At 62.2% G+C, this 55,791-nt stretch carries 58 protein-coding genes; 42 read left to right on the top strand and 16 right to left on the bottom strand.

Annotated elements, in window-relative coordinates:
• Positions 1-27 precede the first annotated feature (27 nt).
• From rpsA to FLQ44_RS00670, 16 genes are all read left to right on the top strand, one after another.
• Positions 28-1,710: a 30S ribosomal protein S1 gene (gene rpsA, locus FLQ44_RS00745; RefSeq protein ID WP_147692659.1), complete on the top strand. Its 1,683-nt coding sequence runs from the start codon at positions 28-30 to the stop codon at positions 1,708-1,710.
• Between the two features lie 9 nt (positions 1,711-1,719).
• Entirely contained in the window at positions 1,720-2,013 is a 294-nt protein-coding gene (locus tag FLQ44_RS00740; protein ID WP_026108145.1) for an integration host factor subunit beta, read from the top strand.
• 124 nt (positions 2,014-2,137) lie between these two features.
• Positions 2,138-2,428 (top strand): lipopolysaccharide assembly protein LapA domain-containing protein, encoded by a 291-nt coding sequence (locus tag FLQ44_RS00735; protein ID WP_147689196.1) that lies wholly within the window; start codon positions 2,138-2,140, stop codon positions 2,426-2,428.
• Positions 2,429-2,459: 31 nt separating this feature from the next.
• Positions 2,460-3,623, top strand: coding sequence for a lipopolysaccharide assembly protein LapB (gene lapB / locus FLQ44_RS00730; protein WP_147692623.1), 1,164 nt, complete (start codon positions 2,460-2,462; stop codon positions 3,621-3,623).
• Positions 3,624-3,654: 31 nt separating this feature from the next.
• A complete protein-coding gene (gene pyrF, locus FLQ44_RS00725; protein ID WP_147692622.1) occupies positions 3,655-4,401 on the top strand; it encodes an orotidine-5'-phosphate decarboxylase in 747 nt (248 codons plus the stop codon).
• Between the two features lie 13 nt (positions 4,402-4,414).
• Positions 4,415-5,377 carry a D-glycero-beta-D-manno-heptose-7-phosphate kinase gene (gene rfaE1, locus FLQ44_RS00720; RefSeq protein WP_147692621.1) on the top strand — a complete coding sequence of 321 codons (963 nt, stop codon included), beginning with the start codon at positions 4,415-4,417 and terminating at the stop codon, positions 5,375-5,377.
• A 23-nt stretch (positions 5,378-5,400) separates the two neighbouring features.
• The gene (locus FLQ44_RS00715) at positions 5,401-5,982 is read left to right on the top strand and encodes a DUF924 family protein (protein WP_240801145.1); all 582 of its coding nucleotides are present in this window, start codon (positions 5,401-5,403) and stop codon (positions 5,980-5,982) included.
• Between the two features lie 19 nt (positions 5,983-6,001).
• Entirely contained in the window at positions 6,002-6,997 is a 996-nt protein-coding gene (gene rfaD / locus FLQ44_RS00710) for an ADP-glyceromanno-heptose 6-epimerase (protein WP_147692620.1), read from the top strand.
• Complete coding sequence (locus FLQ44_RS00705) at positions 6,994-7,515, top strand: NUDIX hydrolase (RefSeq protein WP_147692619.1); 522 nt, start codon at positions 6,994-6,996, stop codon at positions 7,513-7,515. Before rfaD ends, FLQ44_RS00705 begins: the two co-directional genes overlap by 4 nt.
• Before the next feature lie 68 nt (positions 7,516-7,583).
• On the top strand, positions 7,584-8,039 hold the full coding sequence (gene nrdR, locus FLQ44_RS00700) for a transcriptional regulator NrdR (RefSeq protein WP_017509956.1): 456 nt from the start codon (positions 7,584-7,586) through the stop codon (positions 8,037-8,039).
• Between the two features lie 227 nt (positions 8,040-8,266).
• The gene (locus FLQ44_RS00695; protein ID WP_147692618.1) at positions 8,267-8,809 is read left to right on the top strand and encodes a GNAT family N-acetyltransferase; all 543 of its coding nucleotides are present in this window, start codon (positions 8,267-8,269) and stop codon (positions 8,807-8,809) included.
• Positions 8,806-9,936 (top strand): bifunctional diaminohydroxyphosphoribosylaminopyrimidine deaminase/5-amino-6-(5-phosphoribosylamino)uracil reductase RibD, encoded by a 1,131-nt coding sequence (ribD, locus tag FLQ44_RS00690; protein WP_240801144.1) that lies wholly within the window; start codon positions 8,806-8,808, stop codon positions 9,934-9,936. Before FLQ44_RS00695 ends, ribD begins: the two co-directional genes overlap by 4 nt.
• Positions 9,937-9,943: 7 nt before the next feature.
• Complete coding sequence (locus FLQ44_RS00685) at positions 9,944-11,002, top strand: malate/lactate/ureidoglycolate dehydrogenase (RefSeq protein WP_147692617.1); 1,059 nt, start codon at positions 9,944-9,946, stop codon at positions 11,000-11,002.
• Between the two features lie 12 nt (positions 11,003-11,014).
• Entirely contained in the window at positions 11,015-11,665 is a 651-nt protein-coding gene (locus tag FLQ44_RS00680; protein WP_147692616.1) for a hypothetical protein, read from the top strand.
• An 82-nt stretch (positions 11,666-11,747) separates the two neighbouring features.
• Positions 11,748-13,235: a carboxypeptidase M32 gene (locus tag FLQ44_RS00675; protein ID WP_147692615.1), complete on the top strand. Its 1,488-nt coding sequence runs from the start codon at positions 11,748-11,750 to the stop codon at positions 13,233-13,235.
• A gap of 310 nt (positions 13,236-13,545) precedes the next feature.
• Positions 13,546-14,478, top strand: a complete 933-nt coding sequence (locus FLQ44_RS00670) for a sensor domain-containing diguanylate cyclase (protein ID WP_206208591.1) — start codon at positions 13,546-13,548, stop codon at positions 14,476-14,478.
• Between the two features lie 153 nt (positions 14,479-14,631).
• Here FLQ44_RS00670 and FLQ44_RS00665 read toward each other — a convergent pair whose 3' ends face one another.
• Both FLQ44_RS00665 and FLQ44_RS00660 read right to left on the bottom strand, forming a co-directional pair.
• Positions 14,632-15,009, bottom strand: a complete 378-nt coding sequence (locus FLQ44_RS00665) for a DUF4345 domain-containing protein (protein WP_147692614.1) — start codon at positions 15,007-15,009, stop codon at positions 14,632-14,634.
• 189 nt (positions 15,010-15,198) lie between these two features.
• Positions 15,199-16,626, bottom strand: coding sequence for an aminotransferase-like domain-containing protein (locus FLQ44_RS00660; protein ID WP_147692613.1), 1,428 nt, complete (start codon positions 16,624-16,626; stop codon positions 15,199-15,201).
• A gap of 155 nt (positions 16,627-16,781) precedes the next feature.
• On the opposite strand from FLQ44_RS00660, the gene FLQ44_RS00655 reads away from it, so the two are divergent.
• The 3 genes from FLQ44_RS00655 (at position 16,782) to FLQ44_RS00645 (ending at position 18,935) form a co-directional block, all read left to right on the top strand.
• Positions 16,782-17,390 carry a LysE family translocator gene (locus FLQ44_RS00655; RefSeq protein ID WP_147692612.1) on the top strand — a complete coding sequence of 203 codons (609 nt, stop codon included), beginning with the start codon at positions 16,782-16,784 and terminating at the stop codon, positions 17,388-17,390.
• The gene (locus tag FLQ44_RS00650) at positions 17,391-18,089 is read left to right on the top strand and encodes an aspartate/glutamate racemase family protein (RefSeq protein WP_147692611.1); all 699 of its coding nucleotides are present in this window, start codon (positions 17,391-17,393) and stop codon (positions 18,087-18,089) included.
• An 87-nt stretch (positions 18,090-18,176) separates the two neighbouring features.
• Positions 18,177-18,935 (top strand): substrate-binding periplasmic protein, encoded by a 759-nt coding sequence (locus tag FLQ44_RS00645; protein ID WP_147692610.1) that lies wholly within the window; start codon positions 18,177-18,179, stop codon positions 18,933-18,935.
• Positions 18,936-19,045: 110 nt separating this feature from the next.
• On the opposite strand, the gene FLQ44_RS00640 is transcribed toward FLQ44_RS00645, so the two are convergent.
• Positions 19,046-20,656, bottom strand: a complete 1,611-nt coding sequence (locus FLQ44_RS00640; protein WP_147692609.1) for a methyl-accepting chemotaxis protein — start codon at positions 20,654-20,656, stop codon at positions 19,046-19,048.
• A 386-nt stretch (positions 20,657-21,042) separates the two neighbouring features.
• Entirely contained in the window at positions 21,043-24,438 is a 3,396-nt protein-coding gene (gene mfd / locus FLQ44_RS00635; protein WP_147692608.1) for a transcription-repair coupling factor, read from the bottom strand.
• 175 nt (positions 24,439-24,613) lie between these two features.
• Here mfd and FLQ44_RS00630 point away from each other — a divergent pair, with 175 nt between their 5' ends.
• The 12 genes from FLQ44_RS00630 (at position 24,614) to FLQ44_RS00575 (ending at position 34,345) form a co-directional block, all read left to right on the top strand.
• Positions 24,614-27,859 (top strand): EAL domain-containing protein, encoded by a 3,246-nt coding sequence (locus FLQ44_RS00630; protein WP_240801143.1) that lies wholly within the window; start codon positions 24,614-24,616, stop codon positions 27,857-27,859.
• Between the two features lie 69 nt (positions 27,860-27,928).
• Positions 27,929-28,675, top strand: a complete 747-nt coding sequence (rlmB, locus tag FLQ44_RS00625; RefSeq protein WP_147692607.1) for a 23S rRNA (guanosine(2251)-2'-O)-methyltransferase RlmB — start codon at positions 27,929-27,931, stop codon at positions 28,673-28,675.
• Between the two features lie 194 nt (positions 28,676-28,869).
• A complete protein-coding gene (locus tag FLQ44_RS00620; protein ID WP_147692606.1) occupies positions 28,870-29,253 on the top strand; it encodes a hypothetical protein in 384 nt (127 codons plus the stop codon).
• Between the two features lie 143 nt (positions 29,254-29,396).
• A complete protein-coding gene (locus FLQ44_RS00615; protein ID WP_147692605.1) occupies positions 29,397-30,896 on the top strand; it encodes a multicopper oxidase family protein in 1,500 nt (499 codons plus the stop codon).
• A gap of 3 nt (positions 30,897-30,899) precedes the next feature.
• A complete protein-coding gene (locus FLQ44_RS00610; RefSeq protein ID WP_147692604.1) occupies positions 30,900-31,202 on the top strand; it encodes a metal-sensitive transcriptional regulator in 303 nt (100 codons plus the stop codon).
• Positions 31,203-31,216: 14 nt separating this feature from the next.
• Entirely contained in the window at positions 31,217-31,423 is a 207-nt protein-coding gene (locus FLQ44_RS00605; protein WP_017509976.1) for a heavy-metal-associated domain-containing protein, read from the top strand.
• A 147-nt stretch (positions 31,424-31,570) separates the two neighbouring features.
• Complete coding sequence (rpsF, locus tag FLQ44_RS00600) at positions 31,571-31,948, top strand: 30S ribosomal protein S6 (RefSeq protein WP_017509977.1); 378 nt, start codon at positions 31,571-31,573, stop codon at positions 31,946-31,948.
• Positions 31,949-32,266 (top strand): primosomal replication protein N, encoded by a 318-nt coding sequence (priB, locus tag FLQ44_RS00595; RefSeq protein WP_338117442.1) that lies wholly within the window; start codon positions 31,949-31,951, stop codon positions 32,264-32,266.
• A gap of 4 nt (positions 32,267-32,270) precedes the next feature.
• Entirely contained in the window at positions 32,271-32,498 is a 228-nt protein-coding gene (rpsR, locus tag FLQ44_RS00590) for a 30S ribosomal protein S18 (protein WP_017509979.1), read from the top strand.
• A gap of 23 nt (positions 32,499-32,521) precedes the next feature.
• Complete coding sequence (gene rplI, locus FLQ44_RS00585) at positions 32,522-32,971, top strand: 50S ribosomal protein L9 (protein WP_147689220.1); 450 nt, start codon at positions 32,522-32,524, stop codon at positions 32,969-32,971.
• Between the two features lie 152 nt (positions 32,972-33,123).
• Complete coding sequence (locus FLQ44_RS00580; RefSeq protein ID WP_147692603.1) at positions 33,124-33,306, top strand: hypothetical protein; 183 nt, start codon at positions 33,124-33,126, stop codon at positions 33,304-33,306.
• A gap of 208 nt (positions 33,307-33,514) precedes the next feature.
• A complete protein-coding gene (locus tag FLQ44_RS00575; RefSeq protein WP_147692602.1) occupies positions 33,515-34,345 on the top strand; it encodes a hypothetical protein in 831 nt (276 codons plus the stop codon).
• Between the two features lie 99 nt (positions 34,346-34,444).
• Here FLQ44_RS00575 and FLQ44_RS23430 read toward each other — a convergent pair whose 3' ends face one another.
• Positions 34,445-35,500: a GNAT family N-acetyltransferase gene (locus FLQ44_RS23430; protein ID WP_170252700.1), complete on the bottom strand. Its 1,056-nt coding sequence runs from the start codon at positions 35,498-35,500 to the stop codon at positions 34,445-34,447.
• Between the two features lie 141 nt (positions 35,501-35,641).
• The gene (locus tag FLQ44_RS00565; protein ID WP_147692601.1) at positions 35,642-38,473 is read right to left on the bottom strand and encodes an FAD-binding and (Fe-S)-binding domain-containing protein; all 2,832 of its coding nucleotides are present in this window, start codon (positions 38,471-38,473) and stop codon (positions 35,642-35,644) included.
• A gap of 134 nt (positions 38,474-38,607) precedes the next feature.
• Here FLQ44_RS00565 and FLQ44_RS00560 point away from each other — a divergent pair, with 134 nt between their 5' ends.
• Positions 38,608-39,159, top strand: coding sequence for an isochorismatase family protein (locus FLQ44_RS00560; protein WP_147692600.1), 552 nt, complete (start codon positions 38,608-38,610; stop codon positions 39,157-39,159).
• 599 nt (positions 39,160-39,758) lie between these two features.
• Here the strand turns inward: FLQ44_RS00560 and FLQ44_RS00555 are convergent.
• From FLQ44_RS00555 to FLQ44_RS00525, 7 genes are read right to left on the bottom strand one after another with little or no spacing between them, the layout of a single operon-like run.
• Complete coding sequence (locus FLQ44_RS00555; RefSeq protein WP_147692599.1) at positions 39,759-40,190, bottom strand: hypothetical protein; 432 nt, start codon at positions 40,188-40,190, stop codon at positions 39,759-39,761.
• On the bottom strand, positions 40,187-41,128 hold the full coding sequence (locus tag FLQ44_RS00550) for a Nudix family hydrolase (RefSeq protein WP_147692598.1): 942 nt from the start codon (positions 41,126-41,128) through the stop codon (positions 40,187-40,189). Before FLQ44_RS00550 ends, FLQ44_RS00555 begins: the two co-directional genes overlap by 4 nt.
• Positions 41,129-41,166: 38 nt before the next feature.
• Complete coding sequence (locus FLQ44_RS00545; RefSeq protein WP_147692597.1) at positions 41,167-42,045, bottom strand: ATP-binding protein; 879 nt, start codon at positions 42,043-42,045, stop codon at positions 41,167-41,169.
• Positions 42,046-42,057: 12 nt separating this feature from the next.
• Positions 42,058-42,576, bottom strand: a complete 519-nt coding sequence (locus tag FLQ44_RS00540) for a GNAT family N-acetyltransferase (protein WP_147692596.1) — start codon at positions 42,574-42,576, stop codon at positions 42,058-42,060.
• Positions 42,577-42,579: 3 nt separating this feature from the next.
• Positions 42,580-43,248, bottom strand: a complete 669-nt coding sequence (locus tag FLQ44_RS00535) for a histidinol-phosphatase (RefSeq protein ID WP_147692595.1) — start codon at positions 43,246-43,248, stop codon at positions 42,580-42,582.
• Position 43,249: 1 nt separating this feature from the next.
• Positions 43,250-43,927 carry a DnaA regulatory inactivator Hda gene (gene hda, locus FLQ44_RS00530; RefSeq protein WP_017509990.1) on the bottom strand — a complete coding sequence of 226 codons (678 nt, stop codon included), beginning with the start codon at positions 43,925-43,927 and terminating at the stop codon, positions 43,250-43,252.
• Positions 43,928-43,945: 18 nt separating this feature from the next.
• Positions 43,946-45,022 (bottom strand): AI-2E family transporter, encoded by a 1,077-nt coding sequence (locus FLQ44_RS00525; RefSeq protein ID WP_206208590.1) that lies wholly within the window; start codon positions 45,020-45,022, stop codon positions 43,946-43,948.
• 92 nt (positions 45,023-45,114) lie between these two features.
• Between FLQ44_RS00525 and purM the strand changes: the two genes are divergently transcribed.
• The 7 genes from purM to FLQ44_RS00490 all read left to right on the top strand — a co-directional run bounded on the left by purM (position 45,115) and on the right by FLQ44_RS00490 (position 52,075).
• Positions 45,115-46,152 (top strand): phosphoribosylformylglycinamidine cyclo-ligase, encoded by a 1,038-nt coding sequence (gene purM / locus FLQ44_RS00520; RefSeq protein WP_147692594.1) that lies wholly within the window; start codon positions 45,115-45,117, stop codon positions 46,150-46,152.
• 100 nt (positions 46,153-46,252) lie between these two features.
• Positions 46,253-46,891: a phosphoribosylglycinamide formyltransferase gene (gene purN / locus FLQ44_RS00515; protein ID WP_147692593.1), complete on the top strand. Its 639-nt coding sequence runs from the start codon at positions 46,253-46,255 to the stop codon at positions 46,889-46,891.
• The gene (locus FLQ44_RS00510) at positions 46,888-48,066 is read left to right on the top strand and encodes a DUF3108 domain-containing protein (protein ID WP_147692592.1); all 1,179 of its coding nucleotides are present in this window, start codon (positions 46,888-46,890) and stop codon (positions 48,064-48,066) included. Before purN ends, FLQ44_RS00510 begins: the two co-directional genes overlap by 4 nt.
• A complete protein-coding gene (locus FLQ44_RS00505; RefSeq protein ID WP_147692591.1) occupies positions 48,050-49,303 on the top strand; it encodes an RsmB/NOP family class I SAM-dependent RNA methyltransferase in 1,254 nt (417 codons plus the stop codon). Before FLQ44_RS00510 ends, FLQ44_RS00505 begins: the two co-directional genes overlap by 17 nt.
• A gap of 78 nt (positions 49,304-49,381) precedes the next feature.
• Complete coding sequence (gene grxD, locus FLQ44_RS00500; protein ID WP_147692590.1) at positions 49,382-49,702, top strand: Grx4 family monothiol glutaredoxin; 321 nt, start codon at positions 49,382-49,384, stop codon at positions 49,700-49,702.
• Between the two features lie 319 nt (positions 49,703-50,021).
• Positions 50,022-50,654, top strand: a complete 633-nt coding sequence (gene upp, locus FLQ44_RS00495; protein WP_147692589.1) for a uracil phosphoribosyltransferase — start codon at positions 50,022-50,024, stop codon at positions 50,652-50,654.
• 176 nt (positions 50,655-50,830) lie between these two features.
• On the top strand, positions 50,831-52,075 hold the full coding sequence (locus FLQ44_RS00490; RefSeq protein WP_147692588.1) for a uracil-xanthine permease family protein: 1,245 nt from the start codon (positions 50,831-50,833) through the stop codon (positions 52,073-52,075).
• 92 nt (positions 52,076-52,167) lie between these two features.
• Here FLQ44_RS00490 and FLQ44_RS00485 read toward each other — a convergent pair whose 3' ends face one another.
• The 3 genes from FLQ44_RS00485 to FLQ44_RS00475 form a co-directional block, all read right to left on the bottom strand.
• The gene (locus tag FLQ44_RS00485) at positions 52,168-52,482 is read right to left on the bottom strand and encodes a DUF2322 family protein (protein WP_147692587.1); all 315 of its coding nucleotides are present in this window, start codon (positions 52,480-52,482) and stop codon (positions 52,168-52,170) included.
• A 153-nt stretch (positions 52,483-52,635) separates the two neighbouring features.
• The gene (ubiA, locus tag FLQ44_RS00480; protein ID WP_147692586.1) at positions 52,636-53,514 is read right to left on the bottom strand and encodes a 4-hydroxybenzoate octaprenyltransferase; all 879 of its coding nucleotides are present in this window, start codon (positions 53,512-53,514) and stop codon (positions 52,636-52,638) included.
• Complete coding sequence (locus FLQ44_RS00475) at positions 53,511-54,044, bottom strand: chorismate--pyruvate lyase family protein (protein WP_276607815.1); 534 nt, start codon at positions 54,042-54,044, stop codon at positions 53,511-53,513. The genes ubiA and FLQ44_RS00475 overlap by 4 nt, the downstream gene beginning before the upstream one ends.
• A 69-nt stretch (positions 54,045-54,113) precedes the next feature.
• Between FLQ44_RS00475 and FLQ44_RS00470 the strand changes: the two genes are divergently transcribed.
• The 3 genes from FLQ44_RS00470 to FLQ44_RS00460 are packed head-to-tail and all read left to right on the top strand — an operon-like array spanning position 54,114 to position 55,693.
• Entirely contained in the window at positions 54,114-54,470 is a 357-nt protein-coding gene (locus FLQ44_RS00470) for a CidA/LrgA family protein (protein ID WP_147692584.1), read from the top strand.
• The gene (locus FLQ44_RS00465) at positions 54,467-55,174 is read left to right on the top strand and encodes an LrgB family protein (protein ID WP_147692583.1); all 708 of its coding nucleotides are present in this window, start codon (positions 54,467-54,469) and stop codon (positions 55,172-55,174) included. The genes FLQ44_RS00470 and FLQ44_RS00465 overlap by 4 nt, the downstream gene beginning before the upstream one ends.
• 57 nt (positions 55,175-55,231) lie before the next feature.
• Positions 55,232-55,693 (top strand): SixA phosphatase family protein, encoded by a 462-nt coding sequence (locus tag FLQ44_RS00460; RefSeq protein ID WP_147692582.1) that lies wholly within the window; start codon positions 55,232-55,234, stop codon positions 55,691-55,693.
• Positions 55,694-55,791: the final 98 nt, after the last annotated feature.

Raw genomic sequence — 55,791 nt, 5'->3', positions numbered from 1 at the left:
GAGTTACATCTGATGACTACCCTCGTTATGGATAGCTTCGCCGCCCTGTTCGAAGAGAGCCTGGCTCTGCAAGAAATGCGTGCTGGTGAAGTAATCACCGCTGAAGTCGTTGGCATCGATTCCAACTTCGTGACTGTTAACGCCGGTCTGAAGTCCGAATCCCTGATCCCGGTTGAAGAGTTCAAGAACGACAACGGCCAAGTTGAAGTTGCTATCGGCGATTTCGTTACTGTTGCGATCGACTCCCTGGAAAACGGCTTTGGCGAAACCAAGCTCTCCCGTGAAAAAGCCAAACGTCTGGCTGCATGGGTTGACCTGGAAGAGGCTCTGGAAGCTGGCAAGATCCTGTCCGGCGTTATCAGCGGCAAAGTCAAAGGTGGCCTGACCGTTATGGTTAACGGCATCCGCGCCTTCCTGCCGGGTTCCCTGGTTGACGTACGTCCGGTGAAAGACACCACCCCGTACGAAGGCAAAGAAGTTGAGTTCAAGGTTATCAAGCTGGACCGCAAGCGTAACAACGTTGTTGTTTCCCGCCGCGCTGTTCTGGAAGAAACCCTGGGCGAAGAGCGCAAAGCGCTGCTGGAAACCCTGCGTGAAGGTGCCATCATCAAAGGTATCGTCAAGAACATCACCGACTACGGTGCGTTCGTTGACCTGGGCGGTATCGATGGTCTGCTGCACATTACCGACCTGGCTTGGCGCCGTGTTAAGCACCCGTCCGAAGTTCTGGCAGTTGGCGACGAAGTAGAAGCCAAAGTCCTGAAGTTCGATCAGGAGAAAAACCGCGTATCCCTGGGCCTGAAGCAACTGGGCGAAGATCCGTGGGTGGGCCTGTCCCGTCGTTACCCGTCCGGCACCCGTCTGTTCGGCAAGGTAACCAACCTGACCGACTACGGCGCGTTCGTGGAAATCGAACAAGGCATCGAAGGCCTGGTACACGTGTCCGAAATGGACTGGACCAACAAGAACGTACACCCGTCCAAGGTTGTTCAGGTTGGCGACGAAGTAGAAGTGATGATCCTGGAAATCGACGAAGACCGTCGTCGTATCAGCCTGGGCATGAAACAGTGCCAGGCTAACCCATGGAACGAGTTCGCTGACAACTTCAAGAAAGGCGACAAGCTGAAAGGCGCGATCAAGTCGATCACCGATTTCGGCGTGTTCGTTGGCCTGCCTGGCGGTATCGACGGCCTGGTACACCTGTCCGACCTGTCCTGGAACGAAACCGGCGAAGACGCTGTGCGCAAGTTCAAGAAGGGTGACGAGGTTGAAGCCATCGTTCTGTCCATCGACGTGGAAAAAGAGCGTATCTCCCTGGGCATCAAACAGCTGGAAGGCGATCCGTTCAACAACTACGTAGCCATGAACGACAAAGGCGCGCTGGTTAAAGGTACCGTGAAGACCGTTGACGCCAAAGGCGCCGCCGTGACTCTGGACCTGGATGTTGAAGGCTACCTGCGTGCTTCCGAACTGTCCCGCGACCGCGTTGAAGACGCTCGCTCGGTTCTGAAAGAAGGCGACGAAGTTGAGGCTGTGATCATTGCTGTTGATCGCAAGTCCCGCGCTATCAGCCTGTCTATCAAAGCCAAGGACGCACAGGAAGAGAAAGCAGCCATGTCTGCTATCGGCGCTGGCGACTCCAACGTTTCCGCTGGTACCACCAGCCTGGGCGCGCTGCTGAAGGCTAAACTGTCCGGCGGCAACGAATAAGTGATGGACATGACCAAATCTGAGCTTATAGCGAGGCTTGCCGAGCGTTATCCTCAGTTGGTCGCCAAAGATGCTGAGCTGGCTGTTAAAACCATTCTGGATGCAATGGCCAGCAGCTTGGCAAAAGGGCAGCGGATCGAAATCCGCGGTTTTGGTAGCTTCGATCTGAACTACCGTCCGCCGCGGATGGGCCGCAATCCCAAGTCTGGCTCCAGCGTTGTCGTTCCTGAGAAATACGTGCCTCACTTCAAGGCAGGTAAAGAACTGAGAGAGCGGGTTGATCTGACCGGTTCGAACGACTAAGCAGTTTTTTGCCTGTCCCAAAGCGCCGCAGCTTGTCTGCGGCGCTTTTTTTATCTGCGCTTTACTTGGGAGGGGTGTCGCTTTCGTTTAAACTTGCACCATTGCGACGATGCGAAAGCCCCCGATGCGTTATCTCTTCCGCTTGTTTGAGCTGCTCGTGCTGGTATTGCTGATTGCCGTGACGGTGCAAAACAGTGCCGTAGTGGAATTCAAGCTGTTCTTTGGCCAGAGCTGGCAAGCCCCGCTCATCCTGCTCTTGCTGATTTTCTTTGTGGCAGGCGCCTTGATTGGCCTGGTGGCCACGTTTGCCTATTCCCTGCGCGTACGCCGCGAGCTGTCGCAGCTCAAGAAAGAGCTGCGCTCCCGTCAGGGCAGCAAGGTGGTGGTAGACCCCAGCGACGCCCTGGCCGACTAAGCCATCCTGTTTTTTGCTCCGAGGTTGAATTTTGGATATCGATTTGTGGTGGCTGTTACTGTTCCCGGCCTTTTTCGGTTTGGGGTGGTTCGCCGCACGCGTAGACATGCGTGCAGTGCTGAAGCAGGCACGTGAAGTACCTGCCGGTTTTTATAAAGGGCTGGACGCGCTGGTAGATGACCAGACCGATGTGGCCGCCCGCTCGCTGTCCGAAGTGGCGCGTGCCCACCCGCACGCACTGGAAGTACAGCTGAGCCTGGGCAAGCTGTACCGCCGCCGTGGCGAGAACGACCGCGCCATCCGCCTGCATCAGCAGGTGCTGGACCTGCCCGACCTCACGCGCGAGCAAAAAGCGCTGGTGCGCTTCGAGCTGTCGCAAGACTTTCACAAAGCCGGCCTGGTAGACCGTGCCGAAGAGATCCTGGTGAAGCTGCTGGATAGCCAGACCATGGGCCGTGCCGCGCGCGAGCAGTTGCTGTCTATTTATCAGCAAGACCGCGACTGGGCCAAAGCCATTGCCACCGCGCTGGAGCTGCGCAGCGATGCGCACAGCTTCCAGCACGAAGTGGCGCAGTTTTACTGCGAGCTGGCCCAGGGCGCGCTATACCAGTCCGACTACGACAAAGCACGCGATATGGTGCAGCAAGCTTTTGCGGCCAACCGTAAATGCGTGCGTGCCAGCATTCTGCTGGGCGATATCGAAACGGCACAGGGCCAGCACGAGGCCGCCATTGCCGCGTGGCAAACCATCGAAAAGCAAAACTACGAATACCTGGCCATGGTGGCCGAGCGCCTGTTTGACGCCTATGAGGCGCAGGGTAAGCCGCAAGAAGGCATTGCGCTGCTGCGCGGCTATCAGCGCACCTTCTCGCAGCTGGAGCTCACCGACCTGTTGTACCAGAAGGTGGCTACCTACGAAGGCGAAGCCCGCGCGCTGGAAGCCGCCCGCGAGGCGGTACACGCCCGCCCGAGCCTGCTGGGTGTTTACCGCCTGGTGGAATCGCAGATGGACGAGCTCAGCACCGAAGGCCGCCTGGACGCCGAAGTGGCGCGTGCGCTGATCATGAAACACGCGCAGCGCCTGACCGTACACCGTTGCAAACGCTGCAACTTCCGCTCGCGGGCATTCTTCTGGCATTGCCCCGCCTGCGGCGAGTGGGAAAGCTTTACGCCTAACCGCTCCGAAAACCACTGAACCGAATACGCGACAAGAAAGACAGGAAAACATGAACCCGTTAATGGCACATGGCTTTGCGGCCAACGTTAATTCGCCGGTACTGGTGGCGCTGGACTTTGCCACCGCAGACGCCGCACTGGCCTTTGCTTCCCGTCTGGACCCCTCGCAGTGCCGCCTCAAGGTAGGCAAGGAGCTGTTTACCGCCGCCGGCCCGCAGCTGCTGGAACAGTTGGCCGCACGCGGCTTCCAGGTGTTTCTGGACCTGAAATTCCACGACATCCCCAATACCGTGGCACACGCCTGCAAAATGGCCGCCGAAGCCGGGGTGTGGATGGTAAACGTGCACGCCAGTGGCGGCCGCCGCATGATGGAAGCCTCGGCCGACGCGCTGGCACAGTACAGCCAGCGCCCGCTGCTGATCGCCGTGACCGTGCTCACCAGCATGGACACCGCCGACCTGCTGGAAATCGGCATTACCGTGCCGCCGCAAGAGCACGTGCTGCGCCTGGCGCGCCTCACCCGCGATAGCGGCCTGGATGGCGTCGTGTGCTCGGCGCAGGAAGCCGGCGTGCTGAAAGCCGAGCTGGGCCAGGGCTTCAAGCTGGTGACGCCGGGCATCCGCCTGGCCGACAGCGCCGCCGACGACCAGCGCCGCGTGATGACGCCGGTTGCCGCGCTGCAAGCCGGTTCCGACTACCTGGTGATCGGCCGCCCCATCACCCGTGCCGACGACCCGCTGATGGTGCTGAACAAGATCAATGCTGATATCCAGGCCTACCAGGCCAGCCTGGCCTGAGCCGAGGTAGCCCATGACCCTGATGCAACAGCTGGGCCTGAGCCCGGAAGACCTGACCCGCCGCCTGGCCGCTAGCCGTGTGCTGGTGGTAGGCGATGTGATGCTGGACCGCTACTGGTTTGGCGACGTATCGCGCATCTCGCCCGAAGCCCCGGTGCCGGTGGCCAGGATCGCGCGCATGGAAGAGCGCGCTGGTGGTGCGGCCAACGTGGCGCGCAATATTGCCAGCCTGGGCGGCAAGGCCACCATCCTGTCCGTGGTGGGCGACGACGAAGCCGCCACCGCGCTGACACGGCTGATGGAAAGCGACGGCATTACCCCGTCGTTCAAGCGTGACCCCGGTATTTCCACCACCATCAAACTGCGCGTGGTGGCGCGGCAGCAGCAGCTGATCCGCCTGGATTTCGAAGACGCGCCCAGCCACGAGATTCTGGCCGACAAGCTGGACGAGTACGCTGCCATCGTGGCCGAACACGACGTGGTGATCCTGTCCGACTACGGCAAAGGCGGCCTCACCCATGTAAGCCGCATGATCGAACTGGCGCGCGCCGCCGGCAAACCGGTGCTGATCGACCCCAAGGGCGACGATTACAGCAAGTACGCCGGCGCCACGCTGCTCACGCCTAACCGCAGCGAGTTCAAGCAAGTAGCCGGCAGCTGGCAGAACGAGGAGCAGCTGGCCGCCAAGGCGCAGGCGCTGCGCAGCCAGCTGCAGCTGGACGCGCTGCTGGTGACGCGCAGCGAAGAGGGCATGACGCTGTACCGTGAAGCGGGCGCCGTGCACGAGCCCACGCTGGCGCAAGAGGTATACGACGTGTCCGGTGCCGGCGATACCGTTATCGGCACCCTGGGCCTGATGTTGGCCGCAGGGCTGGACATGCCGCTGGCCATGCGCCTGGCCAATGCCGCCGCCGGCATTGTGGTGGCCAAGCTGGGTACCGCCGTGTGCCACCAGCGCGAGCTGTTTGCCTTGTAACCACCCTGTTTAGCAAGGAGCGGATGATGATCTGGTACGAGCAAGTGCTGCAGTTCTGGTTCGGGGGCAGCAGCGACGACATGCTGGCCCTGCCGCGTGATGCCTGGTTCAAGAAGGACCCGGTGTTTGACGGCATCATCCGCGAACGTTTTGCCCCTTTGCTGGCCGAGTTGGCCGCAGGCACGCTGCAGCCCGACGCCAGCGACGCGCGCCAGGTGCTGGCCTGGCTGATCGTGGCCGACCAGTTTCCGCGCAACCTGTACCGTGGCCAGGCGCAGGCCTTTGCCACCGACGCGCTGGCGCTGGCCGCCAGCCACGCCGCGCTGGCGGCGCGGCTTGATATCCGCCTGCCGCCAGTGGCGCGCTGGTTTGTCTACCTGCCGCTGGAACACAGCGAGCAGCTGGCCGACCAGGAAGCATCCGTGCGCCGTTTCGAGAGCCTGCCGCAGGGCAGCCCGGGGCGCGACAATGTAATCGATTTTGCCCGGCGGCATCACGAGATCGTCGCCCGTTTCGGCCGTTTCCCGCACCGCAATGCGGCGCTGGGGCGGCCGTCTACCCAGGACGAGCTGTCATTTCTGGCCCAGCCAGGCAGCGCCTTCTGAACGCATACAAGGAACAAGCATGACTATCGTGGTTACCGGCGCGGCCGGCTTTATCGGCTCCAATATCGTGAAGGCGCTGAACGCGCGTGGCGAAACCGACATCCTGGCGGTGGATAACCTCAGCAAGGGTGACAAGTTCGTAAACCTGGTGGGCTGCGAAATCAGCGACTACCTGGACAAGCAAGACTTCATCAGCCTGATCGGCAGTGGCGATTTCGACGGTGAAATCACCGCCATCCTGCACCAGGGTGCTTGCTCCGACACCATGAACCACGACGGCAAGTACATGATGGAGAACAACTACCAGTACACGCTGGAGCTGTTCGAATTTTGCCAGGCCGAAGAAATCCCCTTCCTGTACGCCAGCAGCGCGGCGACTTACGGCAAAGGCACTACCTTCAAGGAAGACCGCCAGTTCGAAGGCCCACTGAACGTGTACGGTTACTCCAAGTTCCTGTTCGACCAGATCCTGCGCCGCCGCATGGCCGAAGGCCTGACCGCGCAAGTGGCGGGCTTTCGCTACTTCAATGTGTACGGCCCGCAAGAGCAGCACAAAGGCCGCATGGCCTCGGTGGCGTTCCACAACTTCAATCAGTACCGCGACACCGGCAAGGTCAAGCTGTTCGGTGGCTACGATGGCTACGCCGACGGCACCCAGAGCCGCGATTTCGTGTCGGTGGAAGATGTAGTGAAGGTGAACCTGTACTTCCTGGATAACCCGGATAAGAGCGGCATTTTCAACCTGGGCTCCGGCCGCGCGCAGCCGTTCAACGACGTAGCCGTGGCCACCGTCAACGCCTGCCGCCGCCACGAAGGCAAACCGGCGCTGACGCTGCCTGAGCTGGTAGCGCAGGGCATTCTGGAGTACATCGACTTCCCGGACGCGCTGAAAGGCAAGTACCAGAGCTTCACCCAGGCCGACATCGGCAAGCTGCGCAGCGCCGGTTACAGCGATGCCATGCTCACCGTAGAGCAGGGTGTAGACCGCTACGTGGACTGGCTGATGAGCCGATGAGCCGACACGCCGCCCTGCCGGTACGCGTAGCTGCCCGTTTGCTGCTGCGCAATCCCGATGGTGCGGTGCTGCTGTTCCCCTACCGGCCGCCCGCTTTGGGCGGCCGTATTGCTTACTGGTTCACCCCCGGTGGCGGCGTGCACGCAGGCGAAAGCCTGGCAGAGGCTGCCTGCCGCGAGTGCCGCGAGGAAACCGGCTACCTGCTGGCCGACCCCGGCGAGCCACTGGCGCGGCGGCAGTTTGCCATGCGCCTGCCGGATGGGCGCGAGGTATGGGCCGACGAGCATTACTTTCACGTGCGGGTTGGCCGCATCGCCTTGCAGCAAGACGGCTGGAGCGCGCAGGAGCAAGCCAGCATGGGGGCGGGGCGCTGGTTTGACAGTGCAGCGTTGGCCGCCGCGCCACAGCCTGTTTTCCCCGAGCACCTGCCGGCCATGTTGGCCGCTGCTGATGCGCGCGACGCACAGGCCGCAGTGCATAGCGTGCGCGATGGCGACAGGTGTTTGCCCAAAAAATGAGCATTACTGTTGCCCGGCGGCGATAGCTGATAACATCAGGCTATTGAAATAGCCAGGATTGTAAAGCCATGAAATGCCCCTTCTGCGGCTGCGCCGATACCCAGGTGGTAGATTCCCGCGTCAGCGAAGACGGCAGCAGCATACGTCGCCGCCGCCGCTGCACCAGCTGCGACAAGCGCTTTACAACCTTTGAAACCGCCGAAGTGCGCATGCCGCAAGTGGTGAAAACCGGCGGCCATCGCACCGAGTTCGACGTGGAAAAGGTACGCACCAGCTTCCTGCGCGCGCTGCACAAGCGCCCGGTGTCCACCCCGCTGGTAGACGACGCCATCAACCGCATCAGCCAGCGCCTGCTGCAGCTGGGCGAGCGCGAGGTGTCCAGCCGCTATATCGGCGAAATGGTGATGAACGAGCTGGCCAAGCTGGATAAAGTGGCCTACGTGCGCTTTGCCTCGGTGTACAAGAGCTTCCAGGATATTTCCGAGTTCACCGACGCCATCGAGGAAATACAAGGCAAAGGCTAAAGCCGGGCCTGCCGCCACGGCGCGGTGAACCAGACAACCCTGCCCTGCGCGGCAGGGTTTTTCATGGGCGCTATGGGCAGGAGAGCAGGGCGTGCGTCTTCAGTAGCAGCCGGCTACCGCGCAGGCTGCCACGGTGCGGTTTACACGTGCGGCAGCCGGTGCAGGCTTGACGCTGGCTTGCGGCCAACCTTAGTCTGTGGGCTCGCAGTTCCATAAGAAAGCCTGACATGACCTCCCCGATTACCCTTCGCCCGCTTGAACCTGCCGACGCCGATGCGCTGTTTTCCCTGGTAGACAGCAGCCGCGACAGCCTGTCGCAGTGGCTGCCCTGGGTGGATACCACCCGCAGCCCCGCCGATTCGCTCACCTTTATCCAGCACACGCAAGCCGAGCGTGACGCTGGCCGCGTCTACACCTGGCTGATCGTGGCCGACGGCCAGCCCGCCGGCGTGTGCGACCTGCACGGCGTGAGCCTGCTGAACCTGCACGGCTCCGTAGGCTACTGGCTGGCCGACGCCTACGTTGGCCGCGGCTACCTGCCGCAGGCACTGGCGCAGGTGCTGCAAACCGCGTTTGCCGAGCTGGGCTTGAACCGTGTGGATATCGTGAGCGCGGCGGCCAACCTGCGCAGCTGCGCCGTGGCCGAGCGTAGCGGCTTTACCCAGGAAGGCGTGTTGCGCGGCTATCTGCGCATCCGCGAGCGCTTCTGGGATGCGCGCATCTACAGCCAGCTGGCTGCCGACTGGCGTAGCGCGCAAGGCCAGGCATGATGAGCACGGCGCTGGACTTGCAGCCGCAAGACTACCAATACATGCAGCAGGCGCTGCGCCTGGCTGCCGCTGCTACCCGCCGTGCCGCCCCCAACCCCGGCGTAGGCTGCGTGCTGGTGCGCGACGGCCAGATCATTGGCGAGGGCGCTACCCTGCGCGTAGGCGGCGACCACGCCGAAATCCAGGCCATCAAAGACTGCTACGCCCGCGGCCACAGCCCCGCCGGTGCTACCGCCTACGTTACGCTGGAGCCGTGCAGCCATTACGGCCGTACCCCGCCATGCGCCGAGCGCCTGATCAAGGAAAACATCGGCCGTGTGGTAGCCGCTATGGTGGACCCGTACCACGAGGTGGCCGGGCGCGGCATTGCCATGCTCAATGCGGCCGGCATTCCCGCTGTGGCAGGCTGCCTGCAAGCCGAGGCGCAGCAGGTACACCGTGGCTTCCTGTCGCGCGTTACACGCCAGCGCCCATGGGTCACGCTGAAAGCTGCCGCCACGCTGGATGGCAAGACGGCGCTGCTTAATGGCGTCAGCCAGTGGATTACCGGCCCCGACGCCCGCCTGGATGTGCAGCAGCTGCGTGCGGCCAACTGCGCCATCCTCACCGGCAGCGGCACCGTGCTGGCCGACGACCCGCAGCTTACCGTGCGAGAGGTGGCCGTGCCGTGCCAGCCGCTGCGTGTGGTGGTAGACAGCCGCCTGGCCACGCCGCCAGCGGCGCGCATTTACGATACCGCCGTGGCGCCCACCCTGCTGGTAACCGCGGTGGCCGATAGCCAGCTGCACGCGCCGTATCTGGCGCGCGGCGTACAAATACGCGTGTTGCCTGCGCCAGATCAGCACGTCGACCTGGCCGCGCTGTTACAAAGCCTGGCAGCCGATGGCATTAACCAGCTGATGGTCGAAGCCGGCGCCGGCCTGAACGGCGCGCTGGCACAAGCCGGGCTGGTAGACGATATCGTGCTCTATCTGGCGCCCTATCTGGCCGGCGATGCGGCACGCGGGCTGTTTGCCTGGCCCGCGCTGCAGTCGCTGGACGACAAGCTGCCGCTGCACATCAGCGATACCCGCATGGTGGGCCGCGACCTGCGCCTGACCCTGCAGCCCAACCCTAACCTGAGCTAAGCCCCGCATGCTGCTGACCGAACACACCCTGTACCGCCTGGCCCACGCCACCTTGCTGGCGCTGGGCTCTAACAATGAAGAAGCCGATGTGGTGGCGCAGCACCTGGTGGCGGCCAACCTGAAAGGCCACCCCAGCCACGGCGTGGGCATGCTGCCTTTTTATGTAGAGAGTGTACGTGCCGGTACCTTGCAGCCGGGCGAGCCCGCCTGGCTGCTGAACGATAGCGGGGCGATTCTGCAATTTGACGGCGAGCGCGGCTACGGCCAGCGGGTGGTGCGCGAGGCGGTGGACGCTGCTATCGAGCGCGTCGCCCACACCGGTATCGTGCTGCTCACAGTGCGTAACAGCCACCATATGGGCCGCATCGGCAGCTATGGCGAGCAGGTGGCTGCGGCGGGTAAAGTCGGGCTGTTTTTTGTCAACGTGACAGACTTTCCCCAGCCGCTGGTGGCCCCGTTTGGTGGTTCCGCAGCGTGCTTTGGCACCAACCCGCTGTGCGTGGCGTTTCCGGCGGGCGGGCGCGAGCCGGCCTTCGTTCTGGACTTTGCCACCAGCATGGTGGCCTACGGCAAAACGCGCGTCGCCTACCTGGCAGGCAAGACCTTTGATGAAGCCGTGATGCTGGACGCCGCCGGCCTGCCTACGGCCAACCCCGCCGCCATGCACGAGCAGCCCACCGGGGCGCTGCGCCCCATCGCGGCACACAAGGGCGGTGGCCTGGTGGCGGCTATCGAGTTCCTGGCCGGTTTGCTGTCGGGCGGCGGTACGCTGCAGCCGGGCAATGCCCGCCTGGGCGGCATTGTGAACAACCTGACCGCCATCATCATCGACCCGGAGGCGGTAGCCGACGTGAGCTGGCTGCGCGAGGAGTACGACGCCATGGCGGCCTATATCCGCAGCTCACCGCCCCCCGCCGGGCAGCCGCCGCTGATGCTGGCGGGCGAGCCGGAACGCCAGCGCGCAGCCGAAGCAGCGCTGCACGGGGTGGAGATGTCGGATAATGAATGGGCCGCTATCCTGGCCGCTGCGCGCAGCGCAGGCGTGGCCGCCCCCGAGCTGCTGTAAGGAAGCCACACCATGCCTCAGGATAAAATGGACGATGCGCTGGACGCCTATCTGCGCCTGCTGGACAGCAAGGGCGCGGGGGCCGATGTGGTGGCCTATCGCCGCCGTATCCTGGCGCGGCTGAACCAGATCCTGCGCAACCAGCGTGGCGGGGCAGATATCTACCGCGCCGCGGTAGATGCCCTGCTATCGCTATGCCCGCCAGACGACCGCGCCGGCGCCATGACAGCGGCGCGCGAGTATTACTATTTCTGGCTGGATGACGTTAAAAAGCTGGCCGCACTCAATGCCCGCGACGGCTTTACCACCCACCATATCCGGCTACCGGCGCACGGCAGTTTTGAAAGCCTGCAACAGCGCATGGTGAGCGAAGGCTTCAGCCGCTACCCGCCATCGCTGGATATTTATCTGGGCCAGCTGTACGAGCTGGGCTCGGATGAGGGCATGCTGGCCGAGCGCGGCGACCTGATTCGCCCGCTGCTCTACCTGCTGCATGGCCACCCGCACCACCCGGACAGCTTCCGCACCGCCATCGACGCCATGCTGCTGCACCTGGGCGATAGCCAGGCGCGTGATACCTTTCTGGCCATAGCGCGCGAGTTTTTCTACTACTGGATATCGTTCCCGGACGCCGACGTACGCGCCGCGCCGCGCCCAGGCTGAGCCGGCCACCGTCCGAACAGACAATTGCCGCCCGGCGCGGCAGCAGGCATCATCGCAGCCTTGATTACCCAAGGTGCCTGCCATGACCCATTCCGCCTACCTGCAGCTGGAAACCGCCTTTACCCGCCTGTACCGCTATCAGCATCTGGCCGCCATGGCCGGCTGGGACCAGGCCGCCATGATGCCAGCCAAAGGTAACGACGCCCGCGCTGCCGCCATGGCCGAGCTGCACGTGCTGATGCACAACACGCTGACCGACCCCGCACTGACCCCGCTGTTTGATGCTGCCGCCGCCGAAGCGCTGGCACCGGTACAGCAAGCCAGCCTGCGCGAAATGCGCCGCGAATGGCAAAACGCCAACCTGCTGCCCGCCAGCCTGGTAGAAGCCAAAAGCCTGGCCGGTAGCCGCTGCGAACACGCCTGGCGCAGCCAGCGCAAGGCCAACGACTGGCAAGGCTTCCTGCAGAACTTCCGCGAGGTGGTCAAGCTGTCGCGCGAGGAAGCGCAATACCTGTCCGACGCCACCGGTGTATCGCGCTACGACGCGCTGATGAACCTGTACGAGCCGGGCATGAACAGCGCCGAAGTGCAGCGTATTTTCGACGACGTGAAAAGCTGGCTGCCCGGCCTGATCCGCGACACCATGCAAAAGCAGGCAGGCGAACAGGTGCTGCAAGCGCAGGGGCCGTTTGCCATCGAGGCACAGCGCGCGCTGGGCGTAGAAGTGATGGGTTTGCTGGGTTTCGATTTTGACGCCGGCCGCCTGGACGTATCGGTGCACCCCTTCTGCGGTGGCGTTGCCGAAGACGTGCGCATTACCACCCGCTACCGTGAAGATGATTTTGTGCAAAGCCTGATGGGCATCGTGCACGAAACCGGCCACGCCCGTTACGAGCAAGGCTTGCCACGCGAGCTGGCGCACCTGCCCGTGGGCCACGCCCGCTCCATGGGCATACACGAAAGCCAGAGCCTGTCGTTTGAAATGCAGCTGGGCCGCAATCCGGCCTTCTTGCAGCTGATTGCCCCGCTGGTGAAAAAACACCTGGGCGACCAGCCAGCCTTCGATGCGGCCAACCTGGGCCTGCTGTACAGCCGCGTGCGCCCGGGCTATATCCGCGTGGATGCCGACGAGCTGACCTACCCGGCGCATGTGATTTTGCGCTTCGAGATCGAGCGCGCCCTGATCGAAGGCGAGATCGAGGCCGAAGACATTCCGGCGCTGTGGGACGAAAAAATGATGGCCTATCTGGGGGTAGACACCCGTGGCAACTACCAGAATGGCTGCCTGCAGGATATCCACTGGACCGACGGCAGCTTTGGCTACTTCCCCAGCTATACCCTGGGTGCCATGTACGCCGCGCAGTACTTTGCCACCCTGCGCCAGCAATACCCCGACCTGGACAGCCGCATTGCCGCAGGCGACCTGGCGCCGGTATTCGACTGGCTGCAGGCCAATATCTGGCAGCAAGCCAGCCTGTGGAACACGCCGGAGCTGGTGCGCCGCGCCACGGGCGAGAGCCTGAACCCGGCGCATTTCCGTGCGCATTTGCAGGCACGTTATCTGGGCTAAACCTGCGAGCTGGGCGAGGGCAGGGGGTGGCAGATTATGCTGACATCGCCCGGCTAAACGGAATAATACCCCGCATAAATGGCTTCCAAGGAAGCTATGCGGGGTATTTTACATGTGGAGATTTATAAGTTCGCTATTTGATAGGCAGCATATATATCGAAATATAAGAAGATGCGATGCCACTATTTCACCCTCGCATGATTAGCAGTATAAATCTTGAGAAGGGGCGTTGCGACGCGCCCGGATATCATAAAAACATTATCAGGCGGGGCTGGCCTCTGTGTATACCGCCGCCTGACAGGGGAAAAACATGTCGACGGGGCAGCAAGCTTTGGCACCATACGACATCGAAAAGGTGCTGTTTCATAGCCTGGATGTGATACCTATCCCGGCGCTGGTGTCCAGCTCGGACCCGGCACTGGAGGGCAAGCGCAACCATCTGTTCATCAATAAGGCCTTCCTGCAGCAGATCGGCTACACCGCCGAGGAAATGCCCGATATGCTCAGCTGGTTCCAGCTGGCGTATCCCGACCCCATTTATCGACAGCAGATTACCCGTGAATGGCACCAGGCAGTAGAGGATAGCCAGGCGCGTGGTGAGAACGTGGCCGAGACCAGCGCCATGGTGCGTTGCAAGAATGGTGAGCAGCGCTGGTTTATCGTGGCCGCCCAGATCAAGGCCGACGTGTTGCCTTCCTGGCATATCGTGACCTTTCGCGATGTACACGACCTGCATTGCATGGTGGAAGAAAACCGCCGCCTGTCCATTACCGACCCGCTGACCCAGCTAGCCAACCGCCGCGAGGCCCAGATGCAGCTGGAGCTGGCGCGTAATGCCTTTTTGCACCGCGACCAGCCATTTACCGTACTGCTGTGCGATATAGACCACTTCAAGGCGCTGAACGACCGTTTTGGCCATAGCTGCGGTGACGAAGCACTGTGCCTGCTGGCCGCTACCCTGCAGGCGTGTGCGCGCCAGGGCGACTGTGTGGCCCGCTGGGGTGGCGAAGAATTCCTGCTATTGCTCCCCGCTACCGCTTTGCCAGGTGCCATCACCATGGCGCAGCGCATCCGCACGCTGGTATCCCAGATTGCCCTGCCGTGGGAGAACGCGCCCATGCTGAGCGTGAGCATAGGTTGCGCCACCATGGTGCCGGAGCTCACGCTGGATAGCCTGATCCAGCAGGCTGATATGGCGCTGTATCGGGCCAAGGCCGCCGGGCGCAACTGCGTGATGGCCTGATGGCTGTGCGCTGGTGTGCTCCCCTGTATGCCGCCGTATAGCACATACACAGTGGATGGCAGCAGTTTGCTGGCCGGGGTACACCGATCCGGATGGATGTGAATAAAAAAACCTGCTTGCGACGCAAGCAGGTTTTTTGTTGTGCGGCCAGGGTCAGTCTGGCCGTTTTAGCAGCAGCAAGCCAACCACGCCAATGCCCAGCTCCAGTAGCAAGTAGACCTGCAGCAGGGTATTGGGCATGCCATCGACCAGGATGCTGACCACGCGGCCTATAGCCAGCCCCAGCATGAATACCACCAGGCTCAGCAGGGCTGCCTGGCGCAAACCGGCGCGCAGCGCGCCCATCACCCAGAACAGTGCCAGCGCCAGGTACAAGCCCGTGATGGCGCGGAAAATGTGAAAGCCGTTAACGCTATCCACCTGCAGGCCAAACAGCTCGCTCAGGCTCTGTTGCGGTGCCAGGCCGTAGGACAGTGCAATGGGCACCAGCCCGATGGCGGTACTGATCAGAAATAGCTGACGCAGATTCATGGATTACCCCTGTGTATTGTTATTTGACATTGATTGCCAGCCGATACAGCGCCATGCCGTACCGGGGCAAACCAGTATCGGCAGCGTGTAAACACAGGGTCAATCCGGGGTTTTATTGCTATGGCAGTCTGGGCTAGCCAGCTTGTTGTTTACAGTACACAGCGTGCTACGCGGCAAGCGCGGCAGGGCTCAGCGATGGCACTGTGCGGCCAACTCGCCTACGGTACGCAGCGCGCTGGTAAAGCGGTCGTCCAGTGGCTGGCAGCAGGAGATGCGCAGGGCGTTGCGGTAGCGGCCGCTGGGCGAATACAGCGGGCCGGGCGAGATGCTGATGCGCTCGTGAATGGCCAAGTCAAACAGCCGCACGGTGTCGTAGCCTTCCGGTAGCTCTACCCAGATCAGAAACCCGCCGCTGGGGTGGGTGGCGCGGGTGCCGGGGGGAAAGTGCTCGGCAATCATGGCGCGCACTTTGTCCACGTGCAGGGTGTAGCGTCGTTTCAGCGAGCGCAGGTGGTGGTCGTAGCCGCCAGACTCCAGAAACGCGCCCAGTGTTTCGCATAGCACCAGTGGCTCGGCAATCGAGCTGGCGAACTTCAGCTTCTTGATCTCTGTGCCAAAGCGCCCGCCTTCCAGCCAACCCACGCGAAAGTCTGGTGCCAGCGTCTTGGTATAGCTGGCGCACACGATGACCCAGCCGTCCTGGTCGTAGGCCTTCACCGCCGGCTGCAGTGCGTCGCCAAACTGCAGCTCGGCGTACAGTGCATCCTCGATCAGCGGCACTTCATAGCGGTTTACCAGTGCGGCCAACCTTTTCTTGTTGTCGGTAGACATGCTGCAGCCCAGCGGGTTGTGCACATTGGGCATGGCCACCACGGCTTGTACCCGTTTTTCTGTCAGCAGCATTTCCAGCGCATCCAGCGACAAGCCGTGCTGCGGGTCGGTGGGGATTTCCACGGCTTTCAGCCCCAGGCTGGCAAACAGTGGCAGCAGGTTGAAATAAGTGGGCGATTCGATGCCCACCGTATCGCCGTGGCGGCACACCGCGCGTAGCGCCAGCTGCAGGGCTTCCATGGCGCCGTGGGTGAGAATGATATTGTCGGCCTGTAGCGCCATGCCCAGCTCCAGCCCGCGGCGCGCTATCTGGGTGCGCAGGCGCTCGGAGCCCGGTGGCAGCGCGTAGTTGCTGACCAGCCCCGGGTTTTTGCGCAGTACCTGCCCCATCAGCCGCGCCAGCTTGCCGGCGGGGTAGAAGTCGCCGCCGCGCGGGCAGGCCAGTGCCATGTCGATATAGCCTGGCGTCTGCTGCGCCTGCAGCGCGGCGCCAATCAGGTCCAGCACCGCGCCGTCGGTGCCCTGCGCCGGGCCGGCTTCGCGCAGCGCGCCGCGTGCCGGCGAGGCCAGCCGCGCTTTCACGTAATAGCCGGATTGTGGCCGCGCCTCTACCAGGCCACGGTCTTCCAGCACGCGGTAGGCGGCCACCACGGTATTGAGCGACAGCTGGCGGCTGTGCGCCGTTTTGCGTACCGACGGCAAGCGCGAGCCGGGGGGCAGGGTGCCTAGGTTGATGGCGCTGGACAGGTCGTCGGCCAGTTGCTGGTACAGGGTGCTGGTTTCCATGGGGGGCCCGGTTGTAACAGTAGGCAGCAAAAATCATGGTGACAGTATTGGCTGCCTGCTAACTGTCACCATGACAATAATAAATTCTTGAGGCTGTCACCGGCAAGCGGCCTTCTCTACGATGGTGGCTACCCCTCACCGTCAAGGAAGCTGCCATGTTGAGCCTGCCACTACTGAGCTATGTCTCGCTGATGTCCATCACCCCTGGGCCCAATAACCTGATGTTGGCCGCATCGGGTGTAAATTTCGGTTTTCGCCGCAGCCTGCCACACCTGCTGGGTATCAGCATTGGCCATGGTGTGCAGGTGCTGGTGGTGGCCTTGCTGCTGGGCTGGGTGATGGCATTATTGAACCACTGGCGCCTGCTGCTTAGCCTGATGGGCTGTGGCTATCTGTTCTGGCTATCGTGGCAGGTGTGGCTGGCCGGTGCACCCGAGGCCAGGCAGGCCGTCACCCCCATGAGCTTTCTGGGGGCGGCGGCGTTTCAGTGGGTCAACCCCAAAGCCTGGGTGATGGTGGTGAATACCAGCCTGCTGTTCCTGCCCGTGTCTGCGGGCTGGCAACAGGCGCTGGCGCTGGCGGGGCTGTGTGCGCTGATCAACTTTCCCTGCATCTGCCTGTGGGCGGCGCTGGGGGACGGGCTACGCCGCTACCTGACCCAGCCGCGCGCGCGCAGGCTGTTTAATGGCGTGATGGCGGGGCTGATGGCGGCGACGGCAGCCTGGCTATTGTGGGACGAACTCACCCTGTTACAGGTACTGTAAATGACACAAAAAATACTGGGCTTGCTGGGCGGCATGAGCTGGGAATCCACCGTGCACTATTACAGCCACATCAACCGCTGCGTGCGTGATGCCCGGGGCGGCCTGCACTCGGCGCGTTTGCTGCTGCACAGTGTCGATTTCGACACCATCGCCACCCAGCAGCGGCAGGGCGACTGGGCGGGTGCGGCACAGCTGCTGGGCCAGGCGGGCAAAGGGTTGGCCGCAGCCGGTGCCGGCGCGCTGGTGATCTGTACCAACACCATGCACAAGGTGGCGGATGAGGTGGCTGCCCTGGCCGGCATCCCGTTGCTGCACATTACCGACCCTACCATCGCCGCGCTGCAGCGTGCCGGCGTCAGCCGGGTGGGCCTGCTCGGTACCCGCTTTACCATGGAAGACGACTTTTATCGTATCCGCCTGCAGGCAGCAGGCTTCCAGGTACACGTGCCTGGCGCAGAAGACCGTGCGGAGGTGCATCGCGTGATTTTTGACGAGCTGTGCCTGGGGCAGGTATTGCCGGCGTCGCGCCAGCGCTATCTGGCCATGATCGAGGCACTGCGGGCCGATGGCGCGCAAGCGGTGATTCTGGGCTGTACCGAAATTGCCATGCTGGTTAGCCCGGCCGATACACGCTTGCCTTTATTTGATACCGCACAGCTACACGCCGAAGCCGCTGCGGCCTGGCTCATACAGGCCTGAGCAGGATAACACTCGTATTTTCTAGCCATTTACGCATAATGTAAGCAGTCATCATGCAATGTAATGTTATCGAAAGGCTAGAGTGCGATGCGCGTTTCTTCCTGTCTGGCCGGTGGCCTGCTGCTAGGCAGCATGGCTTGGGCACAGGCTGCGCCGGTGTTGACGGTGTGTGCCGAGCCGTGGGCGCCGTTTATCGATATTGGTAGCAGCAAGCCTGCCGAGGGGCTGGTACCCGATGTGTTGGGCAGGGTGGCCGCTGTGCAGCAGGTACGTCTGAAATATGTTTTCAAGGCGGCAGCGGCCTGCCTGCGTCTGGCCAGGGAGGGCCAGGTGGACGTGCTGGCGTTTGCCAGCGCAGCAGACAGCCCACCCGGCTGGGTGCAAACGCGCCAGCCGCTGGTGTTCTGGGTGCTGAGTGCCTGGGTAAAGGCCAATAGCCCGCTGCAAAGCTATGACAGCCTGGACATGTTTCGCGGCCACCGTGTGGGCTGGGTAGCCGCCTACGACTACCCGGCAGCGCTGAAAGCGCATACCGACTGGCGCCGTGTAGACGTGCTGGACACGCAGCGTGGTATCCAGATGCTGGCTGGCGGCCGCATAGAGGTGATGTTTGACGACGCGTTGGCCACCGAAGGCGTGGCCAGCCATATCCGGCAACAGGTAAAGCGCCTGAGCCCGCTATTGGCCAGTGTCGGCCAGCCGCTGAGCTTGCGCCCGGGGCTGGAGACGCTACGCGACGCGGTAGATGTCGAGGCGGCTTTGCTACGCAAGCATGGCCAGCTGGACCATTTTTATCAGCAGCACTTTGGCATCAGCCTGGCGCAGGTACTGCAAGCCGTACAGTAAGGTCGGCATAGCTGGCAGTGCTTGAACAAAACCCCGTTGGCAGCGCAAACGGGGTTTTTTGCCGGGGGCGGCCAGGCGATAAGCCATGCTGCGCTAGCCCGCAGCCAGGTTTACAGCCGGTAGGTTTTCACTTCCTGGTCCAGCACGCTGGCCAGTGTGTTCAGGTGTTCGGCCAGGTCGGTCACGCTGTGGGCAGCGCTGGCGTTTTCTTCCGACATCTGCGCCACGGTTTCTACCTGCTGGGCAATGCTGTTGGCCGCAGCACCTTGCTCGCGGATGGCGCTGGCGATTTCCCCCACCACCCCTTTGTTATCGTCGGCAGCCCGTGCGATTTCCTGCATGGTCAGGCGTGCACGCCCGGTTTCCTGCACCCCGCTTTCCACGCTGCTCACGGCGCGGTTTACCCCGGCCGCTGCGTCGTCGGATTTGCCTTGCATGGTGTTGATCATCTGGGCGATTTCGGTGGTGGAGCTGGCGGTGCGTTCGGCCAGCTTGCGCACCTCGTCGGCCACCACGGCAAAGCCCCGGCCCATTTCGCCGGCACGCGCCGCCTCGATGGCGGCATTCAGCGCCAGCAGGTTGGTCTGGTCGGCCACGTCGCGTATCACGTTGATCACGCTATGGATGGCATTGGTCTGCTGGTTCAGCGCCTGCATGTGGGTAGACACATCGCGTACCGAGTCGGCCATGCTCAGGATGGTGCCGTTGCTGCTCTCGATAACCTGCTCGCCGTGGCGTGCCTTGTGGCCGGTGTCTTGTGCCAGGGTATTGGCTTCCTGCGTGCGGTCGGCCACGTGGTTGATGCTGACGGTAATCTGCTCCAGCGCGGCTGCCATGGACGACGCCGACTGGCTTTGCGCAGCCGAGCCGCTGGCAACCTGCCCGGCAGCACTGGCCAGGTTGGCCGCCGCCGAGGCCACGTCGGTAGACGACGCCGCCACGCGCTGCATGCTGGTGTGCAGGCGGCTGGCCAGCTGGTTGAAGTGGCGTAGCAGGCCACCCATTTCGTCGTCGTGGCGAATCTGGCAGCGGCGCGACAGGTCCAGGTGCTCGGTCATGTCGGCAATATCGCTGGCGGCATCGTTGATGCTGCCCACAATCTGGCGATAGGTCTGCACGGCAATGAGGCTGAGCGCCAGCAAGGCCGCACCGGCGGTAATCGCTAGCCACAGCAAGGCGCTTTGTTCTGCGTCTTTCAATGCCTGGTGGGCTGTGCGGCCCACCTGTTTGTTGTGTTCGATTTCTTTCAGCGCGGTATCTCGCACCTGCAGGAAATCAGTACGGGTGTTATTGAGCATGGCAGCTGCATTGGCCGTGTCATGCGCCTTGAATGCGGCCAACACCTGGTCGTAGCTCTGGTTGGTGCGGGCTACCCCACTGCGGAATGCTTCCAGCAGCTGTTTATCCGTGCTGTCGTTGACCAGGGCTTCGTAGCTTTGCAGATTGCGGTCTACCTGCTGGCGGTAGTCTTGGTAGGCAAGCAGGATGGCATCCTGGGCTGCGGCTTCTTCGGTGGCGACCAGGCTGAGCAAGGCGGCGCGTTGTTGCACAAAGTTCAAGCTGGCGGTGCCTAGCAGCTCGATGCTGGGCACGACATCTTCGGCGATCACTGCCGACTTTTCTTTGATACTGGCAAGCTGTACAAAAGCAATCAGCAAAATCGTGGCAAATGCCGTAACAGCAACCAGCGTTTGTAACTGCAAGCGGGTGGCAATTTTCATGAGACGCCTCTAACCGGTTAGGTGGGTTGATCTTGGTTTGAGTTGTGCTGTGCTGTGATGTGGCTGGGGCTGGCCGCCCATGGCTTGTTAAGGCAGGTGTGTGCCGCGGACCTGGGTGTATTGGTACGGGTTGCACAAGCAAACCTTATAGCACTTATGCGTAATCTTAATGTGTAATTTATAGATATCGATTGATTTTATAGCAACATGACATGTTGCGTTGCGTCAAGTTCATTGCGTTTTGTGCGCACATAGCAAAAAACCACCCTGTTCGCCGGCCCGGCAGGGTGGTTTTGTTTGCAGCCTGCGGGGGCAGGTGCGGGTGTGTGTGGGCTGACTAGGCTGCGCCGCAGCCGCGCCGGGTTGGCCGGCGCGCAGCGTGCAGGCTAGCCCAGCTCTTTCATCAGCTCCTTCACCCGTACGATGCGCATGGCCACGTCCGGTATCGGGCTTTCCACGCGTAGTTTGTCCTGGCCGGCCAGCTTGTAGTTACGCTTGCTCTGGATCAGCTGGATGATCTTCATCGGGTCGATCGGCGGGTTCGGCACAAAAGTCAGCTGGATGGCTACCTCGCTGGCATCCAGCTTCTGGATACCCATCTCGCGTGCGGCCAACCTGAGCCGGTGGCTTTCGATCAGCGTTTTCACGTTTTGCGGTGGCAGGCCGAAGCGGTCGATCAGCTCCTCGTGGATGGTGTCGATCTCGTCTTCGCTGTCGCAGGTGGCCAGCCGCTTGTAGATCACCAGCCGCTCGTGCACGCCGGGGCAGTAGTCGTCTGGCAGCAGGGCCGGGCTGTGCAGGTTGATTTCGGTGGTCACGCCCAGTGGTGCGTCCAGGTCCGGCTCGCGCCCCTTTTTGAGGTCGCGCACGGCCTGCTTGAGCATTTCGGTAAACAGGCTAAAGCCTACCTCTTGCATCTCGCCCGATTGCCCCTCGCCCAGCACCTCGCCGGCACCGCGGATTTCCAGGTCGTGCATGGCCAGATAGAAGCCCGAGCCCAGCTCTTCGGATGCCTGAATCGCTTCCAGCCGCTTTTGTGCGTCACGCGTCATGCCGTCGCCACTAAGCAGGTAGGCGTAGGCCTGGTGGTGGCTGCGGCCAACCCGGCCGCGCAGCTGGTGCAGCTGGGCCAGGCCGAACTTGTCGGCGCGGTTGATCAGGATGGTGTTGGCGTTGGGGATGTCGATGCCGGTTTCGATAATGGTGGAGCACAGCAACACGTTGTAGCGCACCTGCAGGAAGTCGCGCATCACTTGTTCCAGCTCGCGCTCGCGCAGCTGGCCGTGTGCCACCGCTATGCGCGCCTCTGGTACCAGCTCGGCCAGTTTTTCGCGCATGTTTTCGATGGTGTCTACCTCGTTATGCAGGAAGAACACCTGGCCGCCACGTTTGAACTCGCGCAGCATGGCCTCGCGGATAATGCCGTTGTTAATGGGGCTGACAAAGGTTTTGACTGCCAGCCGGCGCGATGGCGCGGTGGTGATGGCCGAGAATTCGCGCAGGCCTTCCAGCGCCATGGACAGCGTGCGCGGGATCGGCGTGGCGGTGAGGGTGAGCACGTCCACATTGGCGCGCAGGCGCTTGAGCTGCTCTTTCTGGCGCACGCCAAAGCGGTGCTCTTCGTCGATGATCACCAGCCCCAGGTTCTTGAAGCTCACGTCCGGCTGCACCAGTTTGTGGGTGCCGATGACGATATCGATGCTGCCTGCGGCCAACCCTTCCATGGCCTGCTTCACTTCCTTGGCGCTCTTGAAGCGCGATAGCTCGGCAATGCGCACCGGCCAGTCGGCAAAGCGGTCGCTAAAGTTCTGGAAGTGCTGCTCGGCCAGCAGGGTGGTGGGCACCAGTACGGCCACTTGTTTGCCGCCCATCACCGCCACAAAGGCGGCGCGCAGCGCGACTTCGGTTTTGCCAAAGCCCACGTCGCCGCATACCAGGCGGTCCATCGGGCGGCCGCTGGTCATGTCGTGGATCACCGCCTCGATGGCGGTGGCCTGGTCGGGGGTTTCTTCAAAGCCGAAACCGGCGGCAAAGGCGTCGTAGTCGTGGTGGTTCAGCGTAAAGCTGTGGCCTTCGCGCGCGGCGCGCTGGGCGTACAGGTTCAGCAGCTCGGCGGCGGTGTCGCGGGCTTTTTCGGCGGCGCGTTTTTTGGCTTTGTCCCAGGCCGGGCTGCCCAGGCGGTGCAGCTGCACATTGTCGCTGGCGTGGCCGGCGTAGCGGCTGATCAGCTGCAGCTGCGCCACCGGCACGTACAGCGTGGCGCCTTCGGCGTACTCCAGCTGCATCATTTCGGTTTCGCCTTCGCCCAGGTCGATGGACACCAGGCCCATATAGCGGCCAATGCCGTGCGATTCGTGCACCACCGGGTCGCCTACCTTGACCTCGGCCAGGTCGCGCAGCATGGCGTCGTTGTTGGCCGCCGTTTTGCGGCGCTTGCCCTGGCTGCGGGCAATGTGCTGGTACAGCTCGGCCTCGGTCACGATGGCGATGCCGGCGTCGTGCAGCTCGAAACCGTTAAACAGCGGCGCGTGAATCAGGCCCAGCGCCGACGTGCTGTCGACAAAAGTCTGCCAGCTGTCTACCGGCTGCGCCTTGATACCGTGCTCTTGCAAAAAGTGCTGCAGGGTTTCGCGGCGGCCCAGGCTTTCGGCAGCAATCAGCACGCGGCCGCTGTAGCGGCGGGTGAAGTCGGCCAGCTTGGTGAGCGGGTTGTCGGCGCGGCGCTCTACCGCCAGCTCCGGCAGCGGCAGGTAGCCGCAGTCGCCGCTGCCGGACATGTCCAGCCGGGCATAGGGTTTGATGGCGCCCATCAGCTCGTCCGGGCGCAGGAACAGCTCGGCCGGGGCCAGCACCGGGCGCTCCGGGTTGCCACCGGCCATATTGTGGCGGCTTTGCGCGTCGCGCCAGAAGTCTTCGGCGGCGGCCATCACATTGCCGTGCAGGATCAGCTGTGCGCTGTCGCCCAGGTAGTCGAACAGCGTGGCGGTGTGCTCGAAGAACAGTGGCAGGTAGTACTCGATACCAGCCGGCCACAAGTTATTGGACACATCCTTGTAGATGCGGCTTTTGGACGGGTCGCCGTCTATCTTTTCGCGGTAGTGCTGGCGAAAGGTGGTGACGGCGGCTTCGTCGGTGGGGTATTCGCGTGCCGGCAGCAGGCGGATCTCCGGTACCGGGTACAGGGTGCGCTGGGTGTCGGGGTCGAAGGTTTTCAGGCTGTCGATTTCGTCATCGAACAAGTCAATGCGGTAGGGCAGGGCACTGCCCATGGGGAACAGGTCCACCAGCCCGCCACGAATCGAAAACTCGCCCGGTGCCACCACTTGCGATACGTGCTGGTAGCCGGCGGTGACCATGTCGGCGCGCAGCCGGTCTACGTCCAGGCGCTGTTTGAGCTTGAGCCAGAAGGTACGGCCCAGCAGAAAGCTCATCGGTGACAGCCGCGTGATGGCGGTGGTGAGCGGCGCAATCACCACATCGCACTCGCCATTGCGGATTTGCCACAGCGTGGCCAGGCGCTCGGAGACCAGGTCGCTGTGCGGCGAAAAATGGTCGTAGGGCAGGGTTTCCCAGTCGGGCAGCAGGGCGATACGCCACGCGGGGCGGAAGAAGGGCAGCTCTGCCTTTAGGCGCTGGGCATCTTGTGCGCTGGCGGTCAGGATCAGGATAGGTTGGCCGCTATCCGGCAGCGCGGCTATCAGGGCGCTGTCGGCGCTGCCAGCTGGCAGCGCCAGCAGGGTCTTCTGCCCGTTTGCGGGCCACTGTCGCAAAGTGGTGGTCATATCGCTACACATTCTCAAAGAGGCAGGTATTATAGAGCCACACTGGGCCGACAGCTGCGTCAGACAGCGACCTTCATCATGAATCCAGTGTCCCGCCCGTAAGTTCACCACAGAATGAATACAGCCTGCTGGCACAGGGGCGGGGCGGCATTACGATAAAACAGGCAGGGGAGAGGTGGAAAAAAACACCATAGGTGCGCTGGTCGCACTGATTTTGTTTGCAACAGGCATGCTGTTCTGGCCACAACAGTGGCAGGGGGCGTTGCCGATGGCCGCCTTTGTGGCCCATGCCATGATGGCCTGGCGTTTTGCTGCCGGGCGTTTTGGCGTGGTGTGGTGGTGGGGTGGCCCGGTGGCGCTGCTGGCACTGCTGACCATGCCCTTGCCCGAAGCCGTGCTATGGACCCTGTCTTTTGCCAGCATGCTGCTGGCCCTGTCCCGCGTGCTGCCTGCCGCCGATTACCGGCTCGTATCCCTCTCCTCCCTTTTGCATTTGCAGCTGCGCTGTGCCGTGCCTGCTGCGTTCCTGGTGGCTACGTTGGCCGGCGTCATGCCTGCTGCTAGCTGGCCCGTGCTATTGCAGCATTTCTTGCTGGCCTGGCTGACGCTGGGGCTGGTACTGCCGCTGGCCTATGCCAGCTTCCCCAGTGTGGTGATGCGCCGTGACACCCTGTGGCTGATGCTGGCTACCGTGCTGGCGGGCGGGGGCTTGTGGGCGCTGCAGCGCCAGGCGTGTTTTACGTCTTGCCTGCTGGCCTTTTTGCCGCTGCTGTTTCTTGCCGCGTTGCGGGGCGGGCTGACCGGGGTGGCCGGGGTAGGGGTGGCGCTGCTGTTTACCTTGTCCTTGCCTGGCTTGCTGTCTGGCCAGCCGTGGCTGCCGGGTCTGAACCCGGCCGGCTGGTTACTGGTGGCGATTCTGGTTTTGCTGGCCGGTATGGTGGCGGTATTTGGCGATGGCTACCGCCGCCGCGAGCGTTTGCTGCAAGACGTGCAGGCGCGTTTTGAGTCGCTGCTGAACCAGAGCACCAGCCTGATGACGCTGAAAGACCTGGATGGCCGCTACCTGGTGGTAAACCTGAACTTTGCCCGGCTGTTTGGTTTGTCGCCGCTCCACTTCAAGGGGCGCGCTTCCCGCGATGTATTTGCCGCCGAAGAAGCCAAGCTGATTACCGAGCATGACCTGCAGGTGCTACGCAGCCTGGAGCCGCGCCAGTTCGAAGAAAACATTACCGTAGACGGCCAGAGCCTGCGCATGCTGTCCAGCGTGTTTCCGCTATTTGATAGCGAAGGCCTGCCCTCGGGCGTGGGCAGTATTTCGGTAGACATTACCCAGCGTGCAGCCGAAGAGCGTTTGCGCCAGGAGGCGGTGGAGAAGTACCGCGCGGTGGTAGAGCAATCCATGGTGGGCATTTACATCACGCAAGAAGAAGTGCTGATGTATGTGAACCCCAAGCTGGCCGATCTGGTGCAGTACAGTGCCGACGAGCTGGTTGGCCGCCATATTGTCGAGGTTCTGCCGCCGGGAGAGGCGCAGCGTATCGGTGCGCAAATCCGCCGTCGCATTGCTGACAATATCCAGAACATGCACTACACCACGCGTCTGCTGCGCAAGGATGGCGAGGAGGTGGATGTAGAAGTGCACAGCCGCCTGTTTGACTACCAGGGCCGCAAGGCGATTATCGGCGTGGTGATGGATATCTCCGACCGCGTGGCCGCCAGCGCCGAGCTGCGCCTGGCCGCCACCGTATTCGACAATGCCACCGAGGGCATTCTGGTGACCGACGCCGAGGGCCGCATCGTCATGGTGAACCAGGCGTTTACCCGCATTACCGGCTTTGGCTCGGACGAAGCCATTGGCCGGGTATCGCGCATGCTGCGCACGGCCAACCGCGAGCGCAACCGCGCGCTGGTCGAGTCGCTGGAGCGCGACGGGCACTGGAAAGGCGAAATGTTCGACCGCCATAAAAGCGGCGACCCCTACGTGGCCGAGCTGTCCATCAGCGCGGTGCGGGCAACCCACGGCGGGCTGACGCACTATGTAGGCGTGTTTTCCGATATCACCGGCCGCAAGCAGGCCGAAGACCGCCTGCAGTTTCTGGCCAGCCACGACCCGCTCACCCGCCTGCCAAACCGTAGTGCGCTGATCGAGGCCATCGACAACACCATTATCGAATCAGCCGAGGCCGTGCCGGCGCTGGCGCTGATGTTTATCGACCTGGACCGCTTCAAGCTGATTAATGACTCGTTTGGCCACCAGGCTGGCGATGAAGTGCTGCACGAAATCGCCGCGCGGCTCACCCAGTCTGCACAGCGTTTTGGCCTGGTAGCGCGGCTGGGCGGCGATGAGTTCACGCTGCTGGTCAGCGATTTTGACAGCCACGAAGCACTGGGCCGCATGGCCGAAGAAGTGTTGGCCGCGCTGGCCCGCCCCATGCGGGTAGAGCAGCACGAGGTCTTTGTCAGCGGCAGTATCGGTATCAGCGTGTACCCCAACGACGGCATAGACGCCGCCACGCTGCTGAAAAATGCCGATGCCGCCATGTACCGCGCCAAAGAAGCCGGCAAGAACACCTACCAGTTCTTTGATGCCGAGATGAACACGCAAACCTTCGAACGCCTGCTGATGGAAAGCGGTTTGCGCCAGGCACTGGAGCGGCGCGAGTTCGAGCTGCACTATCAGCCGCAGGTTTCCTGCGATGGCATGGCACTGGAAGGCGTGGAGGCGCTGATACGCTGGCGCCACCCGCAGCTGGGGCTGGTACCGCCTGGGCGCTTTATCCCGCTGGCCGAAGAAACCGGCCTGATCAAGCCCATCGGTGCCTGGGTGCTGCGCGAAGCCTGCCACCAGATGGTGGCGTGGGACAAAGCCGGCATGCGTGTGCCACGGCTGGCGGTCAATTTGTCTGCCCGGCAGTTCGAGCAGCAAACCCTGCTGAAAGAAGTAAACGACGTGCTGGCGGCTACCGGCCTGGCCGCCTCGCGGCTGGAGCTGGAAATTACCGAGTCCATGCTGATGCAAAACCCGCAGGAGGCCATCTCGCTACTGGGCGAGCTCAAAGCGCTGGGGGTGAAGCTGTCCATCGACGACTTCGGCACCGGGTATTCCTCGCTGTCCACGCTCAAGCGCTTCCCGCTGGATTACCTGAAGGTAGACCGCTCGTTTATCGAAGGCTTGCCGGATGACGGTGATAGCGCTGCCATTACCGAAGCCATTATCGCCATGGCGCGCAAACTGCACTTCACCGTGATTGCAGAGGGGGTGGAAACCGCTGCACAGGGCGCGTTCCTGCGCCAGGCAGGCTGCGCCATTTTGCAGGGCTATTTCTTCAGCAAGCCGCTGCCGGCTGGCGAGCTGGTGCAATGGTTGGCCGCAAGCCAGCAGCAGGTTCCCCTGCTGATAGAGGGCGACGACGAGCTGTAGCCGGCTGCTGCGGGCAAGGGCGGCCATTTAGCGCTACAATGCGCGGCTCTATTGATAAGGTGATGCCTCATGAGCAACAAGAAACTCATTCACGGCTTTCATGCCGTTAATGCCCGCCTGTGGCAAAACCCGAAATCCGTGCTGGAAATCTTTCTGGCTGGCGGCCGTCAGGACGCCCGCGCCCAAGCCGTGCTGGACAAAGCCGCCAGCGAAAGCGTGAAAGCCCACATTGTGGACAAAGCCCGCCTGGACAGCCTGACCGGCAATGCCCGCCATCAGGGCGTGGTGGCCATGATCGACGCCAACCAGAACTTCGTTACCCTGGATGACGTGCTGGAAAACCTGTCCGAGCCGCCGCTGTTGCTGATTCTGGACGGCGTGACCGACCCGCATAATCTGGGTGCCTGCCTGCGCGTGGCCGACGCCATGGGCGCGCACGCCGTCATCGCCCCGAAAGACCGCTCCGCTACGCTGAATGCTACCGTATCGAAAGTAGCCTGCGGCGCTGCCGAGGTCATGCCCTACATCACGGTGACCAACCTGGCGCGCACCCTGCGCGACCTGAAAGACGCCGGGGTGTGGATTGCCGGCACCACCATGGAAGCCGATACCGACCTGTATCACTTTGACGCCAGCGGCCCGCTGGCCTGGGTGATGGGGGCCGAAGGCGAGGGTATGCGCCGCCTGACGCGTGAACACTGCGACGTGCTGGTGTCCATCCCCATGTTTGGTACCGTAGAAAGCCTGAACGTGTCGGTATCGTCCGGCATGGTACTGAGCGAAAGCCGCCGTCAGCGCGTGCTCAAGCAGGGTTAAGCCCTGCAGCGTGGCCGCGGCCAACCAGGGTTTGCGTAGCAGGGGCTGGCCGGGCAGGCCAGCCCCTGCTGTTTTGTGCGCCCGGCTTTTATCGCTACGCCCCCAGTGGCTGCCTGTACGCTACTGCTCGTGCTAGCCTTGTTTTTGAAAGTGGAAATGAATTTACTTTCAATAAAAAACGAGGAATAAGGGCGATGAAGAAACTAGCACTACTGTTAATAATGGCGCTACCTGCCAGCGTAATGGCCGCCACTGGCGTGGCCACTCACCATGCTTTACTGACCTGTATGCCGGATCAGCGGCAGGATGGTGTGGTCAGTGAGGAATTCAACAAGCTGTTTCCCGAGCTGATCAACCAGGCCATTGCCAAGGTAAAAAGCGGCACCGTTACCGAAGCGTATTTTCTGGATGAAAACTACCGCAATGGCGCGGCTTTTCTGGTGAAGGGCAAGACGGGTACCGAAGCCCGCGCCAACGCCGAACAGTTCAAGCAGGAAACCGAAAAGCTGCTGACCAAGTTCAAGCTGCCCTTCAAAGGGCGCTGCATGGTAGGCGGCAAAATGGTACTGCCCAAATAAGCCGTACCGCGTGTTGTTACCGCCGAACCGCCACCGCATGTGGCGGTTTTTTATTGCCACCTTGCAGGAACGCGAGCGTCGTCGCCTTGTCTGCATACCCTTGTGGGGTATATAGTCATCAACAACTGACACAGGGAGGCGTTATGCAACGTCGTCATTTTCTGAAAGCCGCCGGCCTGCTGGCCGTGGCGGTACCCGCGCTACGCCAGGCGCAAGCACAAACCGCCATGGACCACGCCGCCATGGGCCACGATATGGGCCACGCCATGCCTGCGCCCGCGCCCGCCGCCCAGGGCCTGAGCCTGCCGCGTGGCGAGCATCTGCCCGCCCTGCAGCCGCTGGTCAACCAGGCGGCAGAGCCCGGCCGCTTTGCCGCCAGCCTGCGTGCGGCGCCGGTGCAGGTGGCGCTGTGGGGCGATGCACGGCAAACCACCTTCTGGGCTTTTAACGATAGCGTGCCCGGCCCGCTGATCGAGCTATGGGAAGGCGACGAAGTCGATATCGGCTTTGATAACGCGCTGCCGCAGCCCTCTACCATCCACTGGCATGGCATGCCGGTACCGCCAGCCGAGGATGGCAACCCGCAAGACCCGGTAGCGCCCGGCAAGGGGCGCCACTACCGTTACACCCTGCCGCCAGGCTGCGCTGGCACCTACTGGTACCACCCGCACCCGCATGGCCACACCGCCGAGCAGGCGTTTCGCGGCCTGGCCGGGCCGATTATCGTGCGCAGTAAAACCGACCCGCTGCGCCACCTGCCAGAGCGCCACCTGCTGCTATCCGACCTGAAACTGGCAGCCGATGGCCAGATTGCGGCCAACGATATGGCCGACCTGCACGATGGCCGCGAAGGCCAGTTCGTGCTGATCAACGGCGCGTGGCAGCCAGTGATCACGCTGGGTGAGGGCGAGCGCCAGCGCTGGCGCATCTGGAACGCCAGCAGCAGCCGCATCATCAAGCTGGCACTGCCGGCGCACGAGGTGCAGCTGGTGGGCACCGACGGCGGCCTGATCGGCGCGCCGCAGCCGGTAGACAGCGTGCTGCTGTCGCCAGGCGAGCGCTGCGAGCTGGTGGTGACCGGCCGCTTCAAGCCCGGCCAGCCGGCGGGGCTGATCAGCCAGCCCTACGCGCGCGGCAAGCGCATGCACCCGGAGCAAGAAAAAGACGACACGCTGGCCAGCATTGTGGCCTATGGCATGCGGCCAACCCTGGCGCTGCCCGCCAGCCTGCGCCCTATCGCGCCGCTGGGCGCACCGGGCTTTCGCCGCAAGATCGTGTTATCCGAAAACATGGCCGACCCGAAAGCGCCGTTCCTGATTAACGGCCAAAGCTACGACATGAACCGCATCGACGGCACCGGGCAGGTTGGCCGCATCGAGGAATGGGAGGTCATTGCCGACGCGCACATGGACCACCCCTTCCACTTGCACGGCACGCAGTTCCAGGTACTGGCGCGCACCGTGGACGGCATCTGGGAGGACGAGCCTTTCCTGGCCTGGCGCGATACCGTCAACGTACCCGCTGGCGGCATGGTGCGCCTGCGCTTCGTGCAAACGCTGCCTGGCCTGCGCATGTTCCACTGCCACATCCTGGAGCACGAAGACCGGGGCATGATGGCGCAAATCGACTTTTTGCCGGGGTAAGCCATGAGCGAACAACACGACTGCTGCAGCAGCCCGAAAAGCGTGGTGCAACCCGACAAGGCCGCACTGATGAAGCGCCTGGCGCGGCTGGAAGGCCAGGTGCGCGGCATTGCCGGCATGATAGAAGGCGACCGCTACTGTGTGGATGTACTCACCCAGATCGCCGCCGCGCGTTCGGCGCTGGACGCGGTGGCGCAGCAGCTACTGGAAAACCACCTCAAGGGCTGCGTGGCCCGTGCGGTAAACGAAGGCAATAGCGACGAGGCCATCGCCGAGGTGATGGCCCTGCTCAAGAAAATGCGTTGAACAGGAGAGCAAGCATGAACCAGCACATCATCAAGGTAGACGGCATGACCTGCGGCGGCTGCGCCGCTGGCGTTACCCGCGCGCTGCAGGCCGTGGCCGGCGTGGCCGAAGTACAGGTAGACCTGGCCAGCAAGGCCGTGACCATCCGTTTTGATGGCGACGCACAGCCCGCCGCCTGGCAGCAGGCCGTAGAAAACGCCGGTTTTGATGTAATCGGCTGACACACTGGCCGCTGCGGGCGGCAAATACCTGAATATCCACGCGTTTGGCTTGCTAGCGCAGGCCAAACTCCGTACAATCTTCAGCTTTTAACCCTTGCCCTTCGCTATCGCGCATGACGAAGGGCTTTATAGCCACAAGGAGTTCACATGCGGCATTACGAAATCGTGTTCATCGTCCATCCGGATCAGAGCGAACAGGTTGGTGCTATGGTTGAGCGTTACAAGGGCATGGTCCTGAACGCTGATGGCAAGATCCACCGTCTGGAAGACTGGGGCCGTCGTCAACTGGCTTACCCGATCCAGAAAGTTCACAAAGCTCACTACGTTCTGATGAACGTTGAGTGCGCTCCGGAAACTCTGGCCGAGATCGAGCACGCCTTCAAATTCAACGACGCCGTTCTGCGTCACCTGACCATCAAGATGACTCGTGCTATCACCGAAGCATCCCCGATGATGAAGGACGAAAAGGCCAAGAGCCTGCTGGAAGGCCAGCAAGCTGCAGCCGAGGCTGAAGTAGCTGCCTAATTGGGCAACACTGCATCCTTGCAGAACCGACTTGAACTGACCGTTACGGTCGAACGCGAAGACCCTTTGCGACACACCCCAGCCGGCATGCCGGTACTGGAAATGTGGCTAAGGCACCACTCCCGGCAAACCATTGCCACCCTGGAACGCGACGTGTCCTGCGAAATACAGGCCGTAGCCATGGGGGAGCTAGCCAAACAGCTGGCAGGGAAGATGGCAGGAAACACCGTGCACTGCACAGGCTTTCTGAATCAGCGCAGTCTCCGTAATCCGCGGTTGGTTCTACACATCGAATTTGTTGAATTTGTTAAAGGTTAATCACATGGCTCGTCAACTCTTCAAGCGCAAGAAGTTCTGCCGCTTTACCGCGGAAGGCATCAAGGAAATCGACTACAAATCCGTTGATCTGCTGAAGGACTTCATTGCCGAAAACGGCAAAATCATCCCGGCCCGTATCACCGGCACCAAAGCAGGCTATCAGCGTCAGCTGTCCGAAGCCATCAAGCGCGCGCGCTTCCTGGCCTTCCTGCCGTACACCGACCAGCATTAATTCCGGGATAAGGATACGACAAGATGCAAATCATTCTGCTCGAACAAGTTGCTAACCTGGGTGTACTGGGTGACGTGGTAAACGTGAAGAACGGCTACGCCCGTAACTTCCTGATCCCGCAAGGCAAAGCAAAACGCGCAACCGCCGCTAACCTGCAAGAATTCGAAGCTCGCCGTGCAGAGCTGGAAGCCAAACAGGCTGAAATTCTGGCAGACGCGAAAGCGCGCGCTGAAAAACTGGTAGACGCTTCCTTCACCATCGCTCAAAAAGCAGGTGTTGACGGCCGTCTGTTCGGTTCCGTAACCAACGTTGACATCGCCGAAGCCATCACCGCTACTGGCGTTGCAGTTAAGCGTTTCGAAGTTCGTCTGCCGAACGGCCAGCTGAAGGCTATCGGTGAGTACGACGTTGAAATCGCTCTGCACCACGACGTGGTTGCTGCAGTGAAGATCGTTGTTGTTGCTGCTGTTTAATCCAGCGTAACGGCATCATCAAAAAAGCCGCCTTCGGGCGGCTTTTTGTTTTTCTGCGCCGCCATGTCGCGCCGGCCAAAGCTAGTGTCCTGTTTCTGAACGATTTTTCTGCCGTCATGGTCGATAATGTCTAGACATTATTGGAGAAAATCATGGAAACCCTGATTGTGCTGTGCGCGGTCTACTTTCTGCTGATGCCTATCGTGGGTGGTGCCTTGGCCTTTCTGGCCGGTGCCGTGCGTACCCGCCTGACGGCACAGCCCAAAGCCCTGTCTGGCTGGCACCCGCTGAACCCGTACTACAAGCTGTCGCCCTACCATTTCGGCAAGCGTTAAGCGCACCGGGTGGTCAAAAAATAGCCCCGCATTGCGGGGCTTTGTCGTTTTTATTTGTATCGATAATTTTATGTAAATAGAGATTTAGAATGTCGTTTTTCTATATATGGTTGCCAATATTTTATTAGGATGGGTTCATCTATGCTTTTAATGCCATTTGATAAATCAAGAGAATGCATGCTCTTTTTGCTGAATGAGGTGTGCATAAATGAAGAATCAAATGACGCTAATTGCATTGCTTTGCTTGCCAGTGGTTTTGGTTGCGTGCGGTGGCGGTGGTGGAGGTGGTGACGCTGCGGCGCCTGTAGTGCCGACAAGTTCTTCCGGTACAACCACAGTGTCACCTGCCAGTAATGACTTTACCGGCAGCGTTACCAAGCTACTGGATACGAATGACTTGCGCGGGGGCATGTTTAGCAAAGGGCTCAGCCTGGTGGCTAATGCCAGCGATCTTGTGCAAACAGTCAATGGCGCTGTCACCAAGTTTTCTGTCAATTCGCTAGCGGGTAGCTATGGCGTGAAAGAAATGCATGGTGATCAATGGTATGCGGTAGGTCGCTGGAATAAAGGCACCGCTACGGTAGGTTTCACTAAAAACATTACCTTGGCAGACGCCAATGCTGCGCATTATTTGATTTACCATCCGGCGACCAGCTCTTATGGCACTACTCTGGCGGGTGCCAAGCTGTCTTGCGCTGACATGCACACGACCAAGCCCTCAACAGATAGCACGATTACCTCCGCCACTATCAGCAATGCCACACTTGCCGTAAAAGCGGATGGGACGGTTGATGCTGCTTTTACCATTACAGCTGATAGTAGTAGTGGCAAGGTCGCCAGACAGTTTGCGGGTAGTGCGGTTTGGGCCAACTCCGCTTATGCCGCAGTGAATCTGGGTCTGGATGGTGGTAGTGCGGATACTAAAAATGGCAGTTTGATGGTTGGTGCACATGCGGCCAACCAGATTATGGTGGGCGGTACGTATAGCCTTGGTGGTCATCCGGCAGTATATAGCCTAGTCTGCAAAGTAACGTCCTAGTGACACTATCCCGGATGAGGGATTTCAGCATGCTGCAGTAGCAGCCAAGCCGCACAAGCCCCGAAAAGCCTGAGCATGTTAGGCATGCCCGGGTTTTTCTCATTTCAGAGCCAGCGCCATCTGCAGGCAGTCGCGGTATTGCCCGGCCTGGAAGGCGTCACCTTTCAGCAGCGCTTCTTGCTGAAAGCCCAGCTTACGGTACAGCGCTATGGCCGCGGCGTTATCGGCAAATACGGTGAGTTCCATGCGGCGGTAGGGTTGGTAATCGCGTACCTGCTGCACCATGGCGGATAGCAGTGCGCTGCCCACGCCACGGCCTTGCCAGGCTGGCGCTACCGAAATGCCCACGCCGACAATGTGCGCCAGCCGCGGGTTGTCGTGCGGTGCCCAGCTGCCGCAGTGGCCGATGAGGGCACCGCCCGCGTCGCAGGCGACCAGCACGGTGCCGCCGTGCCTGGCCAGCCGTTTTTGCCACTGGGCCGCGGTGGGGTAGGGCAGCTGCAGCGTGTTGCCGTAGGTGCTGTCGTGGGCCATCAGGGCGGCCATGCCGGCGGCGTCGCCCGGCTCGGCGTGGCGCAGGCTGAACGGGCTGCCTGCGGGTACGCGCTCGACTGCCTGGTGGCTCGATGCGCCCAGTGGCTCACCCAGCTCGCCCTCACGAAAGCGCAGCCGCGCCATCAGCACAGCATCTTCGTACACCCCCTCGCGCAGGTTGAAGCCACGGCTGACGCCTTCGTGGCGGAAGCCAAAGCGCTCGTATAGCGCGATGGCGCCGTGGTTGTCGTGCACGGCGTCCAGCTCGATGCGCTTCAGGTCCAGCCAGTTGTCGGCGTAGTCCAGCACCGCGCGTAGCAGGGCGCTGCCCACGCCCTTGCCCTGCCAGTCGTCACGTACAAACAGAAAAAACAGCGCGCTATGGCGGCGGCGCAGGCTGTGCCCGGGCAGATGCAGGCCGCCACAGCCCACCAGCTCGCCGCTTTCGGTACAGGCTACCAGCGCGTGGCTGGTTTCCGGGTAGTTATCCAGAAAGGCCTGGGTGGCCGCCAGCGACTGGAACGGCTGCTGCAGGGTATTGCGTACGACGCCGGGCGATTGGCGCAGGCGGAACAGCGCAGCCGCATCGGTGGGCTGCAGGCGGCGGATGGTATAAGCCATGGGGGCTCCCGGCGTTGATGGGTTGTGGCGGCGGCTGGCCGTACCCGAAGCACTACCTTGCCATTGCCGCCCGCCGCATGGCAACTGCCCGTACGGGCAAGCCGGCACGGGCAGCAAGGTTGGCCGCAGGCGCGTGGCAGCTTAGCGTTTGGCCTGGGTGGCGCGGTCTACCAGTACCATCAGGTGCTGGTAGGGGATGCCGCCGTGTTCGGACAGGCCGATCTCGCAGGTGGCGCTGGTGGAGAAACCGCTGCCGCAGTCGCGTACTTGCTGGCGCAGGCCGGTCAGCGCGCTTTCGTTCAGCTCCGGGTGGCTAAAGCCTTTGTCGCCGGCAAAGCCGCAGCAGGTAATGCCCTTGGGTTCCAGTACCTGCGTGGCGCAGCGGCTTGCCAGCGCGTTGAGCATGCCGGCCTGGCCTTTTTTGCGCATGCTGCACACCACGTGCAGTGCCACCTGCTCGTCTTGCGGGGTGAAGCTTAGGTGTTCAGCGGCCACTTCGTGCACAAAGCTGGTCACGTCCATCACCTGCAGGCGCGGGTCGCGGATGCCGTCCAGCAGCGCAGCGGTACACACACCGTTGTCGATGATCACTGGCAGGCGGCCGTTATCGCTGGCGGCCAGCAGCGCTGCCTCCAGCTCGCTGACCTTTTTATCGGCAGCATCCTGCGCGCCCTTGGACTTGAACGGCGTACCGCAGCACAGGTTGGCCAGCCCGTCGGGGTAGACAATGCCGTAACCGGCCTTGCCCAGTACCGACGCCACCACTTCGTTCAGCGGGCGCTGGTCTGGCATATGGCGCGACGGCACAAAGGTACGGGTAAGGCAGGACGGCAGGTACACCACCTGGCGCGGGCTGTGCGCGTTGACGCCCAGCGTTTTCATCTGGCCGGCAGCACGCGGGAAGTAGCGGTTCCAGCGCGGGATATGGCGGCCGCCCACCTTGCGCAGCGTGCGCATCACGCCGCCGGTGGCGCCGTCGCCGGCCACCGCGTGCACGATGTCCAGCGCTTTCAGGCCCAGCTTGGCACCGGTGGTGGCGCTGGCAAAGTTGTCGGCCAGCGTATTGGCCACCGCCCAGCCTACATCGCTCAGGCTGGCCTGGCGGATCAGGCTGGTGAGGCTGCCGGTATTGATGCCTACCGGGCAGGCTGTTTCGCACAGGCCACAGGTGGTACAGGTCTCGTCGCCAGCGTACTGGTAGGCGGCGCGGATCTCGGCCAGGCGTTCGCTGTCGCCGGTTTTTTCCAGCAGCGCCATTTCACGGTTGGCCACAATGCGCTGGCGCGGGGTCAGGGTAATGGCGCGGCTGGGGCACATCACTTCGCAGAAGCCGCACTCGATGCACTTGTCGATCAGCGGGTTGGCCGCAGGGATCGGCTTGAGGTCGCGTACGTGCAGTAGCTTGTCGTGCGTAATGATCACATCCGGGTTCAGGATGCCCTGCGGGTCGAACAGCGCCTTGATCTCCTGCATCAGGCGGTAGGCGGCCGGGCCCCATTCCATCTCCACGAACGGCGCCATATTGCGGCCGGTGCCGTGCTCGGCTTTCAGCGCGCCCTCGTATTCCACCGCCACCAGCTGGCACACCGCCTCGATAAACGCCTCGTAACGGGCGATCTCGGCCGGGCCGCTAAAGTTGGGGGTAAACACAAAGTGCAGGTTGCCTTCCAGCGCGTGGCCGAAAATGATGGCCTCGTCGTAGTGGAACTGGCGGAACAGCGCCTGCAGCTTCAGCGTGCCTTCGGCCAGGTGCTCGATGGGGAAGGCCACGTCTTCGATAATCACCGTGGTCTCGGCGGCGCGCATCGCCCCCACGCTGGGGAACATGCCTTTGCGGATGTTCCAGTACTGCGTGTACTCGGCCACGTCGCTGGTAAAGCGGATGCCGGTTTCGGTGGCGATGTGCGCAATAAAGCCGCTGATGGCTGCCACGTTGGCCGCAATGGCGTCCGGGGTGGCGGCGCGGGTTTCGATCAGGATGGCGGCGGCGTCCGGCCCCAGTGTCTTGATGAAGTCCGGCACGCCGGCCTTGTTTTCTACCGATTTCAGGCTGGCGCGGTCCAGCAGCTCGGCGGACGACACCACGTCCTTGTGCTGCGCCAGGATCTGGATGGCGTCACAGGCGGCCTTGATGTCGGGGTAGAACACCAGGGCCGAGGCCTTGTGCGGGTGCTCTACCACGGTGTGGTAGGTTACCTCGGACACAAAAGCCAGCGTGCCTTCGCTGCCCACAATCAGGTGCGCCAGCATGTCCACCGGGTCGGCAAAGTCCAGTAGCGCATTCAGGCTGTAGCCGGTGGTGTTCTTCATTTTGTACTTGCGGCGGATGCGCGCGGCCAGGGTGTCGTCGGCCAGAATGCGTTGGCTCAGCGCAGCCAGCTGCGCCAGCAGGCTGGCGTGGCTTGTGCGGAAGGCGGCCACGCTGGCGGCGTCGCCGGTGTCCAGTACGGTGCCATCGGCCAGTACCATGCGCAGCGATTTCAGCGTCTGGTAGGTGTTCTCGGCGGTACCGCAGCACATGCCGCTGGAGTTGTTGTTGACGATGCCGCCGATCATGGCCGAGTTGATGGTGGCCGGGTCGGGGCCGATCTTGCGGCCAAACGGCAGCAGCGCGGCGTTGGCTTCGGCACCGATCACGCCCGGTTGCAGGCGGATCGCCAGGCCATTATCCAGCACTTGCAGGTTTTTCCAGCCATGGCTGGCCACAATCAGAATGGAGTCGCTCACGGCCTGGCCCGACAGGGACGTACCGGCAGCGCGGAAGGTCACCGGTAGCTGCAGGCTGGCTGCTTCGCGCAGGATGGTGCGGACCTCGGCTTCGTTTTCGCTCTTGATCACCACCTTGGGCGTCAGCCGGTAACAGGAAGCGTCCGTGCCGTAAGCCAGGGTAGACAGCGGGTCGGTAAATACGCGGCGCGCAGGCAGGGTTTCCAGAATGCGTTGATGGAATTCGCGGTAAGCACCTTGCAGCATGTCACTCTCCGGCGGCGTAGGCCTGTTGGTTTTGTGGATAGGTGATGTTGCCATACTTTATTACCGTACCCATCAGGGGTTTGCCCTTGATTATGCGCTGCGGTTAAGCTGCAAAATCATCCGGAGGAAAAGCGATGCTTATCGAAAAAGACGATGCCACGCTGTTGGTGGTGGATATACAGGAAAAGCTGGTGCCCGCCGTGCTGGACGCCGACGGCATGGTGGCGCGCTGCCACTGGCTGATTGCGGCGGCGGTCGATCTGGGGCTGCCGGTGGTGTTTTCCGAACAGTACCCGCAAGGGCTGGGTGGCACCTTGCTGCAGTTGCTGGAGGCCGCACCGCAGGCTGACGTGGTGGAAAAGCTGCATTTTTCCTGCGTGGCCGGCCAGTGTTTGCCCGACGGCCTGATGTCGCGCCGCCAGGTGATTGTTTGCGGTATGGAAACCCATGTTTGCGTGCTGCAAACGGTGATGGAGCTGTTGCAGGCCGGCAAGCAGGTGTTTGTGGTGGCGGATGCCGTGTCCAGCCGCGGCGAGCTTAACCGCGAGTATGGCCTGCAGCGCATGCGGGAAGCGGGGGCGGTGCTGGTAACGCGGGAAATGGTGCTGTTCGAGTGCTTGCGGGTGTCGGGGTCGGCACTGTTCAAACAGATGAGCAAGCGCTACCTGGTTGGCGATCAGCCCTAAAATGGTGCATGGCTGCCGTGGTGTACGGCGCCCAAAAAAGCAAAAGGTTGGCCGCATCGCTGCGGCCAACCCCTAGCTTGTTGAGATGACGGCTTGGCCGTTCTGGTTCTCCCTCTATCAAACCTGGCGCCCCGCAGTGTGCGTGGCGCAATATCCTGAAAAGAAGCCCCGAATTGGCGCTTTGCACCAATTCGGGAAGCTTTTGCACCAAATCCGTGCAAAAATATTTCCCTCTCCACGCTGGGTTTAGTCAAACCCGGCCCAAAATGCGGGAAACAACACCTGTCGCTCCAAAGAGCAGGGTTTATTAAGCAAGCAGTGTGCCAGCCATGTGGGTGTCGATGGATTCGGCTAGGCAATGGCGGCTGCTTGCCGGGGTCTTCATGGGTATGAGGCATACCGGGCCAGGCAAGATGGGGCGAGGGGAAGCAACAGGGTGGCAGCCTTAACAGGCAGAGGCCGGCGTGCAGAGCGGGCGGGTCAAACGGCGGCGCGGGCGCGGTGGTCTGGCTGTGTGGCCGGGTGGTGCGGTGCGACAAACGGTACGGCACAGGCTAGCCACGGCCATGGCTGGCCTGTGCCGCACCCGTTTTCAGGTCTTACTGGCTTTTAAAGCGTACGCGGTAGCTGCGGTCGGCGTATTTCAGGTCCAGCAGCCAGTCGCCGCTGCCGCTGATGCATACCGGCAGGGTGACCTTGGCTTGCCATTGTGTGTTGCCATCGACAAAACGGTAGCGGTTAAAGCCCATGTCCATTTTTTCCATGGAGAACTCCGCCGCCGGTGCCGCCCCGGCTGTCTTGCCGAGGGTGATCAGGAAAGGCTGGCTGTGGTGCGGGGTGCGGTCAAAGCGCAGTACGCTGCCGTCCGGCAGGGTGCAGCCTTGCTGCAAGTTGCTGCAGCTTACGTCCTGGCGCTGTAGCTCGCTGCCTTTGTTCTGTAGGTACCAGTAAATCAGCCCGGCTTTCAGCATGGCAAAGCAGATCAGGGCCATGCCGACAAACAGCCATTGCTGGCGGCTGAGTTTCTTCATTGCCAGGCCCCCCGCATTTGCGCTACGCCGTGGGCACCGGCCTGTCTGGCTTGATCCAGGTTGGCCGCAGACAGCCCGCCCAGGGCAAAGACCGGCAGCGGTGCGGCGGGGGCCAGGCAGCTCGCCAGGCCGCCCCAGCCCAGTGCGGGCTGGCCGGGGTGGCTGGCGGTGTCTTGTACATGGCCCAGCAGGGCGTAGTCCAGCCCCAGTGTGGCGGCGTGGGCCAGCTCGGCGCTGCTGTGGCACGACGCGCCCACCCAGGCAAAGTGCGGGCGTGCTTCGCAAGCGGCCAACCGTGCACTATTCAGGTGCACGCCGTCCACCGGCCAGCCTTTCAGCCATGCCGGGTCGGCGTTGACGATGAGCTTGCCACCACGCGGGTGGATGATCTCGCTGATTTCACCTACCAGTGCGGCCAACTGTTCGCGGCTTTTTTGCGGCTCGCGCACGATTACCCACGGGGCATCCTGGCGCTGTGCCAGCTTGTGCAGCAGCGTGTCGCGCCCGGTTTCGCTGATGCAGGTGAGGTTCAGTACGTCTGGCAGCTGCAGCGAGCGCAAGATGGGGTCGTTCGCCGGCAGCATGGGTTTCACCGACAGGTGGCCAGGCTGCTGCCAGGCAAAGGCCTGGCCTTCGTGCGGCTGCGGCTCGCCCTGCCACGCCCAGATGCGGTAGAACAGCAGTTCTACTGAGGCGTGCTCGTAGTGGTGTACGCGGCGCAGCCAGGGGGTGGCGTGGGTCACGGTGATGCCCATTTCTTCCTGGAATTCGCGTACCAGAGCATCGAATGGCGCTTCGCCGGCTTCTACCTTGCCACCGGGGAACTCCCAGTAGCCCGGGTAGGGTTTGCCGGCCGGGCGGCTGCCCAGCATGAACTGGCCGTCAGCGCGCATCAGCGCGCCGGCGACCACGGGAATAGTGTGCTTGTGTTCAGTCATGGTGCCCAGGGTTGGCCGCCAGGCGGCCGGTGTCGGGTTTAGTGGCCCAGCTCGGCCACGCGCTCGGCGGGGCTGCGCCCGGCCCAGTCGCAGGCAAACTGCCAGGCCACACGGCCGGAGCGGCTGCCGCGCAGCTGGCTCCATTGCAGTGCGGCGCGTTCGGCTTCGGCATCTAGCGGCAGGCTGAAATGGGCCAGCCAGCCGCGCACGGCGGCCAGGTAGGCGTGCTGGTCAAACGGGTAGAACGATAGCCACAGGCCAAAGCGGTCGGATAGCGACACTTTTTCTTCGGTGGTTTCACCGGGGTGGATTTCGCCATCTTTCACCCAGCCTTCGCGGTTTTCACTGGCGCGCTCGGGCATCAGGTGGCGGCGGTTGGAGGTGGCGTACACCAGCAGGTTGGCCGCACGCTGCGCCAGGCCGCCATCCAGCGCAGACTTTAGCGCTTTATAGCTGTCTTCGCCTTCCTCAAATGACAGGTCGTCACAAAACAGGATGAAGTGCTCCGGCCGCGACGCCACCAGTGCCACGATCTGGCCCAGGTCGGGCAGGTGGGTTTTGTCGACTTCGATCACCCGCAAGCCCTGCGCCGCATACTGCGCCAGCAGGGCCTTGATCAGCGACGACTTGCCAGTGCCGCGTGCGCCGGTCAGCAGCACGTTGTTGGCCGGGCGGCCAGCCAGAAACTGCTCGGTATTGCGCACGATCTGCGCTTTCTGGCGCTCGATATCGGTCAGGTCGGCCAGCCGCACGGTGTGCGGGTCGTGGATGGCTTCCAGCCAGCCGCTCAGCCCGGCGCGGCACCAGCGAAACGCGGGGGCCGACCAGTCTGGCTGGGGAATGGCCGGTGGTAGCAGCGGCGCCAGGCGGTCCATCAGGGCTTCGGCGCGGGTGAGAAAAGCGTCCAGTTTGTCCATTGCAGCTCCGGTTCAGGCGGCCAGCGGTTTTTCCAGGATTTCCAGGTCCAGCGAGCTATCCAGCGGCAGGCCCACACCGGCATCCAGCGGGTAGGGCTGGCGCTGGCCGGTGGGCTGGTAGCCACGGCGCAGGTAGTAGGCGCGCAGCTCGGGCCGGCCAGCCAGTACGCTCATGCGTGCGCGTGGCAGGCGGTATTGCTGTATCAGCACGGCTTCGGCGTGGGCCAGCATGGTTTTGCCCATGCCGCCAGCCTGGCAGGCCGGGTCTACCGCCAGCATGCCGATATAGCCGTAGCCCTCTGCTGGCTCGATGTGCACGCAGGCCACCAGCTGTTGCTGCTGCCAGCCCAGCAAGATCTGGCCGGGCGCGGCCAGAACGGCGGCCAGCTGTGCCGGGTCGGTGCGCTCACCGCGGACCAATGCCGATTCGTGCGTCCAGCCGGCCTGGCCGGTGCCGGGGCGGTAGGCCAGGTTGACCAGGCGGCACAGCGCGGGCAGGTCGGCGGCGGTAGCGGTGGTGAGGTGCAGCATGGCTTAGTCGCGCAGCGTGATGGTGGGCCAGCCGTGGGCCTGGGCGTGTGCCAGCAGGGTGTCGTCGGCATCTACCGCTACCGGGTGGGTGACGATGGACATCAGCGGCAGGTCGTTGCGCGAGTCGCTATAGAAATAGCTCTTGTCGTAGCTTTGCAGCGTTTCGCCGCGTGCGGCCAACCATTCGTTCAGGCGGGTGATCTTGCCAGCCTGGAAGCTGGGCGTGCCGGTGGGTTTGCCGGTGTAGTTGCCGGCTGCGTCTTGTTCCAGCTCTACCGCAATCAGGTGCGCCACGCCCAGCTCGCGGGCGATGGGGGCGGTGATGAAGCGGTTGGTGGCGGTGATGATCATCACCACATCGCCGGCGGCCTGGTGGGCGGCCACCAGATCGCGCGCTTTGGGCGGGATGATGGGCAGGATGTGTTCCTGCATGTACTGCGCGTGCAGGGTGTCCAGTTCGCTACGGCTGAAACGGGTGAGGGGGGCCAGCTGAAAGTCCAGAAACTCGTAGATGTCCAGCGTGCCGGCTTTGTACTGTTCGTAGAAGTAGTCGTTCTGGCGGGCGTGGTGGTCCGGGTCCAGAATGCCGCGTTTGATCAGGAACTTGGGCCACTCGGTGTCGGAGTCACCGGCAATCAGGGTGTTGTCTAGGTCAAACAGGGCAAGATTCATGTCAGGTTCCGGGGTTGGCGGTTTGCAATACGTTTTTCACCAGCGGCACGGTAATGGGCCGGCGCATGGCCAGCGAGTAGCGATCCAGCGTGTCCAGCATGGTAATCAGGCTGGACAGGTCGCGCCGCCAGTGGGTAAGAAGGTAGCGGAAGACGTCGTCGCCGATAGCCAGCTGGCGGCTGGCGGCGTGGTGGCGCAGGGCGGCCAGCTTGTCGTTGTCCGACAGGGCTTTTACCTCGAACACCAGGCCCCAGCCCAGGCGGGTACGCAGGTCGTCGCGCACCGGGGCTTGCATTGGTGGCTGGCGGCCGGCCATCAGCAGGCGGCCTTCGCCACTTTCCTTGAGCGAGTTGTAGATGGAAAACAGCATGATCTGGTCGTCCGGCGGCAGGTCGTCCACGTGGTCGACGGCGATGAAGCTGGCCTCGCGCGCGAAGTCGGGCAGCTGCTCGTGCTGGGCGTCCAGGTAGATGGAGGCGCGGCCCATGCGCTCGGCGTGGGCGATCCACGCCTGCAGCAGGTGGGTTTTACCGCACCCAGGCTCGCCCCACAGGTACACGAAGCGCTCGCCTTCTTCGTGGGTGAGCGCAGCGATGATTTCGCGGTTGCGCTGCGCCAGAAAATTATCGAAGGCGGGGAGCGGGGTGGGGCTGAGGTCTAGAACGAGCTGATCCAACATGGGGGCGGTCAAAAAGAGTCAGGGGTCGATTTTACGCTGATAAAAGCCACTATTGAAATAATGTCTGACCAGATGGCGCATCAGAATCACGCTGATGGCAGATAGCGGCAGCGCCAGCAGGATGCCGACAAAGCCCATGAGCTCGCCAAACGCCATCAGCGCAAAGATCACGGTCACCGGCGACAGGCCGATGCGTTCGCCCACCAGATAGGGGGTCACCAGAAAGCTTTCCAGCATTTGCCCCACCATGAACACGCCCCACACCATCAGGATGCCGCTGGCACTGTCGTACTGCAGCACGGCGGCCAAGGTGGCCAGCAGCAGGCCCAGAAAGGCGCCCAGATAGGGGATGAAAACCAGCAGGCCGGCAATAATGCCGATGGCCACGCCCGAATCCAGCCCCACCAGCCACAGCCCGCCACCGTAGATGGCCGCCATGATCAGCATGACCGACAGCTGGCCGCGAAGGAACTGCCCCAGCATGCTGTCGACTTCGCGCGCCAGGCGGCCAACTTCGGTTTCCCAGCGCCGCGGTATCAGGCTGGCAATGCGCACCACCATATCGTCCCAGCCGTGCAAAAAGTAATAAAGAAGAATAGGCAGCAGGCTGAGGTTGGCCAGGCTGGACAGCAGTAGCGCGCCGCCATGGGTAAGTTGCGGTGCCACGCGGCTAATGGTCTGGCGCACATTGCCGGCATTCTGGCTCAGCACATTGCGCCAGCTGTCGCTATCTATGCTCAGGCTGGTGCCCAGCCAGCCATTGATGCGCGGCAAGACCTGGTGTTGTACAAAATCCACCAATACCGGTAGCCGGGCCGCCAAGGCTTGCGCCTGCGATACCAGCATGGGCACCACAATCAGGATCAACCCCAGTATGGCCATAAACCCGCCTGCCATCACCAGCAGCAGCGAGCTGGTGCGCGACAGGCCTTTTTCCTGCAGCCGGTCTACTGCCGGGTCCAGGATATAGGCCAGGATGGCCGCGGTGACAAAAGGGGCCAGCACGCCAGACAGCCTGCCAGCCAGCCATAGCAAGGCTGTCAGCGCGATAGCGATAATCAACCACGGAAGATAAACAGAGCGGGAGCGTTCCATTGTCTTTTCAGTTAAAATACAGCCGCTTTGGGCCAAGAGCCCAGGGCGCTCAAAGCAGCAAAACGATCACGTTAGCAGAAAGCGAGTTTACCTTGAACACCACGTCCCTCAGTTACCGTGATGCCGGCGTCGATATCGATGCAGGCGACGCGCTCGTCGAAAACATCAAGCCGTTTGCCAAACGCACCATGCGTCCGGAAGTCCTCGGTGGCCTCGGCGGTTTCGGCGCACTGGTGGAAATTTCCAAAAAATACCAAGAGCCGGTACTGGTTTCCGGTACTGACGGCGTCGGTACCAAGTTGAAGCTCGCCTTTGACTGGAACAAGCATGATACCGTCGGCATCGACCTGGTGGCCATGAGTGTCAACGACATTCTGGTACAAGGCGCCGAACCTCTGTTCTTCCTTGACTACTTTGCCTGCGGCAAGCTGGATGTACCGCAAGCTACCGACGTCATCAAGGGCATCGCCGAAGGCTGCGAGCAAGCAGGCTGCGCACTGATCGGTGGTGAAACCGCCGAAATGCCGGGCATGTACCCGGTAGGCGAATACGACCTGGCCGGCTTTGCCGTTGGCGTGGTTGAAAAGAGCAAGGTTATCACCGGCCGCGACATCAAGCCGGGCGATGTGGTACTGGGCCTGAAATCCAACGGTGTGCACTCCAACGGCTACAGCCTGGTGCGCAAGATCATCGAGCGCGCCCAGCCAGACCTGGACGCCGCCTTTGACGGCGACAAAACCCTGCGTGAGGCCGTTATTGCCCCGACCCGCATCTATGTGAAGCCCCTGTTGGCGCTGATGGAGAAGCTCACGGTTAAAGGCATGGCGCACATCACCGGTGGCGGCATTACCGAAAACACCCCGCGCGTTCTGCCAGCCAATACCGTGGCCCAGATCGATGCCGCTAGCTGGACCATGCCCAAGCTGTTCCAGTGGCTGCAGGCCGAAGGCAATGTGGATGCACAGGAAATGTACCGCACCTTCAACTGTGGTATCGGCATGGTGGTGATCGTGGACGCGGCGGATGCCGACGCGGCAGCGGCCTTCCTGACCGAGCAGGGCGAAACCGTATCGCGCATTGGCGTGATTCGCGCCCGTCACGGCGACGAGCACCAGACCCAGGTAGGCTAAACCCTGTCTGGCTAAGGCAAAGCGCCGCCGGCAGTGCTGGCGGCGTTTCTGTTTGCGGCCAACCTTTTCTGCTACTGCATAACCGTTTCTGACTGCTGACATGAAAAACATCGTCATCCTGATTTCCGGCCGTGGCTCCAATATGCAAGCCATCGTCGATGCCCAGATTGCCGGCGCCCGTATTGCGGCCGTGATCGCCAACCGCCCCGACGCCGCCGGCCTGGCCTGGGCTGCCGAGCGTGGCATTGCCACCGTCGGCCTGGACCACAAGCAGTTTGCCAGCCGCGAAGCCTTTGACGAACGCCTGGCCAGCGAGATCGACGCCTTCGCGCCCGATCTGGTGGTGCTGGCTGGCTTCATGCGTATCCTGACGCCCGCGTTTACCGCCCGCTACGAAGGCCGCATGCTGAATATTCACCCCTCGCTGCTGCCGTCTTTCCCCGGCCTGCATACGCACCAGCGTGCGATCGACATGGGCTGCAAGGTAGCCGGCTGCACCGTGCACTTTGTCACGGCCGAGCTGGACCACGGCCCGATCGTGGCCCAGGGCGTGGTGCCGGTGCTGGACGACGACACCGAAGCCGCGCTGGCCAACCGCGTGCTGGCGCTGGAGCACCAGCTGTACCCGCAGGCCGTGCGCCAGTTTGTCGCCGGCCAACTGCAGGTGCGTGGCAGCCGTGTCACGGGCGTAGCCGCTAGCCAGGCTCAGGCAGCACTGATGGTGCCAGCACCGCATTGAAGCGCTGGCGCAAACCGGCTGCCAGCCTGATGGCGGTGGCCTTTATCCTGTCCCTGCTGGCGCACCTGTTGGCGCTGGGCAGCGGGCTGGTGTCGTTTGACAGCATCGACATGCCGGAAGACCCGGCGCTGCGCAAGCTCAGCGCCACGCTGCAAGACATGCAGCTGGATATACCCAAGCCGCCCGCGTTGAGCGCCCCGCGCATCCCCGGCACACTGGGTGTGCCCGCTGGCGAGGCGTCGCAGCCGGTGGCCGACAAGCCGAAGCCGAAGCCTAAAAAACCACCAGCCAGCCCGGCCAAGGCCAAGCCACGGCACGCCGCCAGTGCCGTAGCCGCCGTGCCGCCAGCACCAGATCAGCAGGTAGCGCAGGCCGAGGCCAGCGCACCCATGGCCAACGCGGCCAACCCTGCCAGGCAGGCCAGTGCACCGCAGGCAGAGGTAGCCAGCAAACCGGCTGACAATGCCGATGCGGATAGCGACAAAGTGGTGAAACCGGACGAGCGCATTACCCGCTTCCCCGCCGCCGCGCGCATGCAGTACGGCCTCTATCTGTCTGGCGTTTTGCTGGGCAGTGGCGAGATACGCTGGCAACGCGATGGCAGCAGCTATAGTTTGATCACCGATGCCACGCCGGTGGTGGGCCCCAAGCTGCGCTACGAAACCGTCGGCAGCATAACGCCGCAGGGCTTGCGGCCGGACAGCTTCAAGGCCACGCGTAATGGCGAGCCGCGCGAGTACGCCCGTTTTGACTGGGCAGCGGCCACGTTGGCTTATGGTGATAAGGAACACAAGACCGAGCCCTTGCAGCCGGGGGCGCAAGACTTGCATGGTTTGGGGATGCAGCTGGCGCTGCGCGGCAAGAAGATGGGCGAGGCGCCGGTGCAGATCACCAACGGCAAAAAAGTGTACCGCATGGTGCTGCGGCCAGAAGGGGAAACCGATTTCGACACCGGCGCGGGGGTGATTCGTGCCGTGGTCATCCGCGTGCGTGAAGAGGGCGAGCTTACCGAATTCTGGCTCGCCCCCGACTTTGCCAATATTCCGCTGCGTATCCTGCGCGCAGACAAAGACAAGCGCTTCGAGCTGCGTGCAAACCTGATTGAACTAGATGGCGACACTGTGTGGAAACAGCCGCCACGACAACCGAGACAAGACAATGAAAGTAAACGTTAGCCAATTCAACCACCTGGAACAGGTGCTGTTTGCCATGCTGCGCTTTGACCGCCCGGCCGACGCCGTGCTCACCGCGCATTTCCGTCAGCACAGCAAGCTGGGCGGTACCGACCGCCACCTGATTGCCGAAACCGCCTTTGCCTGCCTGCGTCACCTGGAAACCCTGCGCCCGCTGTGTGGCAAGCAGGTGAACTCGCGCCGCCTGGCGCTGGCCACCCTGGTGCGTATCGGTGGTACCAACCTGCGCGAGCTGGATGGCGTGATGAAAGAAACCGAGCGCGAATGGCTGGCGTCCGTAAAAGGCGCCGAGCTGCCGGACGACCTGAGCGCCCGCTCCGGCCTGCCAGGCTGGGTGATCGGCCTGCTGGCCGAGCAGGAAGAGGGCGATGTGATTGCGCTAGGCAAGGGCCTGGCGTCTTACGCACCGCTGGACCTGCGCGTGAATACCCTGAAAATGAAGCGTGACGACGCGCTGATCCAGCTGCAGGATTCCGGCATTGCCTGCGAGCCTACCCCGTATTCGCCTATCGGTATCCGCCTGAAAGGCAAGCCGGCGCTGGCCCGCCACCCGCTGTTTGTCGGCGGCGCCATCGAAGTGCAAGACGAAGGCAGCCAGCTGCTGGGCCTGCTGACCGGCGCACGCCGTGGCGAAATGGTGGTGGATTTCTGCGCCGGTGCCGGTGGCAAAACCCTGCTGCTGGGCGCGCAGATGGCGTCTAGCGGCCGCCTGTACGCGTTTGATATCTCGGAAAAACGCCTGGCCAACCTGAAACCGCGTCTGGCGCGCTCCGGCCTGTCCAACGTGAACAGCACCCTGATCGCACACGAGAACGACACCAAGGTAAAACGCCTGGCCGGCAAAGCCGACCGCGTGCTGGTCGATGCGCCGTGCTCCGGCCTGGGTACCCTGCGCCGCAACCCGGACCTGAAATACCGCCAGAGCCCGGAAAGCGTGGCCGAGCTGAACGCCAAGCAAACCGCCATTCTGGCCTCGGCCTCGCGCCTGGTGCGCACGGGTGGCCGTTTGGTATACGCCACGTGCAGCCTGCTGCCGGCAGAAAACCAGGATATCGTGAATGCGTTTCTGGAAAGCCACCCGGATTTCGAGCTGCTGCCAGCCAACACCCTGCTGGCCGAGATGAAAATTGCGCTGGATACCGGTGATTACCTGAGCCTGCGCCCGCACCTGCATAACAGCGACGGTTTTTTTGCCGCCGTGTTGCAGCGCAAGGCTTGAGTCGCAGCGCCAGCGGCCCTAGAATAGTCGATTGAATTTGTCGGGTAATCGCCCGGCCATTAATGCAAAAGGAAGATCATGTCGATTCAGGACACCATCCGCCAGACCGTTACCGAAAACCCGGTCGTGCTGTACATGAAAGGCTCCGCCACCTTCCCGCAGTGCGGTTTTTCCAGCCGTGCCGTACAAATCATCAAGGCCTGTGGCGTTGAGAAGTTTGTTACCGTCGATGTGCTGGCCGATGCGGAAGTGCGCCAGGGCATCAAGGACTACGCTAACTGGCCGACCATCCCGCAGCTGTACGTGAACGGCGAGTTCGTTGGCGGCTCGGACATCATGTACGAGATGTACCAGGCCGGCGAGCTGCAGGAACTGCTGAAAGACATCGCAGCATCCTGATCGCCCACCCGCAGCCCGCCGCGTGCGGCTGTGGCGGTATGCAAACCCTGTCGCGCGTAGCGGCAGGGTTTGTTTTTTATAGATATTGCCTGCACATGCGACTCGCAGAGCCGTTTGATCTGGCACAGTTGGCCGCACGAAACAGGGAAAACCCTGCATGCAGGGCATGGCTGCAAACAGCTGTTTGCTTGTACAATGTCGCCCCATACCAATTTAGCGAACCGGCTGCCGCCTGGCGGCTGGTTTTCCGTATCAAGAAAAGCGGTTTGCACGGGCACTGGCCCGGCGCAGCCGCTTTTTGCCAAGGTTTGGGAAGAGCATGAACATCACCGTAGTCAATCACCCGCTGGTACAACACAAACTCGGCCTGCTGCGCGAGGGCGATATCAGCACCATGAAATTCCGCCTGCTGACTCAAGAGCTGGCGCGCCTGCTGGCTTATGAAGCCACCCGTGATTTCGAGCTGGAAACCGTTACCATCGATGGCTGGTGCGGCCCCATCGACGTGCAGCAAATCAAGGGCAAGAAAGTCACCGTGGTACCTATCCTGCGCGCCGGTATCGGCATGCTGGACGGCGTGCTTGATCTGGTGCCGTCGGCCAAGATCAGCGTGGTAGGCTTGGCGCGTAACGAAGAAACCCTGGAGCCGGTGTCGTACTTCGAAAAGTTTGTCGGCAACCTGGACGAGCGCATCGCCATGATCATCGACCCGATGCTGGCTACCGGCGGCTCGCTGATTGCCACCATCGACCTGCTCAAGCGCAATGGCTGCAAGCACATCAAGGCAGTGGTGATGGTAGCGGCACCGGAAGGCGTGAAAGCGGTAAACGACGCCCACCCGGACGTGCAGATCGTGGCCGCCTCGCTGGATAGCCACCTGAACGAGCAGGGCTACATCATCCCGGGCCTGGGCGATGCCGGCGACAAGATATTCGGTACCAAACACGCCTGATACCTGGCAGACAGCCGCTTGCAAAAGCGGCTTTTTTGCGGGTGCGGCCAACCCTGGGGGCGGCATCAGCAGGCCATGGCGCGGTGTGATCGCCCGCTGGGCGAGGCGGTGATGTACTGGGCGCTGTCATGCCGCTGCGCAAGCACAAAGCATTTAACAACAAGAAGGTAAAACCTATGTTCCAACAAGTGAAAGTGGCCCTGTCTGGCGCCCAGATCCTGTTCGTCGCCTTTGGCGCGCTGGTACTGGTGCCGCTGCTGACCGGCCTGAACCCCGCCATGGCGCTGCTGGGTGCCGGCCTGGGCACCTTGCTGTTCCAGCTGTGCACCGGCCGTCAGGTGCCGATTTTCCTCGGCTCCTCGTTTGCCTTTATCGGCCCCATCATTTATTCGATGCAAACCTGGGGGCAGGGCGCCACCATGTTTGGCCTGTTCTTTGCCGGCTTCATGTACTTTGTGTTTGCAGCCATCGTGAAATGGCGCGGCATGGCGCTGGTCAACAGGCTGCTGCCGCCGGTGGTAATCGGCCCGGTGATCATGATCATCGGCCTGTCGGTAGCCGGTGCCGCATCCAATATGGCCATGGGGCGTGCTGGCGGCCAACAGGTCATGCCGTATGAAACCTCGCTGCTGCTGGCGGCCATCTCGCTGGCGACCACCATTGCGGTATCGATCTACGCCCGCGGCATGTTCAAGCTGGTACCGATCCTGGCGGGGGTAACCGTGGGTTATATCGCTGCTGCCTTCATGGGTGTGGTGGATTTTGCCAAGGTGGCCAACGCACCGTGGTTCGCTGCACCGGTATTCCATAGCCCGGAAGTCAACTGGGCGGCGGCGCTGTTCATGCTGCCGGTGGCCATTGCCCCGGCGATTGAACACATCGGTGGCGTGATGGCCATTGGCGGCGTTACCGGCAAGGACTACACCAAAACCCCGGGCCTGCACCGTACCCTGGCGGGTGATGGCCTGGGCGTATGCGTGGCTGGCCTGATTGGCGGCCCACCCGTCACCACCTACGCCGAGGTAACCGGCGCGGTGATGATTACCCGTAACTTCAACCCGGTGGTGATGACCTGGGCGGCGATCTTTGCCATCGCCATGGCGTTTTTTGGCAAGTTCAACGCGCTGCTGCAGTCCATCCCCATGCCGGTGATGGGCGGCATCATGGTGCTGCTGTTCGGTACCATTGCTTCTATCGGCCTGAAAACGCTGATCGAAGCCAAAGTCGACCTGATGGAGCCGCGCAACCTGGTGATCATCTCGGTGGTGCTGACGGCCGGTATCGGCGGCCTGGAGCTGAAGTTCGGTTCGTTTGGCCTGGTGGGCGTGGGCCTGTGCTCGGTGCTGGCGCTGGTGCTGAACCTGATCTTGCCAAGCAAGTCGGCTAGTCGCGACGGTATCGTGGAAGGGCAGGACATCTAGCCTGCGAGTTGGCCGCAAGCGTTTGTGGCCACACGTGGCTATCAAGCAAAACACCCCGCCGCGGCGGGGTGTTTTGCGTTGCGGGCCAGGTATCAGGCCAGCACCAGCTGCACGCTCAGCGCATCGTTGGGGCCAATGGCCAGCAGGCGGTCGATATTGGGGTGCTTGCCGGGGAAAGCCAGCGCGTCGGCCGTGTGCTCGGCATACAGCGCCAGGCCTTGCTGCGCGGCTGCATGGTTGATACAGCCGTGCTGCAGCCAAAGGGCGTGGTACAGGCGTACCGAGCCGCTGGAGCCGGGTTTGGTTTCTATCAGGGCCACTTGCTCGCCGGCTGCGTTATGCAGGGTCAGTGCGGTGATATGGTCGATGGCGGGCAGGGTGGGCAGAATGTCGGCAAAAGCGGGCATGAAAAAACTCCGGTAGTGAATAAGCGGAGTTTGGTGCATGGCGCTGAAATTTCCAGCCAATGTTATAGAAATTTTTCAGCGTGCTGCCTGGCAGCCCTCTTCAGCGCCCGCAAGGCCCCTGCGCCGCGGCAGCGTAATGCAGGATGGAGTGGCTTAGTGGGTAAATAGCCCGTACTCCAGCAGCAGGCTGGCAAATATCACCGCGCCGACACGGTTATTGTCCAGAAAGGCCTTGAAACACAGGGCGCGGTCGCGGGTACGGATCTCGCCATACTGCTTGCCGATCAGCACGGCCGAGATCGCCAGGCCGCCAAAGAAGGGCCAGCCCAGCCCAAGCTGCCAGCCCAGGCCCAGCATTAGCGCCATGAACACGCCATGGCACAGCATGATGGCAGCCACGTCGTAGTCGCCAAAGGTAATGGCCGAGGTCTTGATGCCGATTTTCAGGTCGTCCGGTTTATCGGCCATGGCGTAGGCGGTGTCGTAGGCTACCGTCCAGAACAGGTTGGCTGCCAGCAGCCACCACGCGGTGCTGTCCACGCGGCCGGTTTGTGCGGCATAGGCCATGGGGATGCCAAACGAAAATGCCAGCCCCAGATAAGCCTGCGGTAGCGGAAAGAAGCGCTTGGTGAACGGGTAAGTCGCCGCCAGCAGTACCGCCGGGATGCTCATCAGCAGCGTCAGGCTGTTCATCGGCAGTACCAGCAGCAAGCTGAGCAGCACCAGCCCTGCGGCCAACCATAGCGCTTCTTTTTCGGTGACAGCACCGCGGGCAAACGGGCGCTGGGCGGTGCGCGCTACGTGGGCGTCAAAATGGCGGTCGGCATAATCGTTAATCACGCAGCCGGCCGAGCGCATCAGAAACGTACCCAGGACAAAAACCAGCAGCACCAGCCAGTCTGGCCGGCCTTGGGATGCCAGCCACAGGCCCCACAACGTGGGCCAGAGTAATAGCAGGGTGCCGATGGGGCGGTCTACGCGCATCAGTTGGCCATAAACGGTGGCGCGTTCGCGCAGCAGGGCAGTGTTCATCGCAGGTAATTCTCCAGTGCCGGCAAAAACACCTCGCTCACCAGCAGCGGGGAGTTGGCCAGGGTAAAGCGGCAGCGGCGGGCGCCCAGCTGTGCAGCGTGCTGCGTATCGTAAGCGCTGGCCAGGGTGTGCAGCGGGTGTGGGGCGGCGGTTTGCAGGAACTGCAGTGCTTCGCGCCCCAGGCCGGGCAGGCCGCCAAACAGCGTAAGCCCCAGCGAGCGGCTGCCGCGCTCCAGTATCGGGCGCCAGGCCTGGCTGTCTTGCAGGGTAATACTGCGTGCTACCACCACGGCTTCGCCATTCAGCATTAATCGAACGTGTCTGGCATAAACCGGCTGCTTTGCGCTAATCTGCAGCAGTTCCGCCTCGTCGGCGTAGATAGCAGTATGGCCTTGCGCCAGCACATCTACCGCAAAAGGGTGGCCGGTTGCCATCAGGTGTTCGGTCAGCGAGCCACGCGTTGCCATGCACGCTGCCAGTAAAGGGCTGCATGCTGGCAGCGTTGCCGACCAGCGTTGTTTTTCATCCATGGGCGGCATTATGCCAAAACGAGCTTTGTGCTGTCCTGCCCTTGCGGCCAACCTTGTATTCTTATTGCCATGATCGAAACCTTTATCTGGCTGCTGGCGTATCAGTTTATCGGCGAAGTCATCGCCCGTAGCCTGGGCTGGCCAGTGCCTGGCGCCGTGCTGGGCATGCTGCTGCTGTTTATTACGCTGTGCGCGCGCCGCGGTGTGCCGCGCGCGCTGCGCGACAACATCCCGCGGCTGATGACGCATATGTCGCTGCTGTTCATCCCCGCCGGTGTAGGCATCCTGGCGTTCTGGCCCATGCTGTCGGCGCACCCGCTTAGCCTGCCCATCCTGCTGGTGGTCGCTACGCTGTCTACCTTCATCATCACCGCGCTGGTGTTGCAGCTGGGGCTGTGGTGGCAGAAGCGCAGGAGGCCGGCATGAGCGTACTGGCCTGGGTGCAAAACGCCCCGCTAACCGGCCTGCTGCTAACGTTGGCCGCCTACCGCGCCGCGCTTGCCCTCAGCCGCCGCTATCACGGCCACCCGCTGGCTAATACGGTGCTGATGGGGGCCGTCATGGTGATTGCGGTATTGCTGCTGCTGGGCATGGATTTCCAGCAGTACATGAAAGGTGCCGGCTTTATCCAGTTTCTGCTGGGGCCAGTGACGGTGGCGCTGGCTATCCCGCTGTACAACAATCTGGGCCGGCTGCGTAAAAGTGGCCTGCCCATCCTGCTGGCCATTATTGCCGGCAGCGCTGCCGGGGTCGTTACGGCGGTTTGCGCGGGTCTGCTGTTTGATATGCCTCGTAGCATGGTGCTGTCGCTGGCGCCACGTTCTGCTACCACACCGATTGCCATGGGTGTGGCCGAGGTACTGGGCGGTATCCCCGCGCTGGCAGCGACCTTCGTCATCGTCACCGGCATCATCGGTGCCATCTGTGCCAAGCCGCTGATGCAGCTGCTGCGCATCCAAGACGATGTGGTGCTGGGCGTCGCCACCGGCGTGGCGGCGCACGGTATTGGCACCGCGCGCGTTTTCCAGCTGTCAGAAACGGCGGGTGCCTTTGCCGGGCTGGCCATGGGGCTCACCGGCTTGTTTACCGCCATCCTTGCCCCCATTCTGGTGCATTACCTGATGCTGTAATGGCGCATCACTACACTGCAACACCATAAACACAACAACATTCACCGAGGAACACCCATGGACCTGATTCTATGGCGACACGCCGAAGCCGAAGACGGCAACGATGACCTGGCCCGCGCGCTGACCCGTCGCGGCCAACAACAAGCCCGCCGCATGGCCGACTGGCTGCACAAGCAGCTACCCGGTGATTACCGTTTGCTGGCATCGGAAGCCGTACGTTCCCAGCAAACCGCCGCCGCCCTGGCAAAAAGCTACGAGATCCTGCCGGCACTGAACCCGGATGCTTCTGTAGAAGAAGTGTTGGCTGCCGTAGGCTGGCCAGAATGCGGCAAAACCATCGTTCTGGTAGGGCACCAGCCGTACATCGGCCGCTTGGCCGCCACATTGCTTAGCGAGCAGCCGCTGCTATGGAGCGTGAAGAAGGGCTCCATCTGGTGGCTGAACCATCGCGAACGCCACGGCATCGAGCAAATCCGCCTCAAAGCCATGATGACACCCGCCATGCTCGAATCACTTTAAGCCTGGCAAACCGTAAACCTCATCAAGTTGGCCGCCTGCGGCCAACTTTTTTGCTTTTTGGTGCCGTTGCAAATCAACACCTTAAGCAAATACTTGCA

This window comes from Vogesella mureinivorans (assembly GCF_007644035.1).
GTDB lineage: Bacteria > Pseudomonadota > Gammaproteobacteria > Burkholderiales > Chromobacteriaceae > Vogesella > Vogesella mureinivorans.
The sequence above is the reverse complement of the archived record's forward strand: the minus strand, read 5'-3'. Positions and strand labels throughout refer to the sequence as shown.

Coding starts and splice junctions, on each gene's coding strand:
- rpsA (WP_147692659.1), top strand. CDS start 28: ATGGATAGCTTCGCCGCCCTGTTCGAAGAGAGCCTGGCTCTGCAAGAA.
- FLQ44_RS00740 (WP_026108145.1), top strand. CDS start 1,720: ATGACCAAATCTGAGCTTATAGCGAGGCTTGCCGAGCGTTATCCTCAG.
- FLQ44_RS00735 (WP_147689196.1), top strand. CDS start 2,138: ATGCGTTATCTCTTCCGCTTGTTTGAGCTGCTCGTGCTGGTATTGCTG.
- pyrF (WP_147692622.1), top strand. CDS start 3,655: ATGAACCCGTTAATGGCACATGGCTTTGCGGCCAACGTTAATTCGCCG.
- rfaE1 (WP_147692621.1), top strand. CDS start 4,415: ATGACCCTGATGCAACAGCTGGGCCTGAGCCCGGAAGACCTGACCCGC.
- FLQ44_RS00715 (WP_240801145.1), top strand. CDS start 5,401: ATGATGATCTGGTACGAGCAAGTGCTGCAGTTCTGGTTCGGGGGCAGC.
- rfaD (WP_147692620.1), top strand. CDS start 6,002: ATGACTATCGTGGTTACCGGCGCGGCCGGCTTTATCGGCTCCAATATC.
- FLQ44_RS00705 (WP_147692619.1), top strand. CDS start 6,994: ATGAGCCGACACGCCGCCCTGCCGGTACGCGTAGCTGCCCGTTTGCTG.
- nrdR (WP_017509956.1), top strand. CDS start 7,584: ATGAAATGCCCCTTCTGCGGCTGCGCCGATACCCAGGTGGTAGATTCC.
- FLQ44_RS00695 (WP_147692618.1), top strand. CDS start 8,267: ATGACCTCCCCGATTACCCTTCGCCCGCTTGAACCTGCCGACGCCGAT.
- ribD (WP_240801144.1), top strand. CDS start 8,806: ATGATGAGCACGGCGCTGGACTTGCAGCCGCAAGACTACCAATACATG.
- FLQ44_RS00685 (WP_147692617.1), top strand. CDS start 9,944: ATGCTGCTGACCGAACACACCCTGTACCGCCTGGCCCACGCCACCTTG.
- FLQ44_RS00680 (WP_147692616.1), top strand. CDS start 11,015: ATGCCTCAGGATAAAATGGACGATGCGCTGGACGCCTATCTGCGCCTG.
- FLQ44_RS00675 (WP_147692615.1), top strand. CDS start 11,748: ATGACCCATTCCGCCTACCTGCAGCTGGAAACCGCCTTTACCCGCCTG.
- FLQ44_RS00670 (WP_206208591.1), top strand. CDS start 13,546: ATGTCGACGGGGCAGCAAGCTTTGGCACCATACGACATCGAAAAGGTG.
- FLQ44_RS00665 (WP_147692614.1), bottom strand. CDS start 15,009: ATGAATCTGCGTCAGCTATTTCTGATCAGTACCGCCATCGGGCTGGTG.
- FLQ44_RS00660 (WP_147692613.1), bottom strand. CDS start 16,626: ATGGAAACCAGCACCCTGTACCAGCAACTGGCCGACGACCTGTCCAGC.
- FLQ44_RS00655 (WP_147692612.1), top strand. CDS start 16,782: ATGTTGAGCCTGCCACTACTGAGCTATGTCTCGCTGATGTCCATCACC.
- FLQ44_RS00650 (WP_147692611.1), top strand. CDS start 17,391: ATGACACAAAAAATACTGGGCTTGCTGGGCGGCATGAGCTGGGAATCC.
- FLQ44_RS00645 (WP_147692610.1), top strand. CDS start 18,177: ATGCGCGTTTCTTCCTGTCTGGCCGGTGGCCTGCTGCTAGGCAGCATG.
- FLQ44_RS00640 (WP_147692609.1), bottom strand. CDS start 20,656: ATGAAAATTGCCACCCGCTTGCAGTTACAAACGCTGGTTGCTGTTACG.
- mfd (WP_147692608.1), bottom strand. CDS start 24,438: ATGACCACCACTTTGCGACAGTGGCCCGCAAACGGGCAGAAGACCCTG.
- rlmB (WP_147692607.1), top strand. CDS start 27,929: ATGAGCAACAAGAAACTCATTCACGGCTTTCATGCCGTTAATGCCCGC.
- FLQ44_RS00620 (WP_147692606.1), top strand. CDS start 28,870: ATGAAGAAACTAGCACTACTGTTAATAATGGCGCTACCTGCCAGCGTA.
- FLQ44_RS00615 (WP_147692605.1), top strand. CDS start 29,397: ATGCAACGTCGTCATTTTCTGAAAGCCGCCGGCCTGCTGGCCGTGGCG.
- FLQ44_RS00610 (WP_147692604.1), top strand. CDS start 30,900: ATGAGCGAACAACACGACTGCTGCAGCAGCCCGAAAAGCGTGGTGCAA.
- FLQ44_RS00605 (WP_017509976.1), top strand. CDS start 31,217: ATGAACCAGCACATCATCAAGGTAGACGGCATGACCTGCGGCGGCTGC.
- rpsF (WP_017509977.1), top strand. CDS start 31,571: ATGCGGCATTACGAAATCGTGTTCATCGTCCATCCGGATCAGAGCGAA.
- rpsR (WP_017509979.1), top strand. CDS start 32,271: ATGGCTCGTCAACTCTTCAAGCGCAAGAAGTTCTGCCGCTTTACCGCG.
- rplI (WP_147689220.1), top strand. CDS start 32,522: ATGCAAATCATTCTGCTCGAACAAGTTGCTAACCTGGGTGTACTGGGT.
- FLQ44_RS00580 (WP_147692603.1), top strand. CDS start 33,124: ATGGAAACCCTGATTGTGCTGTGCGCGGTCTACTTTCTGCTGATGCCT.
- FLQ44_RS00575 (WP_147692602.1), top strand. CDS start 33,515: ATGAAGAATCAAATGACGCTAATTGCATTGCTTTGCTTGCCAGTGGTT.
- FLQ44_RS23430 (WP_170252700.1), bottom strand. CDS start 35,500: ATGGCTTATACCATCCGCCGCCTGCAGCCCACCGATGCGGCTGCGCTG.
- FLQ44_RS00565 (WP_147692601.1), bottom strand. CDS start 38,473: ATGCTGCAAGGTGCTTACCGCGAATTCCATCAACGCATTCTGGAAACC.
- FLQ44_RS00560 (WP_147692600.1), top strand. CDS start 38,608: ATGCTTATCGAAAAAGACGATGCCACGCTGTTGGTGGTGGATATACAG.
- FLQ44_RS00555 (WP_147692599.1), bottom strand. CDS start 40,190: ATGAAGAAACTCAGCCGCCAGCAATGGCTGTTTGTCGGCATGGCCCTG.
- FLQ44_RS00550 (WP_147692598.1), bottom strand. CDS start 41,128: ATGACTGAACACAAGCACACTATTCCCGTGGTCGCCGGCGCGCTGATG.
- FLQ44_RS00545 (WP_147692597.1), bottom strand. CDS start 42,045: ATGGACAAACTGGACGCTTTTCTCACCCGCGCCGAAGCCCTGATGGAC.
- FLQ44_RS00540 (WP_147692596.1), bottom strand. CDS start 42,576: ATGCTGCACCTCACCACCGCTACCGCCGCCGACCTGCCCGCGCTGTGC.
- FLQ44_RS00535 (WP_147692595.1), bottom strand. CDS start 43,248: ATGAATCTTGCCCTGTTTGACCTAGACAACACCCTGATTGCCGGTGAC.
- hda (WP_017509990.1), bottom strand. CDS start 43,927: ATGTTGGATCAGCTCGTTCTAGACCTCAGCCCCACCCCGCTCCCCGCC.
- FLQ44_RS00525 (WP_206208590.1), bottom strand. CDS start 45,022: ATGGAACGCTCCCGCTCTGTTTATCTTCCGTGGTTGATTATCGCTATC.
- purN (WP_147692593.1), top strand. CDS start 46,253: ATGAAAAACATCGTCATCCTGATTTCCGGCCGTGGCTCCAATATGCAA.
- FLQ44_RS00505 (WP_147692591.1), top strand. CDS start 48,050: ATGAAAGTAAACGTTAGCCAATTCAACCACCTGGAACAGGTGCTGTTT.
- grxD (WP_147692590.1), top strand. CDS start 49,382: ATGTCGATTCAGGACACCATCCGCCAGACCGTTACCGAAAACCCGGTC.
- upp (WP_147692589.1), top strand. CDS start 50,022: ATGAACATCACCGTAGTCAATCACCCGCTGGTACAACACAAACTCGGC.
- FLQ44_RS00490 (WP_147692588.1), top strand. CDS start 50,831: ATGTTCCAACAAGTGAAAGTGGCCCTGTCTGGCGCCCAGATCCTGTTC.
- FLQ44_RS00485 (WP_147692587.1), bottom strand. CDS start 52,482: ATGCCCGCTTTTGCCGACATTCTGCCCACCCTGCCCGCCATCGACCAT.
- ubiA (WP_147692586.1), bottom strand. CDS start 53,514: ATGAACACTGCCCTGCTGCGCGAACGCGCCACCGTTTATGGCCAACTG.
- FLQ44_RS00475 (WP_276607815.1), bottom strand. CDS start 54,044: ATGGATGAAAAACAACGCTGGTCGGCAACGCTGCCAGCATGCAGCCCT.
- FLQ44_RS00470 (WP_147692584.1), top strand. CDS start 54,114: ATGATCGAAACCTTTATCTGGCTGCTGGCGTATCAGTTTATCGGCGAA.
- FLQ44_RS00465 (WP_147692583.1), top strand. CDS start 54,467: ATGAGCGTACTGGCCTGGGTGCAAAACGCCCCGCTAACCGGCCTGCTG.
- FLQ44_RS00460 (WP_147692582.1), top strand. CDS start 55,232: ATGGACCTGATTCTATGGCGACACGCCGAAGCCGAAGACGGCAACGAT.